The sequence below is a fragment of the Pseudomonas sp. PDM04 genome (assembly GCF_014851765.1).
Taxonomy (GTDB): Bacteria; Pseudomonadota; Gammaproteobacteria; order Pseudomonadales; family Pseudomonadaceae; genus Aquipseudomonas.
This window is the reverse complement of the sequence record NZ_JACVAI010000008.1, coordinates 1-55832: the sequence shown is the minus strand read 5'-3', so window position 1 is coordinate 55832 and position 55832 is coordinate 1. Positions and strand designations below refer to the sequence as shown.

General features: G+C 61.0%; 53 protein-coding genes and 4 tRNA genes (1 of these 57 running past the window's edge). 26 read left to right on the top strand and 31 right to left on the bottom strand.

Going from position 1 to position 55832, the window contains the following annotated elements; translation table 11 throughout:
- The 6 genes from clpB to IB249_RS26825 form a co-directional block, all read left to right on the top strand.
- Positions 1-1971, top strand: the 3' portion of a protein-coding gene (gene clpB, locus IB249_RS26850) for an ATP-dependent chaperone ClpB (RefSeq protein WP_192308987.1). Its footprint begins 594 nt before the window's first position; only the last 1971 of its 2565 coding nucleotides appear in the window; its start codon lies off the left edge, out of view; it ends in the stop codon at positions 1969-1971.
- Positions 1972-2268: 297 nt separating this feature from the next.
- Positions 2269-2344: transfer RNA gene (locus IB249_RS26845), tRNA-Asn, on the top strand.
- 9 nt (positions 2345-2353) lie between these two features.
- Positions 2354-2430, top strand: a tRNA-Pro gene (locus tag IB249_RS26840).
- A gap of 5 nt (positions 2431-2435) precedes the next feature.
- Positions 2436-2511, top strand: a tRNA-Lys gene (locus IB249_RS26835).
- 93 nt (positions 2512-2604) lie between these two features.
- Positions 2605-2681: transfer RNA gene (locus IB249_RS26830), tRNA-Pro, on the top strand.
- Between the two features lie 154 nt (positions 2682-2835).
- Positions 2836-4461, top strand: a complete 1626-nt coding sequence (locus IB249_RS26825) for a methyl-accepting chemotaxis protein (protein ID WP_192308985.1) — start codon at positions 2836-2838, stop codon at positions 4459-4461.
- Between the two features lie 62 nt (positions 4462-4523).
- Here the strand turns inward: IB249_RS26825 and IB249_RS26820 are convergent, their stop codons facing one another.
- The 5 genes from IB249_RS26820 to IB249_RS26800 all read right to left on the bottom strand — a co-directional run bounded on the left by IB249_RS26820 (position 4524) and on the right by IB249_RS26800 (position 7976).
- Positions 4524-4922, bottom strand: coding sequence for an EF-hand domain-containing protein (locus tag IB249_RS26820; protein WP_192308983.1), 399 nt, complete (start codon positions 4920-4922; stop codon positions 4524-4526).
- A 302-nt stretch (positions 4923-5224) separates the two neighbouring features.
- Positions 5225-6523, bottom strand: a complete 1299-nt coding sequence (locus IB249_RS26815) for an NAD(P)/FAD-dependent oxidoreductase (RefSeq protein ID WP_192308981.1) — start codon at positions 6521-6523, stop codon at positions 5225-5227.
- Positions 6524-6583: 60 nt separating this feature from the next.
- Positions 6584-6757 (bottom strand): DUF3094 family protein, encoded by a 174-nt coding sequence (locus tag IB249_RS26810; RefSeq protein ID WP_192308979.1) that lies wholly within the window; start codon positions 6755-6757, stop codon positions 6584-6586.
- Positions 6758-6825: 68 nt separating this feature from the next.
- The gene (locus tag IB249_RS26805; protein ID WP_192308977.1) at positions 6826-7353 is read right to left on the bottom strand and encodes an MOSC domain-containing protein; all 528 of its coding nucleotides are present in this window, start codon (positions 7351-7353) and stop codon (positions 6826-6828) included.
- The gene (locus IB249_RS26800) at positions 7350-7976 is read right to left on the bottom strand and encodes a DUF1780 domain-containing protein (RefSeq protein WP_192308975.1); all 627 of its coding nucleotides are present in this window, start codon (positions 7974-7976) and stop codon (positions 7350-7352) included. The genes IB249_RS26805 and IB249_RS26800 overlap by 4 nt, the downstream gene beginning before the upstream one ends.
- A gap of 127 nt (positions 7977-8103) precedes the next feature.
- Between IB249_RS26800 and IB249_RS26795 the strand changes: the two genes are divergently transcribed.
- The 3 genes from IB249_RS26795 (at position 8104) to IB249_RS26785 (ending at position 9537) form a co-directional block, all read left to right on the top strand.
- Positions 8104-8571 carry an FAD/FMN-containing dehydrogenase gene (locus IB249_RS26795; protein WP_192308973.1) on the top strand — a complete coding sequence of 156 codons (468 nt, stop codon included), beginning with the start codon at positions 8104-8106 and terminating at the stop codon, positions 8569-8571.
- Positions 8568-9257 carry an energy-coupling factor ABC transporter permease gene (locus IB249_RS26790; protein WP_192308971.1) on the top strand — a complete coding sequence of 230 codons (690 nt, stop codon included), beginning with the start codon at positions 8568-8570 and terminating at the stop codon, positions 9255-9257. The genes IB249_RS26795 and IB249_RS26790 overlap by 4 nt, the downstream gene beginning before the upstream one ends.
- 64 nt (positions 9258-9321) lie before the next feature.
- A complete protein-coding gene (locus tag IB249_RS26785; RefSeq protein ID WP_008033212.1) occupies positions 9322-9537 on the top strand; it encodes a hypothetical protein in 216 nt (71 codons plus the stop codon).
- Positions 9538-9546: 9 nt separating this feature from the next.
- Here IB249_RS26785 and yacG read toward each other — a convergent pair whose 3' ends face one another.
- From yacG to pilB, 5 genes are read right to left on the bottom strand one after another with little or no spacing between them, the layout of a single operon-like run.
- Positions 9547-9747 carry a DNA gyrase inhibitor YacG gene (gene yacG / locus IB249_RS26780; protein ID WP_192308969.1) on the bottom strand — a complete coding sequence of 67 codons (201 nt, stop codon included), beginning with the start codon at positions 9745-9747 and terminating at the stop codon, positions 9547-9549.
- Entirely contained in the window at positions 9744-10367 is a 624-nt protein-coding gene (gene coaE, locus IB249_RS26775) for a dephospho-CoA kinase (RefSeq protein ID WP_192308967.1), read from the bottom strand. The genes yacG and coaE overlap by 4 nt, the downstream gene beginning before the upstream one ends.
- Positions 10364-11236 (bottom strand): prepilin peptidase, encoded by an 873-nt coding sequence (locus IB249_RS26770; protein WP_192308965.1) that lies wholly within the window; start codon positions 11234-11236, stop codon positions 10364-10366. The genes coaE and IB249_RS26770 overlap by 4 nt, the downstream gene beginning before the upstream one ends.
- A gap of 1 nt (position 11237) precedes the next feature.
- Positions 11238-12455: a type II secretion system F family protein gene (locus IB249_RS26765; protein ID WP_192308963.1), complete on the bottom strand. Its 1218-nt coding sequence runs from the start codon at positions 12453-12455 to the stop codon at positions 11238-11240.
- A gap of 2 nt (positions 12456-12457) precedes the next feature.
- On the bottom strand, positions 12458-14158 hold the full coding sequence (gene pilB / locus IB249_RS26760; protein WP_192308961.1) for a type IV-A pilus assembly ATPase PilB: 1701 nt from the start codon (positions 14156-14158) through the stop codon (positions 12458-12460).
- A 225-nt stretch (positions 14159-14383) separates the two neighbouring features.
- On the opposite strand from pilB, the gene IB249_RS26755 reads away from it, so the two are divergent.
- Positions 14384-14791: a pilin gene (locus IB249_RS26755; protein ID WP_192308959.1), complete on the top strand. Its 408-nt coding sequence runs from the start codon at positions 14384-14386 to the stop codon at positions 14789-14791.
- 324 nt (positions 14792-15115) lie between these two features.
- Complete coding sequence (locus IB249_RS26750) at positions 15116-15469, top strand: BON domain-containing protein (RefSeq protein ID WP_192308957.1); 354 nt, start codon at positions 15116-15118, stop codon at positions 15467-15469.
- Between the two features lie 276 nt (positions 15470-15745).
- Here the strand turns inward: IB249_RS26750 and IB249_RS26745 are convergent, their stop codons facing one another.
- The 15 genes from IB249_RS26745 to dksA all read right to left on the bottom strand — a co-directional run bounded on the left by IB249_RS26745 (position 15746) and on the right by dksA (position 35531).
- Positions 15746-16042, bottom strand: coding sequence for a DUF2845 domain-containing protein (locus IB249_RS26745; RefSeq protein ID WP_192309377.1), 297 nt, complete (start codon positions 16040-16042; stop codon positions 15746-15748).
- Positions 16042-18993, bottom strand: coding sequence for a DUF748 domain-containing protein (locus IB249_RS26740; RefSeq protein ID WP_192308955.1), 2952 nt, complete (start codon positions 18991-18993; stop codon positions 16042-16044). Before IB249_RS26740 ends, IB249_RS26745 begins: the two co-directional genes overlap by 1 nt.
- A gap of 91 nt (positions 18994-19084) precedes the next feature.
- Complete coding sequence (locus IB249_RS26735; protein ID WP_192308953.1) at positions 19085-20101, bottom strand: class I SAM-dependent rRNA methyltransferase; 1017 nt, start codon at positions 20099-20101, stop codon at positions 19085-19087.
- A 163-nt stretch (positions 20102-20264) separates the two neighbouring features.
- Entirely contained in the window at positions 20265-22202 is a 1938-nt protein-coding gene (gene acs / locus IB249_RS26730; RefSeq protein ID WP_192308951.1) for an acetate--CoA ligase, read from the bottom strand.
- A gap of 202 nt (positions 22203-22404) precedes the next feature.
- On the bottom strand, positions 22405-24069 hold the full coding sequence (pgi, locus tag IB249_RS26725; RefSeq protein ID WP_192308949.1) for a glucose-6-phosphate isomerase: 1665 nt from the start codon (positions 24067-24069) through the stop codon (positions 22405-22407).
- Between the two features lie 219 nt (positions 24070-24288).
- Positions 24289-24669 carry an aspartate 1-decarboxylase gene (panD, locus tag IB249_RS26720; RefSeq protein ID WP_003228271.1) on the bottom strand — a complete coding sequence of 127 codons (381 nt, stop codon included), beginning with the start codon at positions 24667-24669 and terminating at the stop codon, positions 24289-24291.
- 194 nt (positions 24670-24863) lie between these two features.
- Positions 24864-25724 (bottom strand): pantoate--beta-alanine ligase, encoded by an 861-nt coding sequence (gene panC, locus IB249_RS26715; protein ID WP_192308946.1) that lies wholly within the window; start codon positions 25722-25724, stop codon positions 24864-24866.
- The gene (gene panB, locus IB249_RS26710; RefSeq protein WP_192308944.1) at positions 25721-26521 is read right to left on the bottom strand and encodes a 3-methyl-2-oxobutanoate hydroxymethyltransferase; all 801 of its coding nucleotides are present in this window, start codon (positions 26519-26521) and stop codon (positions 25721-25723) included. The genes panC and panB overlap by 4 nt, the downstream gene beginning before the upstream one ends.
- Positions 26522-26819: 298 nt before the next feature.
- On the bottom strand, positions 26820-27305 hold the full coding sequence (folK, locus tag IB249_RS26705) for a 2-amino-4-hydroxy-6-hydroxymethyldihydropteridine diphosphokinase (protein ID WP_192308942.1): 486 nt from the start codon (positions 27303-27305) through the stop codon (positions 26820-26822).
- Positions 27306-27309: 4 nt separating this feature from the next.
- Positions 27310-28713, bottom strand: a complete 1404-nt coding sequence (locus IB249_RS26700) for a polynucleotide adenylyltransferase PcnB (RefSeq protein WP_192308940.1) — start codon at positions 28711-28713, stop codon at positions 27310-27312.
- 686 nt (positions 28714-29399) lie between these two features.
- Complete coding sequence (locus tag IB249_RS26695) at positions 29400-30836, bottom strand: sigma-54-dependent transcriptional regulator (RefSeq protein ID WP_192308938.1); 1437 nt, start codon at positions 30834-30836, stop codon at positions 29400-29402.
- Positions 30837-30858: 22 nt separating this feature from the next.
- Complete coding sequence (locus tag IB249_RS26690) at positions 30859-33813, bottom strand: sensor histidine kinase (RefSeq protein WP_192308936.1); 2955 nt, start codon at positions 33811-33813, stop codon at positions 30859-30861.
- Positions 33797-33973 (bottom strand): hypothetical protein, encoded by a 177-nt coding sequence (locus tag IB249_RS26685; protein WP_003176118.1) that lies wholly within the window; start codon positions 33971-33973, stop codon positions 33797-33799. Before IB249_RS26685 ends, IB249_RS26690 begins: the two co-directional genes overlap by 17 nt.
- 77 nt (positions 33974-34050) lie before the next feature.
- Positions 34051-34938: a tRNA glutamyl-Q(34) synthetase GluQRS gene (gluQRS, locus tag IB249_RS26680; protein WP_192308934.1), complete on the bottom strand. Its 888-nt coding sequence runs from the start codon at positions 34936-34938 to the stop codon at positions 34051-34053.
- Between the two features lie 149 nt (positions 34939-35087).
- Positions 35088-35531: an RNA polymerase-binding protein DksA gene (gene dksA, locus IB249_RS26675; RefSeq protein ID WP_192308932.1), complete on the bottom strand. Its 444-nt coding sequence runs from the start codon at positions 35529-35531 to the stop codon at positions 35088-35090.
- A 335-nt stretch (positions 35532-35866) separates the two neighbouring features.
- Between dksA and IB249_RS26670 the strand changes: the two genes are divergently transcribed.
- The gene (locus IB249_RS26670; RefSeq protein ID WP_192308930.1) at positions 35867-37039 is read left to right on the top strand and encodes a pyridoxal phosphate-dependent aminotransferase; all 1173 of its coding nucleotides are present in this window, start codon (positions 35867-35869) and stop codon (positions 37037-37039) included.
- A complete protein-coding gene (gene sfsA, locus IB249_RS26665) occupies positions 37039-37752 on the top strand; it encodes a DNA/RNA nuclease SfsA (protein ID WP_192308928.1) in 714 nt (237 codons plus the stop codon). Before IB249_RS26670 ends, sfsA begins: the two co-directional genes overlap by 1 nt.
- On the opposite strand, the gene IB249_RS26660 is transcribed toward sfsA, so the two are convergent.
- Positions 37749-38066 (bottom strand): Rieske (2Fe-2S) protein, encoded by a 318-nt coding sequence (locus tag IB249_RS26660; RefSeq protein WP_192308926.1) that lies wholly within the window; start codon positions 38064-38066, stop codon positions 37749-37751. The genes sfsA and IB249_RS26660 overlap by 4 nt on opposite strands.
- 164 nt (positions 38067-38230) lie before the next feature.
- On the opposite strand from IB249_RS26660, the gene IB249_RS26655 reads away from it, so the two are divergent.
- The 4 genes from IB249_RS26655 to IB249_RS26640 are packed head-to-tail and all read left to right on the top strand — an operon-like array spanning position 38231 to position 41773.
- Complete coding sequence (locus IB249_RS26655; protein ID WP_192308925.1) at positions 38231-39103, top strand: heme/hemin ABC transporter substrate-binding protein; 873 nt, start codon at positions 38231-38233, stop codon at positions 39101-39103.
- Between the two features lie 50 nt (positions 39104-39153).
- Positions 39154-40137, top strand: a complete 984-nt coding sequence (locus tag IB249_RS26650; RefSeq protein ID WP_192309375.1) for a FecCD family ABC transporter permease — start codon at positions 39154-39156, stop codon at positions 40135-40137.
- Positions 40137-40904, top strand: coding sequence for a heme ABC transporter ATP-binding protein (locus IB249_RS26645; protein WP_192308923.1), 768 nt, complete (start codon positions 40137-40139; stop codon positions 40902-40904). Before IB249_RS26650 ends, IB249_RS26645 begins: the two co-directional genes overlap by 1 nt.
- Positions 40905-40921: 17 nt before the next feature.
- Positions 40922-41773 carry a ChaN family lipoprotein gene (locus tag IB249_RS26640; RefSeq protein WP_192308921.1) on the top strand — a complete coding sequence of 284 codons (852 nt, stop codon included), beginning with the start codon at positions 40922-40924 and terminating at the stop codon, positions 41771-41773.
- Positions 41774-41995: 222 nt separating this feature from the next.
- On the opposite strand, the gene IB249_RS26635 is transcribed toward IB249_RS26640, so the two are convergent.
- The 4 genes from IB249_RS26635 to IB249_RS26620 all read right to left on the bottom strand — a co-directional run bounded on the left by IB249_RS26635 (position 41996) and on the right by IB249_RS26620 (position 45327).
- Positions 41996-42805: a Crp/Fnr family transcriptional regulator gene (locus IB249_RS26635; RefSeq protein ID WP_192308919.1), complete on the bottom strand. Its 810-nt coding sequence runs from the start codon at positions 42803-42805 to the stop codon at positions 41996-41998.
- A 15-nt stretch (positions 42806-42820) separates the two neighbouring features.
- Positions 42821-43093 carry a TfoX/Sxy family protein gene (locus IB249_RS26630; RefSeq protein ID WP_007971093.1) on the bottom strand — a complete coding sequence of 91 codons (273 nt, stop codon included), beginning with the start codon at positions 43091-43093 and terminating at the stop codon, positions 42821-42823.
- Between the two features lie 242 nt (positions 43094-43335).
- Positions 43336-43680: a pentapeptide repeat-containing protein gene (locus tag IB249_RS26625; protein WP_192308917.1), complete on the bottom strand. Its 345-nt coding sequence runs from the start codon at positions 43678-43680 to the stop codon at positions 43336-43338.
- 90 nt (positions 43681-43770) lie between these two features.
- Positions 43771-45327 (bottom strand): AAA family ATPase, encoded by a 1557-nt coding sequence (locus IB249_RS26620; RefSeq protein WP_192308915.1) that lies wholly within the window; start codon positions 45325-45327, stop codon positions 43771-43773.
- Between the two features lie 117 nt (positions 45328-45444).
- Between IB249_RS26620 and mrcB the strand changes: the two genes are divergently transcribed.
- The 3 genes from mrcB to IB249_RS26605 are packed head-to-tail and all read left to right on the top strand — an operon-like array spanning position 45445 to position 48855.
- Positions 45445-47769, top strand: a complete 2325-nt coding sequence (gene mrcB, locus IB249_RS26615) for a penicillin-binding protein 1B (RefSeq protein ID WP_192308914.1) — start codon at positions 45445-45447, stop codon at positions 47767-47769.
- Positions 47770-47785: 16 nt separating this feature from the next.
- Positions 47786-48520: a tetratricopeptide repeat protein gene (locus IB249_RS26610; protein WP_192308912.1), complete on the top strand. Its 735-nt coding sequence runs from the start codon at positions 47786-47788 to the stop codon at positions 48518-48520.
- Positions 48520-48855 (top strand): YqcC family protein, encoded by a 336-nt coding sequence (locus tag IB249_RS26605; protein ID WP_192308910.1) that lies wholly within the window; start codon positions 48520-48522, stop codon positions 48853-48855. Before IB249_RS26610 ends, IB249_RS26605 begins: the two co-directional genes overlap by 1 nt.
- 51 nt (positions 48856-48906) lie before the next feature.
- On the opposite strand, the gene IB249_RS26600 is transcribed toward IB249_RS26605, so the two are convergent.
- Complete coding sequence (locus tag IB249_RS26600) at positions 48907-49329, bottom strand: DUF4124 domain-containing protein (RefSeq protein WP_192308908.1); 423 nt, start codon at positions 49327-49329, stop codon at positions 48907-48909.
- Between the two features lie 400 nt (positions 49330-49729).
- Between IB249_RS26600 and IB249_RS26595 the strand changes: the two genes are divergently transcribed.
- The 6 genes from IB249_RS26595 (at position 49730) to msrQ (ending at position 55707) form a co-directional block, all read left to right on the top strand.
- Entirely contained in the window at positions 49730-51454 is a 1725-nt protein-coding gene (locus IB249_RS26595) for an acetolactate synthase 3 large subunit (RefSeq protein WP_192308906.1), read from the top strand.
- Between the two features lie 2 nt (positions 51455-51456).
- On the top strand, positions 51457-51948 hold the full coding sequence (gene ilvN / locus IB249_RS26590; protein WP_040064172.1) for an acetolactate synthase small subunit: 492 nt from the start codon (positions 51457-51459) through the stop codon (positions 51946-51948).
- Between the two features lie 48 nt (positions 51949-51996).
- Positions 51997-53013, top strand: a complete 1017-nt coding sequence (gene ilvC, locus IB249_RS26585) for a ketol-acid reductoisomerase (protein WP_003228216.1) — start codon at positions 51997-51999, stop codon at positions 53011-53013.
- 147 nt (positions 53014-53160) lie between these two features.
- Complete coding sequence (gene pssA, locus IB249_RS26580; protein ID WP_192308904.1) at positions 53161-54015, top strand: CDP-diacylglycerol--serine O-phosphatidyltransferase; 855 nt, start codon at positions 53161-53163, stop codon at positions 54013-54015.
- 58 nt (positions 54016-54073) lie between these two features.
- Positions 54074-55087, top strand: coding sequence for a protein-methionine-sulfoxide reductase catalytic subunit MsrP (gene msrP / locus IB249_RS26575; protein WP_192308902.1), 1014 nt, complete (start codon positions 54074-54076; stop codon positions 55085-55087).
- The gene (gene msrQ, locus IB249_RS26570) at positions 55087-55707 is read left to right on the top strand and encodes a protein-methionine-sulfoxide reductase heme-binding subunit MsrQ (RefSeq protein WP_192308900.1); all 621 of its coding nucleotides are present in this window, start codon (positions 55087-55089) and stop codon (positions 55705-55707) included. The genes msrP and msrQ overlap by 1 nt, the downstream gene beginning before the upstream one ends.
- Positions 55708-55832: the final 125 nt, after the last annotated feature.

Below are 55832 nucleotides of genomic sequence, written 5' to 3'. Positions count from 1 at the left end.
AAAAACAACCCGGTGTTGATCGGTGAGCCGGGCGTCGGTAAAACCGCGATCGCCGAAGGCCTGGCCCAGCGCATCATCAACGGCGAAGTGCCGGACGGCCTCAAGGGCAAGCGCCTGCTGTCCCTGGACATGGGGGCGCTGATCGCTGGCGCCAAGTATCGTGGCGAATTCGAAGAGCGCCTGAAAGCCCTGCTCAATGAACTGTCGAAGCAGGAAGGGCAGATCATCCTGTTCATCGACGAGCTGCACACCATGGTCGGCGCCGGTAAAGGCGAGGGTTCGATGGATGCCGGCAATATGCTCAAGCCAGCGTTGGCCCGCGGTGAGTTGCACTGCGTCGGCGCGACCACGCTCAACGAGTACCGCCAATATATAGAGAAGGACGCGGCCCTCGAGCGGCGCTTCCAGAAAGTATTGGTGGACGAGCCGAGCGAAGAAGACACCATCGCCATTCTGCGTGGCTTGAAAGAACGCTATGAAGTTCACCACAAGGTGGCGATCACCGACGGCGCGATCATTGCTGCGGCCAAGCTCAGCCATCGCTACATCACCGATCGCCAGTTGCCGGACAAGGCCATCGACCTGATCGACGAGGCCGCCAGCCGCATCCGCATGGAAATCGACTCCAAGCCGGAAGTGCTGGACCGTCTGGAGCGCCGCCTGATTCAGTTGAAGGTGGAATCCCAGGCACTGAAGAAGGAAAGCGACGAAGCGGCGATCAAGCGCCTGGAAAAACTCCAGGAAGAAATCGCTCGCCACGAGCGCGAGTATTCGGACCTCGAAGAAATCTGGAACTCGGAGAAAGCCGAAGTCCAGGGTTCTGCACAGATCCAGCAGAAAATCGAACAGTCCCGCCAGGAACTGGAAGCGGCGCGTCGTAAAGGTGACCTGAACCGCATGGCCGAGCTGCAATACGGGGTGATCCCGGACCTGGAGCGCAGCCTGCAGATGGTCGACCAGCATGGCCAGAGTGAAAACCAGCTGCTGCGCAGCAAGGTGACCGAAGAAGAGATCGCTGAAGTCGTGTCGAAATGGACCGGCATTCCAGTGTCGAAAATGCTCGAGGGCGAGCGCGACAAGCTGATGAAAATGGAAAGCCTGTTGCACCAGCGCGTCATCGGCCAGGAAGAAGCGGTGGTCGCGGTGTCCAACGCGGTACGGCGTTCGCGGGCCGGATTGGCCGACCCGAATCGGCCCAGTGGCTCGTTCATGTTCCTCGGCCCGACCGGTGTCGGTAAAACCGAGTTGTGCAAGGCGCTGGCCGAGTTCCTCTTCGACACCGAAGAAGCGATGGTGCGCATCGACATGTCCGAGTTCATGGAGAAACATTCCGTGGCTCGCCTGATCGGTGCGCCACCGGGCTACGTCGGGTATGAAGAAGGCGGTTACCTGACCGAGGCGGTGCGTCGCAAGCCTTATTCGGTGATCCTGCTGGACGAGGTCGAGAAGGCCCATCCGGATGTGTTCAACATCCTGCTGCAAGTGCTGGAAGACGGTCGCCTGACCGACAGTCATGGCCGCACGGTGGACTTCAAGAACACCGTGATCGTCATGACCTCCAACCTGGGCTCGACGCAGATCCAGGAACTGGTCGGTGACCGTGAAGCGCAGCGCGCGGCAGTGATGGATGCGATTTCCACGCATTTCCGGCCTGAGTTCATCAACCGGGTCGACGAAGTGGTGATCTTCGAGCCATTGGCACGGGATCAGATCGCGGGCATCACCGAGATCCAGCTGGGTCGTCTGCGCAGTCGCCTGGCCGAGCGCGAGCTGAAACTCGAACTCAGCCCGGAGGCCATGGACAAGCTGATCGCGGTGGGTTACGACCCGGTGTACGGCGCACGGCCGCTCAAACGAGCGATCCAGCGCTGGATCGAAAACCCGCTGGCGCAGTTGATCCTGTCGGGCCGTTTCATGCCCGGCGACATCGCCAAGGGTGTGGTGGAGAACGACGAGATCGTCTTTGCCTGATCCCGACGGGCGGTAGAAACGAAGAGGCCTCGCATTGCGAGGCCTTTTTTTCGTCAGGTTGTTGAACTCAAAGGAAAAGGCTTGTAAAGTGCGCCCCGCAGTCAGTCACCCGGAAGGGTTTCCGCTCACTGGGCAGAAATCTGAAATAAGTTGCAAATCATTAACTTGAAAGCGATTTAGGGGTTGACAGAGGTGCTTAAGATTGTAGAATAGCGCGCCTCAGACACACGAACGCAGCGATGCGAACGGGTTGAAGAGGTGAAGCAAGCTTCACTGTTGTAACTTGAAATATGCAGTTCCGTGATAGCTCAGTCGGTAGAGCAAATGACTGTTAATCATTGGGTCCCAGGTTCGAGTCCTGGTCACGGAGCCAATTTCAAATCGGGGTATAGCGCAGTCCGGTAGCGCGCCTGCTTTGGGAGCAGGATGTCAGGAGTTCGAATCCCCTTACCCCGACCATATTTGGGTCGTTAGCTCAGTTGGTAGAGCAGTTGGCTTTTAACCAATTGGTCGTAGGTTCGAATCCCACACGACCCACCATTTTTGAAACCAGTGATGCTGGAATCAAATCTTAAGATCAGAGGCCAAAAGCGCTGATCGAAGAAGGCGCCTTCAAAGGTGCCTTTTTTTTACCGGGGTATAGCGCAGTCCGGTAGCGCGCCTGCTTTGGGAGCAGGATGTCAGGAGTTCGAATCCCCTTACCCCGACCATATTGAAAATCCTCGTATCGAAAGATACGGGGATTTTTTTTGCCTGCGACAAAGTCACCACTTAAGTCGTCATACAACCCGCCGATAACCCGTGAAAGGGGGACTGCCAGACACCACCCCAATTCTGGTCACTACAAGAAAAAAGGCGCTCGTCATGTTGCTTCGTCAGTTGAATATTGCTCCCCGGGCAGCCTTGGGGTTTGCCTTGATTGCCGTGCTGGTGGCATTGCTCGGGGTGTTTGCCCTGGCGCAGATGTCGAGCATTCGCGAGAGCGAGGTCGCCGTGGAAAAACAATGGCTGCCGAGCATTCGCGGGGGCGACGAGATCCGTGAACTGATGCTGCGCATCCGCACCATTTCCCTGCGCATGGCGCTGGACCAGGACCCCAAAAACATTCCCGTCTACCGTGGCCAGATGGACACCCGTGACAAGGAGCTGGGCGAGAAAATCGCGGCTTATGACCATCTGGTCGACACCGCGGAAGGCCGCGCCTTGTATGACCAGTTCAAAACCACCTTCACCGCGTATCGCGCCGGCATCGCCCAGTCGTTCACCTTGGCCGAGCAGGGCCGTCGCGACGAATTGACCAAGTTGCTGCTGGTCGACATGAAAACGGTGGTCGATGGCTCCGGCAAGCAGCTCAATGACCTGGCGGAGCTGTTCGCCAAGCAGGTCGTGGTTGAAAGCGAGAAATCCGCTGCACACTATGAAACCTCGCGGACCATTGTCAGCCTGTTCATCGCGCTCGCAGCGCTGGCGACCGTGGCATTGGCCATGTTGCTGACCCGCAGCATTGTCCGTCCGCTGAGCGAAGCCGTAAGCGCCGCTGAAAGCGTGGCCCAGGGCGACCTGACCCGGCCTATCGCCACCCATGGCAGCGATGAGGTCAGTCGCTTGCTCAAGGCGCTGGCGACCATGCAGCAAAACCTGCGTGAAACCTTGCAAGCCATCAGCGGTTCGGCCACGCAACTGGCCGCCGCAGCGGATGAGCTGAACGCCGTCACCCTCGACAGCACCCAGGGGCTACAGCAACAGAACAACGAGATCGAGCAGGCGGCCACGGCGGTCAACGAGATGACCACTGCCGTGGAAGAGGTCGCCCGCAACGCGGTGTCGACGTCCGATGCCACCCGTCAGTCCAGCGAGTCGGCACACCTGGGACAGGAGCGGGTGAGCGAAACCGCCAACGCCATCAGCGCCCTGGCCAGTGAAGTGCAGCACACCGGTGAGTTGGTGCAATCGCTGGCCAATCAGTCCCAGGACATTGGCAAGGTGCTGGAAGTGATTCGGGCCATCGCGGAGCAGACCAACCTGCTGGCGCTCAACGCGGCCATCGAAGCGGCCCGTGCCGGCGAAAGTGGTCGCGGTTTTGCGGTGGTGGCTGATGAAGTGCGCGCCCTGGCGCATCGCACCCAGCAATCGACTCTGGAAATCGAGCAGATGGTCCAGGGCATGCGCAGCGGTTCGAGCCTGGCGCTGGACTCCATGAACGCCAGCGCTACCCGTGCCGCCAGCACGCTGCAACTGGCCGAGCGGGCGGGTGAGGCGTTGGTGGCGATCACCTCGTCGGTGCATGAGATTCACGAGCGCAACCTGGTGATTGCCAGTGCCGCCGAGGAGCAGGCGCAAGTGGCTCGGGAAGTGGATCGCAACCTGGTGAACATCCGCGACCTGTCGGTGCGCTCCGCCACCGGCGCCGACCAGACCAGCACCTCCAGCCATGAGCTGTCGAAGCTGGCCAATACCCTGCAGGGCATGGTCCAGCGCTTCCGGGTATAAATTCGCCCGACGAAAAAAAGCCGCGCTTTCCCATCGGAAAGCGCGGCTTTTGCTTTTGAGGCTCAGGCGCCGTCGCGGTCTTTCAGGTGCTCGAACAGACCTTTGGGCATTTTCTTGCCGTTGGCTTCGAAGTTGGCTTTGACGTTGTCGTAAGCCTCCTGCTCGTCGATGAAACCGTCATGGTTGGTGTCGATCTTGTCGAAGTCGGAGTTGGGCGCGACTTTCTTGAATTCGGCGCGGGACACTTTGCCGTCACCGTCGGTGTCGGTTTTTGCCATCGACGCATCGCCGCACTTGCCTTCGCCACATTTGCCTTCAGGGGTTTTCACCACCTGGTCGGCCGAGGCCAAGAGGTAACCCTGGGTCAGCGGCTGCGAAGCGAACGCCGAGCCGGTCAACATCATGCCGCCAGCCAGCACAGCGCCGAGCAGACCGATAGTGTTCTTGGTGGTACGAGACATTTCAATTCTCCTGGGTTGCACGACACAACCGTTCGATAAAGGACGCCACGCAAGTGCAGCGTTCACCGGAGCTGGCGGGGGTGCCTTGCTCGGATGTGGCCATTTAAAGGGCGGGGTGTATCGCTACTGTGTCGTGCGAAGGGGAGTTTGTAAGCGAAGGGGCAAAATAGCGGGGGAGATACAGTGGGACACAGTTCTGTGGATCGACCGGGCAAAAAATGTGGGAGCGGGCTTGCTCGCGAAGGCGTCGGATCAGCCGACCTTTACGTTGGCTGATCCACCCGGCCCCGCACTCGGGGGTATCAGTGCAGCTTGAGCCTTGGCTCGGTGCCGCGCCCGATCTTGCTGCCCAGCATCAACATCGCCGTGCGGAACATGCCATACAGCGCCATCTGGTGCATCCGGTACAGCGACACATAGAACATCCGCGCCAGCCAGCCCTCGAGCATCACGCTGCCGGTGAGGTTGCCCATCAGGTTACCCACCGCCGAGAAGCGCGACAGCGAGATCAGCGAGCCGTAATCGGTGTACTTGTACTCGGGCAGCGACTTGCCTTCGATGCGCAGCTTCAACGATTTGGTCAGCAACGAGGCCTGCTGATGCGCCGCCTGTGCGCGCGGCGGCACATTGCGATCGGTGCCTGGTTGCGGGCAGGCCGCACAGTCGCCGAAGGCAAAGATGTTTTCGTCACGGGTGGTTTGCAGGGTCGGCAGCACCTGCAACTGGTTGATGCGGTTGGTTTCCAGGCCATCGATGTCCTTGAGGAAACCCGGAGCGCGAATCCCGGCGGCCCAGACCTTGAGGCCGGCATTGATCACATTGCCATCGGCGGTGATCAGGCTGTCGGCGGTGACCTCGCTGACCGCCGCGTTGGTCATGACGTTGACCCCGAGTTTTTCCAGGGTTTTATGCACCGGCCCGCTGATGCGTTCCGGCAAGGCTGGCAGCACCCGTGGCCCGGCTTCGATCAGGGTGATGTGCATGTTTTCCGGCTTGATCCGGTCCAGCCCGTAGGCCGCCAGTTCATGGGCCGCGTTGTGCAGTTCGGCAGCCAGTTCCACGCCGGTGGCGCCGGCACCGACGATGGCCACGCTGATCTGTTGCACCGCATCGGTTTGCCCGGCATGAGCGCGCAGGTAATGGTTGAGCAACTGCTGGTGGAAGCGCTCGGCCTGTTTGCGGGTGTCGAGGAACAGGCAATGCTGCGCGGCGCCCTGGGTGCCGAAATCGTTGGTCGTACTGCCGACGGCGATCACCAGTGTGTCGTAAGGCACTTCGCGTGCCGGCACCAGTTCCAGGCCGGCTTCGTCGTAGGTGGCCGCCAGCTGGATTTTCTTCAGGGTGCGATCAAGCCCGCTCATGCGCCCCAGCTGGAACTCGAAGTGGTTCCATTTTGCCTGGGCGACGTAGTTGAGTTCGTCTTCGGAAGAGTTCAGGGAGCCGGCCGCCACTTCATGCAACAGCGGTTTCCAGATGTGGGTCAGGTTCGCGTCGACCAGCATCACGCTGGCCGTGCCGCGCTTGCCCAGAGTCTTACCCAGACGGGTAGCCAACTCCAGACCGCCGGCGCCGCCGCCGACAATGACAATACGATGGGACATGGGGATAACTCGCAAGGCTAAAGGAAATCGGTGCAGTCATCCGAGCGAGCGCCAGGCAGCTCATAGCGTCAGGTAACTGATAAGTCGGCTCAACAGGCCCAGGCTGATGGTCACAGCCAGCACCATCACCAGGAGCATCCACGGCCGAAAGGGCCGGCGCTCGACTCGGTGCTGGGACAACTGCAGGTACTCTTCGACATGCTTTTGGTCGTCAGGGTTCAGGCGGCTGGTCATATCGGGCCTCGTCAGGGGTAGACGTTGCTGAATGGATTGAAGCTACATGCGCACGGCAGGGTCACGCATCAGCCCGCATTGAACGGAGCATAGCCGCTCGGCGGAATCGGCTCGACCTTGACGGTGTCGTCCAGGCGAATGATTCCACTTTGTAACACCCGGGCGGTGATTCCACCATGCCCGCGAACAGCCTGGAAGGTACCCGGGCCGAGGTTGTCCTGCAGGCGCGCGCAGGGCTGGCACCAGCCCGTGGTTTCGAAGATCGCCTGGCCGATCCTGAAGCGTCGGCCTTTGAGACTGAACAGGTTGATACCGCTGACGACGATGTTGCGCCGCAGGTCCTGCGGCAATACGGGCTGGTCATCGGCGCGGCCCATCAGCGCACTGATGACGGCCAGGTGCTCCCACTGGATCAGCGTCACCTGGCGCGCATTGCGCACGCCGGGGCGAGCGCGGTCACCGGTCAGGCCGGCTTCCAGGCGAGCCTCTACCGCCTCCAGCTCGATCATCGGCGCATGGCGTTGCGGACGTACGCCGATCCAGCGCACGCGGCCCAGCTGCGGCACTTCGGCGATCAATGCCTGCAGCGGGCTCACAGGCTGATCCCGACATCGAACACGATGCTGCGCCCCAGGTTGCCGCGCAGGAAGTCCGGCGCATCCGGGTGGGCAAACAGCACGCGGGCGAAGGTGGGGCCCACCAGCGACAAGGAGCGCCAGCCCTGGCGCAAATATTCGGTGGGCGGTGGAAAGTGGCTGTTGAGGTCGAGCACTTCGCGCTTGAGGCTGGTGAAGGCAATGATGTCCAGCTCGCCCAGGTCCATGCCGCGTTCCTTGTAGTTGTGGGCTTTCTTGCGCAGGGTCGGCGCCAGCCTCTGCAGAAATTCATTGGCCGGAATGCGCCTGGGCTTGGCTTCGCGACGTACCAGTGAACTGAGCGAAAACGCGCTGCGCCGCCGTTGCAGCTCATCGCGCCATTCGTCGTTGAGGCGTCGCCCCTCGTCGAGGACGAAGAACACTTCAAAGTTGGCGTCCCGGAACAGCACGTCCGGCGGTTCCCCGGCGGGGGCGAATTCGTCGACGCGGTACGGAATGTTCAGCCCTTGCAGCAGGCGTTGGCAGACCCAACGCTCACGCTCCCATTTGCGGGCATTGGACAGGAACGCGTTGGCTTGCTCGGCCGCGATGGTCAGCAGGCGTAAGTAGTCGGAGTCATCCATAGGCCCAAGCTTAGCGTTCAAATGCGACAAGCTGAAAGCGTTTAACGGTAAAGCTCGTCACTGGCAGGGGGAACAGCCGGTGTAGACTGATGGCCATTATGTGCAAGCGATTGAACGAGGATCAGACGTGAAATATTGGCCGGTGTTGCTGCTCGGACTTTTACCCCTGGGGGCCCATGCGCTTGAAACAGGCGAGCGCCTGGCACCCTGGACGTTGCTGGATCAGTTCGATCAGGCCTACAGCCTTGACGATCAGACGCAGACATTGCTGGTGGCGCGGAGCATGGACGGGGCCAAGTTGGTCGAGGCGGCGCTGCAAGGTCAGCCGAAGGGCTACCTGGAAGCACGCCACGCGGTGTTTGTCGCGGACATCGAGCGCATGCCACGGCTGGTGGCCAAATTGTTCGCCGTGCCGGCCATGCGCGACTATGCCTATCGGGTCATGCTGGATCGTGAGGGTCGAGTGGCCCCGCGCTATCCGGGGGCTGTGGATAAAGTGCTGTGGCTGACCCTCAGGAAGGGGCAATTGGTGGACCAGCACGAATACGCCACGGCCGCGCAATTGCGTGAGGCATTGGAGAAAGCCGGGCCATGATCGGCGTGGAGGTGCTGTCGGCGCAGAGCCTGACGGTCGGCTGGCTGATTTACCTGCCGGTGATTGCCTGGGCTGTCTGGCGCACGCCCTGGGTCGAATTGTTCGCCGACAGCCGGCGCCAGCATCTGCTGTTCGGCACGGTGTTCGCGCTGTTCATGTTGTGGCTGGTGCGACGGGATTTCGATACCGGCGTGTCCTATCACTTTCTCGGCATGACCGCCGTAACCCTGCTGCTGGACTGGCCCCTGGCAATCGTCGGTGGCCTGGTCGCGCAGGCAGGCCTGGTGCTGCTCGGCCGCCAGGACCTCGCCGCCGTCGGGGTCAACGGCGCCTTGTTGATCGTGTTGCCCGTATTGATCACCGAGTGCTGCGCCATCCTGGTGGAGCGTGCGCAGCCACGTAATCTCTTCGTTTACATCTTCGTGTCCGGTTTCTTCGCGGCCGCGTTGTCGGCGTTGTTGTGCCTGCTCCTGGCGCTGTGGCTGCTGTGGTATGACGGGTTGTTCGCCATGCCCTACTGGCTGGAAGACTTCGTCGGCTACCTGTGGTTGATCATCTTTCCGGAGGCCTTCATCAACGGCATGGTGGTCAGTGCGCTGGTGGTGTTCTGCCCCGAATGGCTGGAGACCTTCAACCGCACCCGCTACCTTTCGGCGCCCTGGAAGGATGACGACCCGAAATCTTGATCCACATCAAAGGCAAAAAAACCAGACGAATTCATGCTCCGAAAAACCTTTCAGGAGCATTGAAATGAGTGTCTACGAATGGGCAAGGCAGGAACTGCGCCACAGTCTGGATGCCGCGCAGGAAGTCGGGTTTGATCCGGGGCTGAGCCTGCGCGCCCTGCTCAGCGCGGTGGTGCAGCAGAGCAAGGCGGTGCGCAGTGTCGAGGACCTGGCCGACGAGTTGCAGTTTCTCGCCGAAAACCTCGATGACGGTCAGGACTACGGGTTCATGCGGCCCTGAATATCGTCCTCAGTGACGCGGTTCGAAGTCTTCGCTGAACAGGTCGTCCTCGGCGTCCGGGCTCACCGGAATCTTGTGTTCCTCCGATGCCCAGGCGCCCAGGTCGATCAGTTTGCAGCGGTCCGAACAGAACGGCCGGAAGGTGCTCTCGGGGCTCCATTCGACAGGGGCGCCGCAGGTTGGGCAATCGACGGTCGGGATTGGGCTCATGACTGGCCTCCACGCAATGTTAAGTAAAAGTGATGCAGGCGCTCGACCTCGCTGTGCAGCCAGGCGAGGTCGCGGTCGTTGACCACCACGTCGTCGGCGTGGCTCACGCGATCCTCACGGCTGGATTGCGCCTTGAGGATCGCCTGGACCTGTTGCTCGCTGGTCTGGTCGCGCTGCAGGGTGCGTTCGATCTGTAGCTGTTCGGGCGCATCGATCACCAGCACGCGCTGGGTCATTGCGTATTGCCCGGATTCGATCAGCAACGGCGAAACCAGAATCGCGTAAGGCGATTGTGCCTTGCCCAGATGCTCGGCGATTTCCTCGGCGATCAGTGGATGCAGCAGCGCTTCGAGCCAGCGTCGCTCTTGCGGGTCTTCGAAGATCAACTTGCGCAGCGCCGCACGATCCAGTTGGCCGTTGGCCTGCAACACGCCGGGGCCAAAATGTTCGGCGATCCGCGCCAGCGCCGGGCGACCCGGCTCCACGACCCAGCGCGCCGCGTGATCGGCATCGACCACATGGACGCCCAGGTCGATGAAGTGCTGGGCCGCCGCGCTTTTGCCGCTGCCAATGCCGCCGGTGAGGCCGAGAATCCAGGGTTTTTCCGCAGGGGTATTCATTTCAAACCGACAAACTGCCAATAGAAGTCGGTTATTTGACCACCCCAGAGCAAGGCAATCCAGCCGGCAATTGCCAGATAGGGGCCAAAGGGCAGCGGTGTCGAGTGTCTGGCATCGCGCAGCTTCAGCAAAATCACCCCGACCACGGCCCCGACCAGCGACGACAACAGGAGCGTCAGCGGCAGAATCTGCCATCCGCCCCAGGCCCCCAGCAGGGCCAGCAGCTTGAAATCACCGTGGCCCATGCCGTCCTTGCCGGTGATCAGCTTGAACAGCCAGAACACCGCCCACAGCGCCAGGTAGCCGGCAACGGCGCCCCACAAGGCCTCGTGCAACGGCACGAACAACTCGAAGCTGTTGACGATCAGCCCCAGCCACAACAACGGCAGCACCAGTACGTCGGGCAACAATTGATGCTCGGCATCGATCAGGCTCATGGCCAGCAGGCCCCAGCTCAGTACCAGCACCAGCACCGCTTGCCAGCCGAAACCGAAATGCCAGGCAATGAAGGCCGATAGCAGGCCACAGACCAGTTCGGTCAATGGATAGCGCCTACCGATCGGCGTGGCGCAACTCGAGCAGCGCCCGCGCAAGCCGACGTAACTGAGCAGCGGAATGTTTTCCCAGGCACGGATCCGATGCCCGCAATGCGGGCACTGGGAATGCGGTAGCAGCAGGTTATAAGTGGGCTGCGGTGTCTCGCCCGGCAGGCCGAGAATTTCATGGGCCTGCAATCGCCATTCGCGTGCGAGCATTTTTGGCAGGCGCCAGGTCACCACGTTGAGAAAACTGCCGACCAGCAGGCCGAGCAGCAGCGCGATGAAGACAAACGCCAGCGGGTAAAGGGTCAGGATGTCAGGCCAGGGCATATCAGATCGCTGCGCCGAGTTGGAAGATCGGCAGGTACATCGCCACCACCAGGCCGCCGACGACAACACCCAGGACCACCATGATGAACGGCTCCATCAGGCTGGTGAGGTTGTCGACCATGTTGTCGACCTCGGCCTCATAGAAACCGGCAACCTTGTCGAGCATGTCGTCCAGGGCACCGGACTCTTCGCCAATGGCCGTCATCTGAATCGCCATGTTGGGAAAGATGCCGGCGGTGCGCATGGCGAAATTCAGCTGCATCCCCGTCGATACGTCTTGCCTGATGCGCAGCACCGCACGCTTGAACACGACATTGCCGGTGGCACCGGCCACCGACTCCAGTGCCTCGACCAGCGGCACGCCGGCGGCGAAGGTGGTCGACAGCGTACGGGCAAATCGGGCCACGGCCGACTTGTACATCAACGTGCCGATCAACGGCAGTTTCAGCAGCCAGGTGTCCATCGTGTCGCGAAAGCCCTGGGAAGTTTTCAGGGCACGACGCACGCCGAAGATTGCCGCGATCAGGAGGCCGAGGGCGATCCACCAGCCCTCCTGCAACAGCTTCGACAGGCCGATGACCATGACCGTGAACGCCGGCAGTTCCGCGCCAAAGCTCTTGAACACCGACTCGAACTGCGGCACCACCTTGATCAGCAGGATACCGGTGACAATGATCGCGACGAACACCACGGCCAGCGGGTAGGTCATGGCTTTCTTGATCTTGGCCTTGAGGCTTTCACTCTTTTCCTTGTAGGTGGCGACCCGTTCCAGCAGGGTGTCCAGCGCGCCGGCCTGCTCACCGGCGTCCACCAGGTTGCAGTAGAGCTCGTCGAAGTACTCCGGCTTCTTGCGCAGGGCGGCGGCGAAGCTGTTGCCGGCCGCCACCTCCTGTTTCACCTCGTCCACCAGTTTGCGCATGGCCGGGTTGTCGAAGCCTTCGCCGATGATGTCGAAGGACTGCAACAGCGGCACCCCGGCTTTCATCATCGTCGCCATCTGCCGGGTGAACAGGGCAATGTCCTGGGCCTTGATGCGTTTTCCCAGGTTAAGGATCGAGGCGGATTTCTTGCGCACCTTGCCGGGGTTGATGCCTTGCTTGCGCAGTTGCGCCTTGACCAGGGCCGGGTTCTGACCGCTGAGCTCGCCGGTCATTTTCGTGCCTTTCCTGTCGGTGCCTTCCCAGGCGTACACGCTGATTTTTGCTGCTTTGACCGCCATGTTCAGTCCTTGGTAACCCGGTTGATTTCTTCAAGGCTGGTAATACCCTGCATGGCCTTGATCAGCCCCGAGGTCCGCAGGTCGTTGAAACCGTCCTTGCGCATCTGGCTATCGATTTCCAGCGAGTTGCCTTCGGCCATGATCAGCCGTTGCAGATCCGCCGTGTTCTTCACCACTTCGTAGATCCCCACGCGTCCCTTGTAGCCGCCATTGCAATGATCGCAGCCGACCGGCTCATAGATCGTGAACTGGCCGAGGCGTTCCTCGGGGAAGCCTTCCCTGAGCAACACCTCGCGGGGAACATCCAGCGGCTTCTTGCAATGGGTGCACAGCTTGCGCGCCAGGCGTTGGGCAATGATCAGGCTGACCGAGGTGGCGATGTTGAACCCGTGGATGCCCATGTTGTGCAGGCGGGTCAGGGTTTCCGCCGCGCTGTTGGTGTGCAGGGTCGAGAGCACCAGGTGCCCGGTCTGGGCCGCCTTGATGGCGATCTCGGCAGTTTCCAGGTCGCGGATCTCGCCGACCATGATCACGTCCGGGTCCTGGCGCAGGAACGAACGCAACGCCTGGGGAAAGCCCATGCCCTGCTTGGCATTGACGTTGACCTGGTTGATGCCTTCCATGTTGATCTCCACCGGGTCCTCGGCCGTGGAGATGTTGATGTCAACGGTATTGAGGATGTTCAGCCCGGTGTAGAGCGATACGGTCTTGCCCGAGCCGGTGGGGCCGGTGACCAGGATCATCCCTTGCGGTTGCTTCAGCGCTTCCATGTACAGGTCTTTCTGCTCGGGCTCGTAGCCGAGGGCGTCGATGCCCATTTGCGCGCTGGACGGATCGAGGATCCGGATCACCACTTTCTCGCCCCACAGGGTCGGCAGGGTATTGACCCGGAAGTCGATGGACTTGCTCTTGGACAGGCGCATCTTGATCCGCCCGTCCTGGGGTTTGCGCCGTTCGGAGATGTCGAGGCTGGCCATGACCTTCAGGCGCGCGGCAATGCGGTTGGCCAGTTGGATCGGCGGCTTGGCGACTTCGCGCAGCATGCCGTCCGTGCGCACCCGCACGCGGTAGGTCTTTTCGTAGGGTTCGAAGTGCAGGTCGGATGAACCGCCCCTGATGGCGTCGAGCAACATCTTGTGAACGAAGCGCACCACCGGCGCGTCGTCGGCATCCTGCCCGGCGATGCCATCCTGTCGAGCGTCATCGATCGACTCGATGTCCACACCATCGAGGTCGACGTCAGGCATGTCCTCCAGGCCGGTGGCATGGCTGTCGAAAAACTTCTCGATGGCGTCGCTGAGTTTGTCGTCTTCGACCAGTATGGCTTCGGTGGTGAGCCCGGTGCTGAACTGGATGTCGTTGATGGCCTGGTGATTGGTCGGGTCGGAGACGCCCACGAACAGTTTGTTGCCGCGCCGCCACAGGGGCAGGGCATGGTGCTGGCGAACCAGTTTTTCGCTGACCAGGCCCTTGGGTTGCGACTCCTTGTCCAGCCGATGCAGGTCGAGCAAGGCCATGCCGAAATGCTCCGAGGCAATCTCGGCCACCTGGCGGCTCTTCACCAGTTTGTTTTGCACCAGATAACTGACCAGGGACAGTTTCTGGCGTTGGGCTTGCTGATACGCCTGTTGCGCGCTTTTTTCAGTGAGCAGTTCGGCCAGGACCAGTTGTTTGGCCAGGCCGCTTAGAGCGATGTCATTCATGGGAATACCGGACGCAGACAGTTCATGACTTATAGCCTAGTCAACCGGACGCGCCAAACCCGCGCTGTTGAAGTGACAAAAAGTGTCAGATAGTGCGGCTTTTGCGGACCGCTCGCCGCGTGGTCGGGTTTCCGCCCCCCGGGAACAAGGGGCTGAAGGCTTGGCACGGGCTGTGCTGCGGCTGATTCAGATCATGAGATTTCGACTCATGCATGGAGCTTGTCTATGAATACTCAGAAAGGTTTCACCCTTATCGAACTGCTGATCGTGGTGGCGATCATCGGGATCCTGGCGACGTTTGCGATTCCGGCGTACTCCAAGTACCAGGCCCGGGCGAAGGTGACGGCGGGGTTGGCGGAGATTTCGGCGCTGAAAGTCAATTATGAAGATAAGGTCAATTCGGGTACGACGTCGCCATCCACCACCGATATCGGCGCCAGCACGACTTCGCAGCACTGCACGATCACCGTCCTGGCATCGCCAAGCAGCGGGATTGTCTGCACGCTCAAGGGGGCACCGACCGTCGTCGCCAACGCGACGATCACGCTGACTCGTGATGCCACCAGCGGATGGTCATGCAAAACCAGCGCAGCGTCCGATTACGCACCAGCGGGTTGCCCTACCGGGACCTGATCATCAACGGCTCACTGGACCCCGCCTCGTGAGAGGCGGGGTTTTTTTTTGCGGATTTGAGTGAGCTATCGACGCATGACCGGAGTAATAGCAAAACTTTCGCAAATTCATGGCCTTAGGCCCACCCGAAAATCCGCAACTTGCATGTAGAAAAAATCAAACTCATGCATTTTGCATGATTTCGAGAATTGCTCATTTTCTTAACTGTCTAATTTATAAGGATTTATTTGCTGTCTCAAACTTGGCACAGCGTTCGCAACATACCCAGTAACCCTGCTGACATGACACCCAGCAGACTTTTCCAGAAAAACAGGAGTTACTCGTATGAAGAAGTTCGCTATCGCTGCTGCCACTGCTACCGCGCTGACCCTCACCATGGCCAACGCCGCTTTCGCCCAAACCCAAGCGACCCAGGCTCCTATGGTTCTCGCAGCCGGTGAAGTGACCCAAGCCAAGGAAGCTACCTCCGATACCTGGATCACCACCAAAGTCAAAGCCGACCTGGTGACCGAGAAAGGCATTCCTGGCACCGACATCAAGGTTGAAACCAACAAAGGCGTGGTTTCCCTGTCGTCCACTACCGCTGTGACCGAGTCGCAGAAAGATGTGGCCGTGGCCATCGCCAAGAAAATCAAAGGCGTCAAGGCGGTCTCCGCTGACGGCCTGAAAGCCGAGTAAGGCAAGACTTCTCGCCTGGACCGGGAGAAGACGCGGTAGACGAGCCAGGTTATACGTCTGCCGCAACTTTAGAGTTCATGCGACGGCCACAGGGATAGTGGCCATTACAGGCCCCGGCATTCGTGTCGGGGCCTGTTCTATTTGCAAGACAGGAAAGACCTGGCGTCAATGTCGGAGCGAGCCTGCTCGCGATGGCGGCTCCCCAGACAACGCGGCAGTGATCGTCGGTCCGCTATCGCGAGCAGGCTCGTTCCCACAATTGACTTGGGGAAGGATTCAGTGACCTCGCTTGCTGGTGATCTGCCGCAGCCGATTGCCCTCGAACCGCAGGTACTGGTACATCCCGCCGTTAGGCCCGTAGGTCCATTCCTCGACCTGGAACTCTTCCCGGCGGTTGGCGCTGCGCTTGTAGCCGAGCAGGTCGCGGCTGACCGGTTCTCCGCACTTCTGCCGTACTTCGCTGGAGCGATCCCCCACGCTGACCAGTTGACTGCCGCAGCGCAGGGTGTCGGCGGCCGAGGCGTGGACCGCCGTCATTGCCAGGGTGAGGCCGAGCAGCAAGCGCCCGATCATCATTCGGCGTCCAGGTGCAGGGGCGTCACGACCCGGCCGTCACTTTCCGCCTCGCCGAGGCTGGCGTCGATGAAGTACACACGGTCGTCGGCCAGTTGTCCCTTGTCGACCAGGTAATCCTTGATGCTGCTGGCACGGTCCTGGCCCAGTTGGCGCAGCAACACGTCGCTGGAACTCCAGAACTTGATCACGTCGGCGCGCATCCGGGCCGTGCGTTCTTCCTTGCCCAGGTCTTTCCATTCAGCCGGTGGCTGGGTTTTCAGGCGGGTGCGGTAGATGCCTTCCAGCAACGGCCCTTTCTCGCCGTCCGGGACTTGCAGCAACGACGCCTGCGCCGGCACCTTGTCGCCGCGACGCTGGAGCATCTTGTAGTAGTTGTACTGATACTCGCGCTCCAGGCGCTGCTCGGCGATCAGCGGGCCATCGCTGCTGGCGGCGGCGGTGCCCTCGATTTCCAGACGCAGGGTCGGACGTTCCTTCAGGGCCTGGGACAGCTTGACCAACGAACCCTCGGCGTCCTTGCCCAGTTCGCTGGAGCCCGGCGCGAACGACACCGTGCCCAGGTCTTCGGAGCCACCGCCACTGACCAGCCCGCCAATCAGCTTGAACGGCGCGGCGGCGGCCTTGACGATCAGGTTGCGCAAGGTCTGCCAGACAATCGGCATGACGCTGAACTGCGGATTGTTCAAGTCGCCGGTCACCGGCAGCTCGATGGAAATCTTGCCGTCGACGTCCTTGAGCAGGGCAATTGCCAGTTTCAACGGCAGGCTGACCGCATCCGGGCTGTCGACTCTTTCACCCAGCTGCAACTGCTCGACCACCACTTTGTTTTCCGCCTTGAGCTGGCCCTTGGTGATCAGGTAGTGCAGGTCCAGATTGAGCCGGCCCTTGCGGATGCGGTAACCGGCGAACTTGCCGGAGTAGGGCGTCAGGGTGGTCAGTTCCACGCGCTTGAAACTGGTGGCGATGTCGAGGGCGGCCATCGGGTCGAACGGGTTGAGCGAGCCCTTGATGGTCACCGGCGCGTAGCGATCGACCTTGCCCTTGACGTCCACGGTCGCCGGTTTTGCCTGACGGCTGTCGATGGTGCCGATCTGGCCATTGAGCTGTTGCACGGCGGTGGCGAAGTTCGGGGTCAGACTGAAGTCGGCGAAGTTGGCCGAGCCGTCATTGATGGCAATGCCGCCGATGTGGATGCCCAGCGGCTTGTCCTTCCCGGCGGCCGGTTTGGCGGCAGCGGTTTTCGCCCCGGAATCGGGCGGCTGCGGGATCAGCAGGTCATCGACGTTGGTGGTGCGGTCATCGTTGATCATGAAGCGCACGTAGGGCTGGAACAGGTTGACCTTGTCGATCGACAGGCTGTCGCCGTGCTGATAGTTCAAGCCTTCCACCACCACCTGCTGCCACTTGAGGAAGTCCCGGGTCTTCAGGGTGTCGAGGGTGTGCAACTGGTCGATCTGTGCGCGTCCGGTGACGCTGAGGGCCAACGGCTCGGTGCTTTTCAGGTTGACCGCCAGATCACTGCCGAGCATGCCGCTGCGCAGTTCGAGGCGAATGAACGGGTTGATGTAAGACTGAGCGACCCGCAGGTCGATGTCTTTGGTCTGCACTTTCAATTGGGCACTGACCGGGGCCAGATTGACCTGACCGTCGGCCGTGATCCGGCCTTGCTTGCCCACGCCGGTATCGAGCTTGAGGGTAAAGGGCGAACCGTTGAGGCTGTCGAAATTCTGCAGGTCGAGGTTCAGCGGGTTCAGGTCCAGAGTGACAGCGGGTTGCGCCTTGCGGTCTGCCAGGTGGACCTGGTAATCGCGCAGTTGCACGTCCTTGAGCAAGACCTGCCACGGTTTGCTCGCGGTCACGGGCGCTTTCGGCGAGTCGGCGGCTGCAGGTGTGCTGGCCGGTTCGGCCTTGGCTTTCGCGGCCTCCTTGGACGGTTGGCTGGCGAACAGTTTTTGCCAGTCGAGTTGGCCGTCGGCCTCCAGTGCTGCCCAGGTTTCCAGTTTCTGGCTGCGGATCTTGCCGACCACCACTTGCTGCCTGGCCAGGTCCACGGTGGTGTCGGTAACGTCCAGGCGCTCGAGTTTCGCCAGCGGTCGACCGTCAGGGGCCTTGATGGCAAACGGCGCGACGCTGACCGCCACGTTGCTGAGCAGCAGTTCGGTCTGCTGGGACAGGTTGAGCTTGTAGTCGGTACTCAGGCTGACGACGCCGTCTTCGAGCACCAGCGGTACGGCATCGCGCACGTAGGGCCAGAAGGCTTTCATCTTGCCGTCGGTGACTTTCAGTTTTCCTTCGGAGGCGATCGGGATGAGGCTGAAGTTGCCGGTCCAGTCGATCTGTCCGCCATTGGGGCCGGCGGCCACCAGTGTCATGTCGGCGCTGTCCTCGGGCAGGGTACTGAGGTTCTTCAGCTCGAAGTCGAGTTTGTCGTAGACGAACTCGATGGGTTCGCTGGGACGCTCATCCAGGAAATGCACGGCGCCGCCGGCCAGGTTGATGCGCTCGATTCTCAGGGGAAACGGCTTGGCGTCGGGATCGGCCGGGGCCGGCTCGCTGGCGGGCAACTTGAACAGGCCGAGCAGGTTGAGCTTGCCGTCCTTGTCGAACAGGATTTCGGTCTTGGGTTTGTCCAGTTCGATGTCGGCCAGATGAAGCGCCTTGGTCCACAGGCTGTCGAGCTGCAGGTTGGCGTACAAGCGTTCGAAGCCGACCTGTTCCTTGCCCGGCTCGCCAATGTTCAGGCCCCACAGGGTGACTTCAAGGCTGAACGGGTTGAGCTCGATGCGCTGGAGCGTGGCGGGAGTGGTCGCGTAGTGGGCCAGTTGTTGATTGGCCACGCGCAAGGCAATGCCAGGCAGAATCAGAAACCCCAGCAGGCTGTAGAGAGCCAGGGCAGTCAACAAGGCGCCGATAGCGCGAATCAATCCTTTGGGCATGTGCAGCTTCATCTGTCTGAATCGGAGTGCCTTGGAGTATGGCACGCGTTTCCGGTTCCGAAGTAATTGAGCTGCCCACGACTTTCAGATTTGTCCGACGAACTCAGAGCTGCAGGATCAGGGTTTTCAATGGCGGCTGCTGGTCCATCGAGGGGAAATCGGCCCCCGGTTTCATCACCGCCCATTCGCGCACCGGCCGCCCGGCTTTCTCGGCACAGCGCAGAACCTGCTCGCGCCAATCGTCCATGCTGACTTTTGCCAGGTTGTTGCAGCAGATCAGCACGCCATCGTCGGCGGTGGTCAGCAACGCGGGCTTGAGCAGGCTCTGGTAATCACGCAGCAGGTCCACGGTGCCGAATGCGCTCTTGGCCCAGGCGGGTGGGTCGAGCAGCACCAAGTCGTACTGGCGTTGTTCCAGGCGTTGATAGCTCGGCAGTTTCTGCCCGCGACGCTGGCTGATGGGCAGCCCGGCCAACTGGCGGATCGCCGGGAAGTAATCGGACTGAATGAATTGCATGGTCGGCAGGTGCGGATTGAGCAGGCCGTTTTCCCGGCCGACCGCCAGGTTGCCCTCGGCGAAGTCCAGGTTGCACACCTCGCGCGCACCGCCGGCGGCCGCGCTCAGGCCAACTCCGCAGGTGTAGGCGAACAGGTTCAGCACGCTCTTGTCGCGGCTATGGTCCTTGACCCAGCCACGGGTGTTGCGCAGGTCGAGGAACAGCAACGGGTCCTGGCCTGCGTGGCGACCGCGAACCCGGTAATTCAGGCCCCACTCGTGACCGACCAGGTCTTGCAGGGCGGCGTCGTCGGCGCGGTAGACCGGGTCTTCACGGTCGATCCGCGAGTGGCCTCGGGAGCGGTCGTTGTAGACCAGCAGGCTGTCGAAACCCAGGTGCTGGTTGATCGCCTGGTGGACGTGCAGCAGCGCCTCGCGCTCCAGCGTCTGGTGGAAGCTCTGTACCAGCAGTTGCGGGCCGTAGCGGTCGATGGTCAGGCCGCCGGCGCCTTCCTGGCTGCCATGGAACAGGCGATAGCAGTCGGTGCCCTGCTGATGCAATTCGGCCAGCAGTTCCTGGCGATGATCGAGGGCGGCGCGCAGCGCCTGGTTCAAGGTAGACATGCTGGGCGCCTTGCACGAGGAATGGGGCGCGGGAGTTTAACAGCTTGGCGCCAGAGCGCGGTGACGCCATCGCGAGCAGGCTCGTTCCCACGTTGGATCTGCTTCCGTCACTGATCCCCTGTGAGAGCGAGCCTGCTCTGGGCGGCATTCCGACGATGCTTTTTCATTGATTCAAACGCTTATCGACCAGCTCCTGCACCACGCTCGGATCGGCCAGGGTCGAGGTGTCACCGAGGCTGTCGAGTTCGTTGCAGGCGATCTTGCGCAGGATTCGCCGCATGATCTTGCCCGAACGGGTTTTCGGCAAGGCCGGTGCCCATTGGATGAGATCCGGCTTGGCGAAGCTGCCGATTTCCTGGCTGACGTGGGCCAGCAGCTCCTTTTTCAGATCGTCGCTGGGTTGGGTGCCGTTCATGGGCGTGACGAAAGCGTAGATGCCCTGGCCTTTGACATCGTGGGGGTAACCGACCACGGCGGCCTCGGCAATGCTGTCATGCAGCACCAGGGCACTTTCCACTTCGGCGGTGCCGATGCGGTGGCCGGATACGTTGATCACGTCATCGATACGCCCGGTGATCCAGTAGTCGCCGTCCTCGTCGCGACGCGCACCGTCGCCGGTGAAGTAGTAGCCGGGGTAGGGCTTGAAGTAGGTGTCGACCATCCGTTGCGGATCGCCGTACACGCTGCGGATCTGCGCCGGCCAGCTGGATTTGATCGCCAGCACGCCGCTGCCGGCGCCTTTGATTTCCTTGCCGACTTCGTCCAGCAGCACCGGTTGCACACCGAACATCGGTTGCGTGGCGCAGCCGGGCTTGATGCGTTGGGCGCTGACCAGCGGGCTGAGCATGATGCCGCCGGTTTCGGTCTGCCACCAGGTGTCGACGATCGGGCAGCGCTGTTCACCGACCGCGTTGAAGTACCACTCCCAGGCTTCCGGGTTGATCGGCTCGCCGACACTGCCGAGCAATCTGAGGCTCGCCCGCGACGTTTCCTTCAAGGGTTCGGCGCCTTCGCGCATCAGCGAGCGCAGGGCGGTCGGGGCGGTGTAAAAAATGTTCACCTTGTGTTTATCGATGACCTGCCAGAAGCGCGAGCTGCTCGGGTAGCTCGGCACGCCTTCGAAGATCAGCGTGGTTGCGCCATTGGCCAGGGGGCCGTAGACGATGTAACTGTGGCCGGTGACCCAGCCGACGTCGGCGGTGCACCAGAAGACTTCTTCGTCACGGTAATCGAGCACGTACTTGAAGGTCATGGCCGCTTGCAGCAGGTAGCCGCCGGTGGTGTGCAGTACGCCCTTGGGTTTGCCGGTGCTGCCGGAGGTGTAGAGGATGAACAGCGGGTCTTCGGCGTCCATCGGCTCGGGCGGGCATTCGTCGCTGACGTCGCGCAGGGCCTGGTGATACCAGAGGTCACGGCCTTCGACCCAGTTCACCTGGCCCTGGGTGCGCTCGACCACGATCACCGTGCTGACGTTCGGGCAGCCCAGCAGCGCCTTGTCGACCTTCTCCTTGAGCGCAACGAATTTGCCGCCACGCACGCCTTCATCGGCGGTGATCACGGTGCGGCAGTCGGCGTCGAGAATGCGGTCGCGGACCGAATCGGGGGAGAAGCCGCCAAACACCACCGAATGCACCGCCCCGATGCGCGTGCAGGCGAGCATGGCGTAGGCGGCTTCGGGGATCATCGGCATGTAGATGCACACGCGGTCGCCTTTCTTCACGCCACGGCTCTTGAGCACGTTGGCGAGGCGGCAGACGTGGTGGTGCAGTTTCTTGTAGGTGATCTGTGCGGATTCGGCGGGGTCGTCGCCTTCCCAGATGAGGGCGACCTGATTGCCGCGTTTTTCCAGGTGGCGGTCGATGCAGTTGTAACTGACATTCAACTGGCCGCCCGCAAACCAGCTGGCTTCACCGGTTTTCAGGTTGTAGCGCTGGACGGTGTCCCAGGGTTTGCTCCAGTCGAGAAAACGCCTGGCTTGCTCGGCCCAGAATTCGCTGGGGTGTTCGATGGATTGGCGGTACAGGCGTTGGTAGTCGTCTTGACTCAACTGTGCAGCCCGGCGGACGGCATCGGCTTTGGGGAACGTGCTGATATCGAACATGACGGTTCCTTATTCTTGTTTTGCGACAAGACTAAAGATGCGCCGAGTGTCCAATGGGTTCAAGTTATACGCAAAACCGATGGGGGAACGGGTTTGCTCTGGGTGGCAGTCCGACGATGGCGGTGTGTCAGTTGAAGAACAGCGACTGGCACACCGCTTTCGCGAGCAGGCTCGCTCCCGCAGGGAGCGGCGTTGCTCTGGATCAGCCGCGGTGACGACCGCGGAAGTAGTTGATCAGCCCTTGGGTGGACGCATCCTCGGCGGCGGTTTCCTCGCTGCCGACCAGACGGTTGTAGACGCCCTTGCCCAGTTCCTTGCCCAGCTCCACGCCCCACTGGTCGAAGGCGTTGATGCCCCAGACCACGCTTTGCACGAAGACCTTGTGTTCGTACATCGCCACCAGCGCGCCCAGGCGGCGTGGGCTGATGCGCTCGACCACCAGGGTGTTGCTCGGACGGTTGCCCGGGATCACCTTGTGCGGCGCGAGTTTCTGTACTTCGGCTTCGGCCATGCCCTTGTCCCGCAGCTCGGCCTCGGCCTCGGCGCGGGTCTTGCCGAGCATCAGCGCCTGGCTTTGCGACAGGCAGTTGGCGTACAGCCATTGGTGGTGGTCGGCCACCGGGTTGAAGCTGACGATCGGCACGATGAAGTCGGCCGGGATCAGTTGGGTGCCCTGGTGCAGCAACTGGTGATACGCGTGCTGACCGTTGCAGCCGACGCCGCCCCAGATCACCGGACCGGTGTCGGTGGACACCGACGTGCCGTCCTGGCGCACGCTCTTGCCGTTGGATTCCATGTCCAGCTGTTGCAAGTGCTTGGTGATGTTACGCAAGTAGTGGTCGTACGGCAGGATCGCGTGGCTCTGCGCGCCCCAGAAGTTGCCGTACCAGACGCCGAGCAGGGCCAGCAGCACCGGCATGTTCTGTTCGAACGGCGCGCTCTGGAAGTGCTGGTCCATGGTGTAGGCACCGGACAGCAGCTCCTTGAAGTTCGACATGCCGATGGCCAGGGCGATAGGCAAGCCAATGGCCGACCACAGCGAGTAACGCCCGCCGACCCAGTCCCACATCGGGAAGATGTTTTCTTCGCGAATCCCGAAGGCCACTGCGGCGGCGTTGTTGCTGGAGACCGCAATGAAGTGACGGTACAGCTCGGCTTCCGAGCCGCCCTGCGCCAGATACCAGGCGCGAGCGGCCTGGGCATTCTTCAGAGTTTCGAGGGTGTTGAAGGATTTCGACGAGACGATGAAAAGCGTGGTTTCGGCGCGCAGTTTCAGGGTCAGTTCATGGAACTCACTGCCGTCGATGTTTGCCAGGTAGTGGCAACGTACGCCTTTTTGCGCGTAGGACAGCAGCGCTTCGGACACCAGTTCAGGACCCAGGAACGAGCCACCGATGCCGATGTTGACCACGTCGGTGATCGGCTTCTCGGTGTAGCCGCGCCACAGACCGTCGTGGATGCGGCCCACGAGGTCGGTGATCTGGTTCAACACCTTGTGGACTTCCGGCATCACGTTGACGCCATTGACCGACAGCTTGTCGCCCACCGGGCGACGCAGCGCGGTGTGCAGGGCCGGGCGGCCTTCGGAGGAGTTGACGATTTCGCCTTCGAACAGCGCCTTGATCGCGCCTTGCAGATCGACTTCGTTGGCCAGGCCCACCAGCAGGTTACGGGTTTCGGCGTTGATCAGGTTCTTCGAGTAGTCGAGAAACAGGCCGCAGCTGCTGAGGGTGAATTGAGTAAAACGCTGCGGGTCGGCATTAAAGGCCTCGCGCATGCTGAAATCCTGCATGGCTTGGCGGTGGTCTTTCAACGCCTGCCAGGCGGGCAGGGTGGTCACGTCGTGAGGAGTGCGGTAGTACGCCATCGCTGCGGGTTTCCTTTTTACTTGAACGGCCTTTTGAACACTAAAAATCCCGGAGCGCTGCGGGTGGGCGTCCGGTCAACTGCGTCGACACGATTTCATGGCACAGGGCGAATACAGTAAACCTCGCGCTGCAATCTGTCTTGACTTTGTCTGACCCGTTCCCGGTACTTTTTTGTACATGGGGCAGGGAACGGTCCGACAAACGGGAAGGCGATGCGATCAGGCAACCTGAACCGGGATGGCGTTGCTGGTGTGGCTCAACTCGTTACCTGGCGCCATGTAGAGCATACGCGGCTTGAAGTTGAGCAGTTCGGCTTCGCTGTAGTGGGCGTAGGCGCAGATGATCACGCGGTCGCCCACCTTGGCCTTGTGCGCTGCAGCGCCGTTGACCGAAATCATCCGCGAACCTTCTTCACCGCGAATCGCGTAAGTGGTGAAGCGCTCGCCATTGTCGACGTTGTAGATCTGGATCTGTTCGTACTCACGGATGCCGGACAGGTCCAGCCATTCGCCGTCGATGGCGCAGGAACCTTCGTAATCGAGAACAGCGTGGGTGACTTCGGCGCGATGCAGCTTGGCCTTGAGCATGATGGCGTGCATGAGTGTTTTTCCAGGTCGGAATCGAACGGCGGGCAGTGTGCCCGAAGGCAATGTGGGCAGCAATACGCGCGGGAAGCCCACAAATTTTCCCTGTGGGAGCGAGCCTGCTCGCGATAAGTCCCTCACATTCAACATCGATGTTGACTGACAGACCGCTATCGCGAGCAGGTTCGCTCCCACTGCAGGTTTTGGTGTCAAGCGATCGCGTCGAGATCCAGGTGCAGGTTGTCGATCAACCGTGTGCTGCCGAGGAACGCCGCCACCAGGATCACCAGGTCGCGGTCCTGCGCTGTGGCGGGACGCAAGGTCAGCGCATGGCGCACTTCCAGGTAATCGGTACGCAGGCCGGCGTTTTCGAGTGCCTGGCGTTGGGCCGCGATCAGGGCTGGATAATCGCGTTCGCCCTGTTTGATGGCTTCGGCCATCGCAGACAGGGTGCGGTAGACGACCGGGGCTGTTGCTCGCTGCTGCTCGTCGAGAAAGCCATTGCGCGACGACAGCGCCAGGCCATCGTCGGCTCGCACGGTCGGCTCGCCGATGATCTGGATCGGCATGTTCAGGTCGTGCACCAGGGCGCGGATGACCGCCAGTTGCTGGAAATCCTTCTGACCGAAGATCGCCAGGTCTGGCTGGACCATGTTGAACAGCTTGCTGACCACTGTCGCCACGCCTTCGAAATGTCCCGGACGGCTCGCACCACACAGGCCTTCGGACAGTTGGGGAACGCTGACGCGAGTCTGGCCGGCCATGCCGTCGGGGTACATCTCTTCAACGGTCGGAGCGAACAGCAGGTGGCAGCCGGCTTCGAGCAGCTTTTCCTGATCGGCCGCCAGGGTGCGCGGGTACTTGTCGAGGTCTTCGCCCGCGCCGAATTGCAGCGGGTTGACGAAGATGCTCGCGACCACGAAATCAGCCCGTTGCGAGGCCTTGGCAATCAGGGCGATGTGACCGCTGTGCAGGTTGCCCATGGTGGGCACGAAGGCAATGCGCTTGCCTTCGCCCCGGGCGCGAGCCACGGCGGCCCGCAGTTCGCGTACGGTTTTTACGGTGTTCATGCAGAGAATCCGTGTTCGATACCAGGGAAAGTCACCGCCTTGACCTCGGTGACATAAGCACTCAGGGCCGCCTGAATACTGGTTTGGCCGTGCATGAAGTTTTTCACGAACTTGGGCACACGGCCTGTGATCGACAGGCCGAGCATGTCGTGCAGCACCAGCACCTGGCCGTCGGTGCCGTTGCCCGCACCGATGCCGATTACCGGGATGCCCACTGCCTGAGTGATTTCCTGGGCCAGTTCGCTCGGTACACACTCCAGCAACAGCATGGCCGCACCGGCCTGTTCCAGGGCGATGGCATCGGCGCGCATCTGCCGTGCCTGGTTCTCGCTACGGCCCTGGACCTTGTAGCCGCCCAGGATGTTCACCGCCTGTGGTGTCAGCCCAAGGTGCGCGCAGACAGGGATGCCGCGCTCGGCCAGCAGACGGATCGAGTCCGCCAGCCACAGGGCACCTTCGACCTTGACCATGTGCGCACCGGCTTGCATCAACGCAGCACTGTTGGTCATGGTTTGTTCGAGGGTGGCATAGGCCATGAAAGGCAGGTCGGCGAGGATCAACGCGTCGGTGTTACCGCGTTTGACGGCCGCGACATGGTAAGCCATGTCGGCAGTGGTCACCGGCAGCGTGCTGTCGTGACCTTGCAGAACCATGCCGAGGGAGTCGCCCACCAGCAGCACTTCGACACCCGCTTCGTTGCAAGCGTGGGCGAAGGTTGCGTCATAGCAGGTCAGCATGGTGATTTTTTCACCTTTTTGCTTGAGACCTTGCAGCGTGGTCAGGGTGATGGCTGGCATGAAAAGTTCCTCATTCAGGCGCTATGGAAACTACTGCGAGTAACGCGCGTGATTCTTCGTTAAATACAGGCGCACGTTCTGTTGTCGTGCTTTTAAGGCCTGGATTGCGCCCTTTAACGCCGTGTTGGCGGCAGCGGGACGCCTATAGTCGTGATGAGAACTCGGGAAGTCAATTACGTGTGTTACCGCATTGTTACGACAGGGGTGTTACCGATGGCGACTGATGCGATTCAGCAACCACGGTTTCTGGAGCGGCGCCAAAATCCCCGTGAAGGCTCGCTCTCACAGGGGATTTTGGTTAATTCGAGGGCTGCCGTTCCAGGCCGACGAACGGGCAGGCGGCAAGCAGCGCGTCCAGGCGGCGGCCATCGGCCAGGCGCAAATCCGCGGGCGCCAGTTCGGCGAGCGGATAGAGGACGAAGGCGCGCTCCTGCATATGGTAATGGGGCACCTTGAGGCGCGGCTCGTCGATCAGTCGGTCACCAAACAGCAGGATGTCGAGATCCAGCGTGCGTGGTCCCCAGCGTTCCAGGCGCTCGCGGCCCTGGCCATTTTCGATGGCTTGCAGCGCATCCAGCAGCGCCAGTGGTGCCAGTGCGCTGTCGAGGGCGGCCACCGCATTGGTGTAACGCGGTTGGCCGGGCAGCAGCGAATCGCTCTGGTAAAACGCGGACACCCCGACCAGCGCGGTCTGTGGCAATTGCGCCAGCGAATCGAGCGCGCTGCGCAATTGTTCGGCAGGGTCAGCCAGGTTGCTGCCCATGCCGATGTAAATGCGTTCCATGCGGTTACTCGCCGGTGGCGCTCGGGGCGCCGGCCGTGCGCTTGCGCTTGGCACCGCTGCTGCGGCGGCGTTTGCGTGGCGCGCCAGTGGCTCCGTCGTCCTTGCCGCTGAGGTCGCGGATCATGTCCCGACGTTCGCTGTCGTTGGCGTCCTGATAATCGGTCCACCATTCGCCCAGGCCGTCGGTTTGCTCCCCGGCGCTTTCGCGCAGCAGGAGGAAGTCGTAACCGGCGCGGAAGCGCGGGTTGTCCAGCAACAGGTCGGCGCGTTTACCGCTGCGGCGTGGCAGGCGTTCCTGCATGTCCCAGATTTCCCGGATCGGCAGGGTGAAGCGTTTCGGAATCGCGATCCGCTGGCACTGTTCGGCGATCAGTTCGTGCGCCGCTTCCTGCATGGCCGGAATTGGCGGCATGCCACGTTCCTGCAGGCGCAGTACGCGAGCCGGCAGGGCAGGCCAGAGCAATGCGGCAAACAGGAACGCCGGGGTCACCGGCTTGTTCTGCTTGATGCGCAGGTCGGTGTTGATCAGTGCTTCGCTGATCAGGGTGTGGGTGTACGTCGGATTGTACTCCAGGGCCTCGGCGCTGGCCGGGAACAGCGGATCGAACAGTTGCAGGTCGACCAGCATTTCAAATGTGTCCGCGGCGTGGCCGGAGAGGAACAACTTGAGCACTTCTTCGAACAGACGGGCCGACGGAATCTCGCGCAGCATCGGCGCCAGATCACGGATCGGCAGGGCGCTGTGTTTTTCGATACCGAAATTCAGCTTGGCGGCAAACCGCACGGCCCGCAGCATCCGTACCGGGTCTTCCTGGTAGCGCTGCTTCGGATCGCCGATCAGGCGGATCAGGTGGTTGCGGATATCGTGTACGCCGTTGGCGTAATCGAGGATGCGCTCGCTGACCGGATCGTAGTACAGGGCGTTGATGGTGAAGTCGCGGCGTTGCGCGTCCTCTTCCAGGGTGCCGTAGACGTTATCGCGCAGAATGCGCCCGCTTTCGTTGCGGGAAGACTGGTTGCTGTCTTCTTCCTCTTCGTTTTGCGGATGATTGGCGCGGAAGGTCGCGACTTCGATGATTTCGCGGCCGAAATGGATGTGCACCAGCTTGAAGCGACGGCCAATGATCCGCGCATTGCGGAATTCGGCGCGAACCTGTTCAGGCGTGGCGCTGGTGGCGACGTCGAAATCCTTGGGCGTGATGCCGAGCATCATGTCGCGCACGCAGCCGCCGACCAGGTAAGCCTGATAACCGGCGCTCTGCAGGCGTTCGACAATATTCACCGCATAACGGCTGAACTGCGCCTTTTGCAGCGAATGTTGACCGCTGTTAAGCACTTCAGGCGTGCTGCGGATGTGTTGCGTAATACGCTTGGGAGAACGGAGTGACTGGAACAGCTTCTTCAGCATGGGATGCACTGTTTGAAGGAATGTTCGGCCAAAACGAAGAATGACCGCATGATGGGCGGGGATTCTAGCATTTAGTCAGAGGATGGTGTAGGACGCTGTAGGGAAGGTCCCGGGGGGCGGAAACTACAAGGGGAGCCGAAGCTCCCCAAGAAGTAGTTGCATGCTCTATTTTTGTTATTGGTTTCGGGCTTTTTGTTTTTGTTGAGTGCCCTCGCCATGAAGGTTTCCTTCATGACCCTCCCAATCGGGAGCCAAGAGCAAACGGATTGCTTTGGTCGCTGTGTTGCAGTGATCTCTCGATCCAACCAGTTCAGGCTCTGTCTTAGGACAGTTTTTGTTGTTCTCGGCCTGGTCGTGGGGCACGCCCCAAATACAACGCCTCTCCAAAAGAATCAGTTAGCTGCGCCTCTCGCCGTCTTGTTTTTATTGTGCGTGAGTCGATTCGTCTTATTTTTATTGTCTTATGCATTGCTTGTTATTGTTCTTGTACCAAACATATAGCAGGGGGCGTGCCAACTTTTGTGAGGCCCAGTAAAACAAGGGGTTAGGCCCGCTGACCCGGTTTTTCAAGGCCCAAAAAAACCGGGGCTTCGTTACCGTAAGCCCCGGCTTCTGTTACGTGAAAAATCGGCGGTAACAGTTTTTTCACAGATTCATGTGTTACTCGCGCACCCCGCAGGTGACGTTCAGCTCTCGCTGGCCACGCCGGTCTTGCGCCGCGGGATACCCAGGCGCTGGCGACGTTCCCACAGGCATTTACGGCTGACACCCAGTTTGCGCGCCAGCTCGGTTTCGGTCATGTGGTCCTGATGTTCGAGGACGAAGTGCTGGAAGTAATCCTCCAGTGACAGGTCCTCGGTCGGTTCATGGCTGTTGTTGGCGGCACCGTTACCCTGTTGCGGTGCCAGGCCGATGAATTCATCGTCGTCGAGGTCGCTCAGTTCGATGTCGATCCCCAGCAGCTCGGCGGAAATCTCCGGGCTCTCGCTCAGGATGACCGCGCGCTCGACAGCGTTTTCCAGTTCGCGGACGTTGCCGGGCCAGGAATAATGACGAATTGCCTGCTCGGCATCCGGGGCAAACTTCAGGTCGGTGCGGTTGATCCGTGCGCTCTGCCGCGCCAGGAACGCATTGGCGATTTCGTTGACATCGGCGCCACGCTCACGCAATGCCGGCAGTTTCAGGGCAATCACGTGCAGTCGGTAGTACAGGTCCTCACGGAACTGGCCGATTTTCGCCAGGCTTTTGAGGTCGCGGTGAGTCGCGGCGATCAGGCGCACGTCGACTTTCTGCGACTGTACCGAACCGACCCGGCGAATTTCGCCTTCCTGCAACACGCGCAGCAGCCGAGCCTGGGCTTCCAGCGGCAGTTCGCCGATTTCATCGAGGAACAGGGTGCCGCCGTCGGCCGCTTCCACCAGGCCGGCACGCCCGGCGCTCGCGCCGGTAAAGGCGCCTTTCTCGTGGCCGAACAGTTCGGACTCGATCAGGCTTTCCGGAATCGCTGCGCAGTTCACCGAAATCATCGGCGCCTTGGCCCGTTTGGACAGGTTGTGCAGGGCGCGGGCCACCAGTTCCTTGCCGGTGCCGGACTCGCCCTGGATCAGGACATTGGAGTCGGTCGGTGCCACTTTGCGGATTTTGCCGTAAAGATCCTGCATGGGCGGGCAGGAGCCAATGATGCCGATTTCGCCATTGCTGCTGTCGACGCCGGGCTTCGCCGCACCGTTGACGGCTTTGCCGACAGGCGATTCGCTGTTGGCCGGGGCCGATTGCCGGTCACGCAGGATCCGGGCGACGGCCTGGAGCATCTCGTCGTGATCGAAAGGCTTGGCGATGTAGTCCACTGCGCCCATCTTCATGGAGTCGACTGCCGAGCGCAGGCTGGCGTAGCTGGTCATGATCAGCACCGGAGTGCCCTGGCCAAGTTTGATCAGTTCGGTGCCCGGTGCGCCTGGCAGGCGCAGGTCACTGACGATCAGGTCGAACGTTGGAATGGTGAAGCGTTCTTGTGCTTCCTGCACTGAACCGGCTTCGCTGACCTGGTACTGGTTGCGCTCCAGCAGGCGGCGCAAGGCGGAGCGGATGATTGTTTCGTCTTCGACGATCAAAATGTGCGGCATTGATTCGATACTCTCGACGGTCTCAGTTCACAGCGGACGTCGCTTCGACATGACGCGGCAAAGTCACCCTGATACGGGTGCCGCGTTGGCTTTGTACATCAGCCGGGCTGTCGATGGTGATTTGTCCATAATGCTCTTCAACGATGGAATAGACCAGTGCAAGGCCCAGACCGGTGCCTTCGCCAGGGTCCTTGGTGGTAAAGAAAGGTTCGAACAACCGGTCCATGATGTTCTTCGGTATGCCACTGCCTTCGTCCTCCACGATCAGGTCGACCGTGTGTTCGCCGGCTTCGCTCTTGACCCTGACCGCACTGCCGGGAGGCGAGGCGTCACGGGCGTTTGAGAGCAGGTTGATCAATACCTGGGCGAGGCGCTGCGGATCACCCTCGACCCAGTGGTCGGGGTCGCACAGGTTATAGAACTGCACTTCGAAATTGCGGCGGTTCAACGCCAGCAGGCCGATGGCATCCTGGGCCACTTCGGCCAGACAGACGGCTTCGTCATTGTGCTGATGCGTGCCGGCATGGGCAAAGCTCATCAGTGACTGCACGATGCGCGACACGCGTTTGGTCTGTTCGAGGATCTGGCCGCTGATTTCCTTCAGTTCGCCGTCTTCTTCCCGCTCTTCGCGCAGGTTTTGCGCCAGGCAGGCGATGCCGGTGATCGGATTGCCGATCTCATGGGCCACGCCCGCCGCGAGGCGGCCGATGCTGGCCAGGCGCTCGGAGTGCACCAGCTTATCTTCGAGCATCTGGGTTTCGGTCAGGTCTTCGACCAGCAGGACCAGGCCGCTGTTACCCGGGGCGAGCGGTTCGTCGATGGCCGCCTTGTGCAGGTTCAGCCAGCGGGTCTGGCCATCGAGGGCCAGGTGCTGTTTGTGCAAGTGCTCGTCCGGCACATTGATGAACCCTTGCAACAGGCCTTTCCACGGCTCGGCAATGGTGCTCAGGCGCGAACCGACCACGCGCTGCGCGGCGATCCCGGTGAGTTCCTCCATGGCCTTGTTCCACATGAGGATCTCCTGATCCTTGGCCAGGGAACAGACGCCCATCGGCAGTTCCTGCAGGGTCTGGCGGTGATAGCGACGCAGGGCGTCGAGCTCGGCGGCCAGGCCGGTCAGTCGCGAGTGGTAATCCTCGAGACGGCTTTCGATGAAGTGAATGTCCTCGGTGACATAGTTTTCGCCGCCTGCCTTGTACGGCAGGAAGGTTTCGACCATGTCCTGTGCCACGCTCGGGCCCATCAGGCCGGAGAGGTTGGCCTCGATCCGGTCACGCAAGCGACGCAGGGCGTATGGCCGGCGTTCGTCGAACGGCAGGTAGAGATCGCGCAGGGCCTGCTCGACTTCCTTCTGTGCGGCCTTGGCGCCCAAGGGTTTGGCCAGTTGCGTGGCGAACTCCTGTGGCGAGGCGGCATGCAGTTCGCGGCGTTGCGGGCGACGCACGTTGTCCACGGCGCAGGCTTCGGCCGCGCTGGCTTCTTCGGTGCTGGCATTGGTGAACAGCGAAATCAGCGTGAACATCAGCACGTTGGCAGCCAGCGAGGCAATCGCCGCCATGTGCCAACTGGTGTCGTCCAGCACGTAGATCATGTTCAGCAGTGGAATGTAGAAACCCTGCAGGTTGCCGACCAGCGGCAACAGCATGGTCACCAGCCACACCAGGATCCCCGCCAGCAGGCCGGCGATGAAACCTCGACGGTTGGCGGTCGGCCAGTACAGGACCGACAGCACCCCGGGCAGGAATTGCAGCGTCGCGACGAAGGCGACGATGCCAAGGTTGGCCAGGTCCTGCTCCGCCCCCAGCAACAGGTAGAAACCGTAGCCGGCCATGATGATCGCGACGATCAAGGCGCGCCGGGTCCATTTCAGCCAGCGATAGATATTGCCTTCGGCGGGCGGCTGGTAAAGCGGCAGCACCAGGTGGTTCAGCGCCATCCCGGACAGGGCCAGCGTGGTGACGATGATCAGGCCGCTGGCGGCCGATAACCCGCCGACATAGGCCAGCAGCGCCAGCGCTTTGTTGTTGGCGGCGATGCCGATGCCCAGGGTGAAGAATTCCGGGTTGGTGGTGGCCCCCAGTTTCAGGCCGGCCCAGAGGATCAGTGGCACTGCCAGGCTCATCAGCAGCAGGAACAACGGCAGGCCCCAGCTCGCGCTGACCAGTGAGCGCGGGTTGAGGTTTTCAGTGAAGGTCATGTGGTACATGTGCGGCATGACGATCGCCGAGGCGAAAAACACCAGCAACAGCGTGCGCCACGGGCCTTCCTGCAACGGCGTGTGCAGGGCGGCGAGGGCGGTCTGGTTTTGCAACAGCCATAATTCAAGCTGTTGCGGGCCGTCGAAGACGCCGTAGAGGGCGTACAGACCGACGCCGCCGATGGCGATCAGCTTGATCACCGACTCGAAGGCGATCGCGAACACCAGGCCTTCATGTTTCTCGCGGGTGGCGATATGGCGCGAGCCGAAGAAAATCGTGAACAGGGTAATCAGTGCACAGAAGCTCAGTGCCACGCGATGCTGCACCGGCTCGCGGGTGAGAATACTGATGGAGTCGGCCACCGCCTGGATCTGCAGCGCCAGCAGCGGCAGCACGCCGATCAGCATGAACACCGTGGTCAGTGCGCCCGCCCAGGTGCTGCGAAAGCGGAACGCGAACAGGTCGGCCAGTGACGACAACTGATAGGTGCGGGTGATCTTCAGGATCGGGTACAGCAGCACCGGCGCCAGCAGGAACGCACCGGAAACTCCCAGGTAGCTGGACAGGAAGCCATAGCCGTACTGATAGGCCAGGCCGACCGTGCCATAAAACGCCCAGGCGCTGGCATAGACCCCCAGCGACAAGGTGTAGGTTAGCGGGTGGCGAATGATCGCCCGGGGGATCATGCCCCGTTCGCTGACCCAGGCTACGCCGAACAGCACGGCCAGGTAGGCGGCGCTGATCAGGATCATCTGGGTCAGGCTAAAGCTCATCGGCATCTTTTTGGCTCTGCAGGATGAAGGTCACGACGATCAGGATCAGCCAGAGCAGATAAGGGCGATACCAGGCGCCCGTGGCGTCGATCCACCAATCCATGATGGCGGGGGAGAACAGATAGATCCCCACGACCAGAAGCAGGACCAAGCGATAGATGTACATCCCGGCCTCTCTTTTTTATGCGCGTGCCCGAAAACGTGCGGCGATGGTAACGGATGGGGGCGCCACTGCAAGTCTGATCACTGTAGTTGCGCTTCGGGCAGGTTGAGTGTGCGCGGGATCTTCGTGGCATCCCAGTGGGCGATCCCCCAGTTCAGCACTTCCCGGGGCGTTGCGTGCAGCAGCTCGCTCTCCGGAGCCTGCCCCAGGGCGCGCAAGGCCCGCAACAACATCGGTGTGGCCTGATCTTCGGTCAACGGCGGCGAACGGTAGGATTTGCCAAGCTTGTTGCCGTCAGGTTGAGTAATCAGCGGAATGTGCAGGTAACGCGGTTGCGACAGGCCGAGCAGTTCCTGGAGGTAGAGCTGGCGTGGCGTCGAATCCAGCAGGTCGGCACCCCGCACGATGTCGGTGATGCCCTGCCAGGCATCATCGAGTACCACCGCCAGTTGGTAGGCGTAAAGGCCGTCGCGGCGACGGATCACGAAATCGCCGACGTCACGCCCCAGGTGCTGGCGAAATTCGCCTTGTACCCGGTCGATGAAGTGATATTCCAGCTCCGGGACGCGCAAGCGGATCGCCGCGTCTTCGCTGCCGTGGCCTGCATTGCGGCACAGCCCCGGGTAGATGCCGTGATAGGGCTCGAGCTGCTTTCGCGAGCAGGTGCAGGCGTACGCCAGGCCATGATTGAACAGCTGATTGAGCACGTCGGCATAGGCTTCGTGACGCTCGCTCTGGCGGACCATGTCGCCATCCCACTCGAAACCGTAGCTTTCCAGTGCCTTGAGGATGGCTGCCTGCGCGCCGGGTTCTTCCCGGGGCGGATCGAGGTCTTCCATGCGCACCAGCCAACGCCCGCCCACTGCACGCGCGTCGAGATAGGAGGCCAGCGCGGCAACCAGCGATCCGAAATGCAGGTGTCCGCTGGGCGTGGGGGCGAAGCGGCCGATGTAGGTCGGGGATTTCATACAGGCGGTATCATTATTCCAGGCTGGCGCCAGACCTCTGTGGGAGCGGGCTTGCTCGCGAATGCCCGCTCCCACAGGTTATGTGCCTGGCCAAATATCAGAAACAAAAACGGAGCGTTCGCACGCTCCGTTCTTCATTCAAGTCGTCATTACTTGCCGACTTGTTTTTCCTTGATTTCCGCCAGGGTCTTGCAGTCGACGCACATGTCGGCGGTCGGACGGGCTTCCAGGCGCTTGACGCCGATTTCCACGCCGCAGGATTCGCACCAACCGTACTCTTCGTCTTCGATCAGTTGCAGGGTCTTGTCGATCTTCTTGATCAACTTGCGCTCACGATCGCGGGCGCGCAGTTCGAGTGCGAACTCTTCTTCCTGGCTGGCACGGTCTGCCGGGTCAGGGAAGTTGGCCGCTTCGTCCTTCATGTGATCAACCGTGCGGTCGACTTCCTGCATCAGGTCCTGTTTCCACTTGTTCAGGACCTTGGTGAAGTGAGCGCGCATGGGCTTGCCCATGTACTCCTCGCCCGGCTTTTCCACATAGGGTTCGAAGCCGCTGATCGACTGGACTGGCTGTTGCTTTGCTTGGGTGGACATGAAATAGACCGCCTCTACTCTTGTAATCCATCTGCGCAGGATTGCTCCATCACCGGCACCCGCCGGCCCTGCGGCTGCAAGCGGGCGAACTTACCAGATCGAATCGGACCGCGCTACTCCCGGATGTCGAGGGCACAGCCCGCGGGGCTTGCAAATGATTGCAAAGCCTTGCCTGGTGGTGATGGAGGCCTGATCAATTAATGATTTTAGTCAAACCTCGCGCACTCGCATGAGCGTTTGTGGCCAGGGTCTCAAGGGGTCTGACCGCTTTAGGTTCTCGCTCGTTCCTGCGCTTGGGTAGAATCGGTGTTTTCCCTTTTGTTGAAGGAAGGCCAATGGCTCAGCCCTACAGTGCCCGCAGTCGCGCAATTGAACCGTTCCATGTCATGGCGCTGCTGGCGCGGGCCAACGAACTGCAAGCTGCCGGCCACGACGTGATCCACCTGGAAATCGGCGAACCCGACTTCACCACCGCCGAACCGATCATCCAGGCCGGCCAGGCGGCGCTGACGGCGGGCAAGACCCGGTATACCGCCGCCCGGGGCATCCCCGAACTGCGCGAGGCGATTTCAGGCTTCTATCAACAGCGTTACGGTCTGCACATCGATCCCCGGCGAATCCTGATCACGCCCGGCGGTTCCGGTGCATTGCTGCTGGCCAGCGCCCTGCTGGTGGATCCGGGCAAGCACTGGTTGCTGGCGGATCCGGGCTACCCGTGCAACCGGCATTTCCTGCGTCTGGTGGAAGGCGCGGCGCAACTGGTGCCGGTGGGGCCGGAGGTGCGCTATCAACTGACGCCGGACCTGGTCGAGCGTCATTGGGACCACGACAGTGTCGGCGCGCTGGTGGCGTCGCCGGCCAACCCCACCGGGACGATCCTGACTCGCGACGAACTGGCCGGGCTGTCGGGCGCGATCAAGGGGCGTCATGGCCATCTGGTGGTGGACGAGATCTACCATGGCCTGACCTACGGCACTGATGCCGCCAGCGTGCTGGAAGTCGACGACAGCGCCTTTGTGCTGAATAGTTTTTCAAAGTATTTCGGCATGACCGGCTGGCGGCTTGGCTGGCTCGTGGCGCCGGAGGCGGCGGTCGGTGAGTTGGAGAAGCTGGCGCAAAACCTCTACATCAGCGCGCCAAGCATGGCCCAGCATGCGGCCCTGGCCTGTTTCGAACCGGCGACCATTGCCATTCTCGAAGAGCGGCGTGCTGAGTTTGGACGGCGCCGGGATTTCCTGCTGCCCGCCTTGCGTGAGCTGGGCTTCAATATTGCCGTAGAGCCGGAAGGCGCCTTTTATTTGTACGCCGATATCAGCCAGTTCGGCGGCGATGCCTTCGCGTTCTGCCGCCACTTCCTCGAAACCGAGCATGTGGCAATCACCCCGGGCCTGGATTTCGGGCGTTATCAGGCCGGTCATCACGTGCGGTTTGCCTATACCCAGAGCTTGCCGCGTCTGCAGGAAGCGGTGGAACGCATTGCTCGCGGTCTGCGGAGTTGGCAAGGCTGATGCGCTTTGATCCCCCACTGGAAGAAGGTCGCCTGATCCGGCGTTACAAGCGTTTTCTCGCCGATATCGAAACCGTCGATGGCGAGTTCCTTACCCTTCATTGCCCGAACACCGGCTCGATGCTCAATTGCCAGGTTGAAGGCGGGCAGGTGTGGTTCAGTCGCTCCAACGACCCGAAACGCAAGTTGCCGGGAACCTGGGAAATCGGCGAAACCCCGCAGGGCCGGCTGTTTTGCGTGAACACCGGACGCGCCAATGGCTTGATCGAAGAGGCGCTGCGCAACGGAGTCATCGCCGAGCTCAACGGTTTTACCGGACTCAAGCGTGAAGTGGCCTACGGACAGGAAAGCAGCCGTATCGATTTTCGTCTCGATTACCCGGATGGGCCGGCGTACGTGGAAGTCAAAAGCGTGACCCTGGGCTTCGAGGACTCAGCCGTTGCCGCGTTTCCCGATGCGGTGACCCAGCGAGGCGCCAAGCACTTGAGGGAGCTGGCTCACCTGGCCCGGGACGGTATTCGGGCGGTGCAGTTGTATTGCGTCTGCCTGAGCGGTATCGAGGCCGTGCGTCCAGCGCACGAAATCGATGCGGCCTACGCCTCGGCCTTGCGCGACGCGGTGGCGTGCGGGGTTGAGGTGCTGGCTTATGGCGTGGCTTTGAGCCATGAAGGAATGCGGGTCGAGCGGCGTCTGGATGTTTTGCTCGACCGTTAAGGGTTGATCCAGATGCCCTGGTCGTCTTCACGGCTGTCAACGCGGGTCAGAGATTGTCCGGCGCAGGGGCCGGCCACGCACTCACCGTCTTCGATCAGGAACAGTGCGCCATGCGTGGCGCACTGGATCAGGCTGTTGCTGGGGTCGAGGAACTGGTCAGGCGTCCATTCCAGTCCGACGCCACGGTGCGGGCAGCGATTGAGATAGACGTAGACCTGGCCGTTGCGGCGCACGGCAAACAGCTTCTGGCCATCGACGTCGAAACCGCGGCTGCTGGAGTCGGCCAGCTCAGCGCCAGCGCAAAGAAACTTCATGACTATCCTCAACGTCGGCGGCTCGTGACTGAATATGTCCGAGCTTGACGTTCAAATGAAAACAATTATCAAATGGCCGCCTTGTCCACAGGTAGCTGCCGCACGTCGAGGATACTTGGCCTGGTCTTTCGATGCCTGGGAAAAACCTTAAAAGGAAGCTGTTTATGCGCCTGAGTACCCGCGTTATTGCGCTTTGTGCCGGACTTCTCGTCAGCCACCACGGTGCAGCGGCCGAATTGCCGCAACGTTGGGTCAGCGCCGGCGGCGCCCTGTCGGAATGGGTCAGTGCACTGGGTGGCGAGGCGAAGCTGGTCGGGGTCGACACCACCAGCCAGCACCCGCCATCTCTCAAGGCATTGCCCAGCATTGGCTATCAGCGGCAGCTATCGGCCGAAGGCGTGTTGAGCCTGCGCCCACAAATACTGGTGGGCACCGAGGAAATGGGCCCGCCGCCGGTGATTTCGCAGATTCGTACGGCAGGTGTGCAAGTCGAGTTGTTCTCGGCCCAGCCCGATCTGCCAGCGTTGCAGGACAATTTGCAGCATCTGGGCCGGTTGCTCGGCGCAGAGGACAAGGCGGTGCAGTTGTTCCAGGACTATCAGCAGCAACTCGACCAGCAGAAAGTCCGCGTGACCAGGGCACAGGTCACACAATCATCACCGGGCGTGCTGTTGCTGGTCGGTCATGCGGGCGGCAAACCCCTGATCGCCGGCAAGGACACGGCGGCCGATTGGCTGATTGAGAAGGCCGGTGGGCACAATCTTGCGACCCACACCGGTTACAAACCCTTCTCCAACGAGTCCCTGATCAGCCTGGACCCCGAAGTGCTGGTGTTCGCCGACCGCGCGCTGACGGGCGAGGCAGCCCGCGCAGCGTTGTTCAAGGAGAACCCGATCCTGTCCTCGACCCGCGCCGCCCGTGACGGGCGGGTCATGGAGCTTGATCCGACGCTGCTGGTGGGTGGGCTCGGCCCACGTCTGCCCTTGGCCGTGAAAAAAGTCAGCGACCTGTTCTACCCCGGCACTGCCACTCCATGACCGTGCTGGTAAAGCCCCGTGCATTGTTCATCGGCCTGAGCCTTCTGTGTTTGTTGGCAATCTGGCTGTCGCTGGCGCTGGGGCCGGTCAGCCTTCCCCTGCTTGATACCCTGCGCGCGAGTTTGCGTCTGCTCGGCCTGCCCATTGCACCTGACGGGTTGGAGCAGGCTGAACTGATCCTCGGGCAGATTCGCCTGCCGCGCACGTTGCTGGGGATGGCAGTGGGCGGAGTGTTGGCGCTGTCGGGCGTGGCCATGCAAGGCTTGTTTCGCAACCCGCTGGCCGATCCCGGGTTGGTGGGCGTTTCCAGTGGCGCGGCGTTGGGGGCGGCCATTGCGATTGTCGGCGGAACGGCATTTGGCGGTTTGCCGGAATCCTTCGGGCCATACCTGCTATCGCTGTGCGCGTTTATCGGCGGGCTGGGTGTGACCGCGCTGGTGTATCGGCTGGGGCGCCGCAACGGGCAGACCAACGTCGCCATCATGCTGTTGGCGGGTATCGCCCTGACCGCACTGGCCGGCTCCGCCGTGGGGCTGTTTACCTATCTGGCGGACGACGCGACCCTGCGCACCCTGACGTTCTGGAACCTGGGCAGCCTCAATGGGGCCAGTTATTCGCGACTCTGGCCGCTGCTGCTGATCACTGCCGGCGTGGCGTTATGGTTGCCACGCCGGGCCAGGGCCCTGAATGCGTTATTGCTGGGGGAGTCTGAGGCCGGCCATTTGGGCATCGATGTCGAGAGGCTCAAGCGTGAACTGGTGTTTTGCACGGCGCTGGGCGTCGGTGCGGCCGTGGCGGCGGCCGGTATGATCGGTTTCGTCGGGCTGGTGGTGCCGCATCTGGTGCGCCTGCTGGCCGGCCCGGATCATCGCGTGCTGCTGCCGGCCTCGGTACTGGCGGGCGCGAGTCTGCTGCTGTTGGCCGACCTGGTGGCGCGCCTGGCGCTGGCGCCGGCCGAGCTGCCGATCGGCATTGTCACTGCGTTTATCGGTGCGCCGTTCTTTCTATATTTGCTGCTCAGGGGGCGTGCCTGATGTTGCGAACGCAGAATCTGCACATCCACCAAGGCCGCAAGCTCGTCCTGACGGACATCACGCTGGAACTCAGGCCCGGGGAAGTGCTCGGCGTGCTGGGACCCAACGGTGCCGGAAAAAGCACGCTGCTGGGCGCATTGGGCGGCGAGTTGCACGCGGATCAACCCAGCGTCTGGCTCGATGATCGCGAGCTGCGGGAGTGGACCGGTGCCCGGCGAGCCCAGCGCCTGGCGGTGTTGCCACAGGTGTCGACCCTGGACTTCGCCTTCCGTGTCGAAGAGGTGGTCGGCATGGGGCGCTTGCCGCACCAGAGCGGCCGGGTTCGGGATGACGAAATTGTCCTCGCGGCGTTGCACGCAGCCGATGCCGGGCACCTGATGGGGCGCAGTTACCTGGCGTTGTCCGGTGGCGAGCGCCAGCGGGTGCACCTGGCGCGTGTGCTGGCGCAGCTCTGGCCTGGCGAGGCGGGCCAGACGTTACTGCTGGACGAGCCCACCTCGATGCTCGATCCACTGCACCAGCACACTACCCTGCAAGCGGTGCGCGAGTTCGCCGACCGAGGGGCGGCTGTGCTGGTGATCCTGCATGATCTGAACCTTGCGGCGCGTTATTGTGATCGCCTGCTGCTGCTTGAAGGCGGTCGCCCGGTCGCGCTCGATACGCCCGAGCGAGTATTGCGTCCAGAGCCGCTCAAGGCGGTATTCGGCTTGGACGTGTTGGTACAACAGCATCCAGAGCGCGGGCATCCGCTGATCATCGCCCGCTGAACGTGAAGGGGGAGTGCATGCGTGCAGGAGTGATTCTGGCGGGGTTGATGCTGAGCGCCTGCCAACATGTTGCAGCGCCGCCGCCGATCGTCGGTGACATTCGTGACGTGCACAGCGGCCAGGCGCTGACCGCGCAGGAACTCGTCGTGCGGCTGGCCAGCGCCTCGCGGTTGATCGTCGGTGAGCAGCATGACAACCGCGATCACCACGAATTGCAGCACTGGCTATTGCAGGCGCTGGGGGATCAGCGTCCGCAAGGCAGCCTGTTGCTGGAAATGCTCACGCCGGACCAGCAGGCCCGCGTCGACGACGTCCGTCAGGCGCCGACGTTGCCGGCGGACTTGCCCGGTGCGTTGGCCTGGCAGTCGGGCTGGGATTGGAACCTGTATGGCCCGATCGTCCGTTTCGCCCTGGCCCAGCCGTATCCGCTGCTGGCCGCCAACCTGGATGCTGCCGAGGTCCGCGCCATCTACGCCAACCCGCCGGTATTGAGCGGCGCTCGTAGCAACGCCGAGCCCGTCAGGGCCGAGCTGTTGGCCCAGGTCGGCGAATCCCACTGCGGCCTGCTGCCTGAATCGCAGATGCCGGCCATGCTCGCCGTCCAGCAACAGCGCGACCGTCGCATGGCCGAGCGGCTGCTGGCAGCTCCGGCTCCGGCCTTGTTGTTGGCGGGTGCTTACCACGCGCGCAAGGATGTCGGGGTGCCGATACATGCCCTGGATCTGGGTGAGCGTGAAGCGCCGACGGTACTGATGCTCGCTCAGCAGGGCAGTGAGGTGACGGCGACAATGGCCGACTACGTCTGGTACACCCCCGCCATGGAGGCGCCGGATTACTGTGCGCAGATGCGCAAACAGTTCGGCAAGTGAGGGCGGACTTTTCCACAGGCAAAAAAAGACCCGGCAAGAGCCGGGTCAAATAACCGTGATTAGCCTGATGAGGAGATATCTGAGAGTCCGAACCAAGGGCTGTTCAAATATCGACCAGTCTCGCGACCAGTTGTGATAATCATATCGATTCTCATTACCATGTCAACCGTTGATTCTTCATTTATTCGAGAATCGCCGATGAAGCGCTGAAGGAGCCCGTAATCATTGGCCTGGCGGGCCGCTTTTGAGCGAGCTCAGATGTGTAACCTGTTTATTCAGCAGGTCGATTCTGCGGGCCATGCTCTCGATCAGGCTGTGGGCGATCTTCGCATTGCTGCGGGTCAGGCTGAGAAACTGGTCTTTGGGGATCAGCATGACGGTACTGGGTTCGCTGGCGATCACACTCGCATTACGTTTCTCGCCAGTGAATACGGCCATGGCGCCGAAAATCTCGTCCTTGGGGATATCGCCGACCTTGTGTCCGTCGACGAACGCTTCGGCATGGCCCTCGATAATCACGAAGACGTGATCGGCCTCGTCGCCCTGATGGATCAGCATGTCGCCACGCGCGACGCGCTGAAAGCCGTTGGTGCTGCGTAACTCCGGTTGCTTCAGGCGGGCGACGGCGTCGGACAACAGGGCAGTCTGACCGGTCAGGTACTGCAGCAACAGTTCCGAGCGCTCCGGGTCGGCATGGATGTACTGGAACACTTCGGAGCGCAGGTAGGGCGTCAGTACGATCGGGCTATCCGTGCACAGCCGGCAGCGTGGCAGGTCGCTGTCCTGGCGCAAGCCGACCAGATCGCCTTCATGCAGGTAGAACAGCGGGCGCTCGTCGATGCATCCATGCAGCAGGCCGCTTTTCAGGATGAACAATTGATTGGCGGGTAATTCGGCTGCCAGATCGTCAGTCGCCGACAACTCCAACGCCGGGCCGCACGGGGATAAATGCTCCAGCAGGCGGGCCGGAATGTTTTGCAGGCGATCGATCAGTACGTCGGCGTAGGCCGGTTGTTCCCCAAGCAAATACATGGTGGCAGGGCCCGTTCAGTTCTTGTGGCGTGATGAAATGGCTTCCAGCTGTTTATTCAGGGCTTCCTTGCGCTCTGCGGGGATGTCGTTCCAGTGCACATCCATCAAGGCGCCTTCGATGGCGTACAGCAGCACTTTGGACGCTCGAAACCCGCGCGTACGCACGGCCCGATAAGCATCCACGGCCCCCAGCCGACGCAAATCCGAGGCGCTGTGGATGCCCACGGCATGCAGCCACTGCGCTGACGTCTTGCCAAGGTTCTTCAGATGCTGCAGTTCATCATTCATCAAGCCTCCTTGCGATAGCCGAACGGTGCGTGGGCGAGCTTCTCAGGAGTGTAGCCATCAGCAGCAAAAGCGTGATTGTTTGCTCGCTGTCGGAGCAAATGCTTCTAAGAAGCACGCTGGGGCGCGACGTACGAGATCGCAACGGAGGAGGGGAAGGCGGGGTGTGCTGAGGTTTTGTGCGCGAACGTATCCGCAGTCCAGCGCGAGGCAGGGGCGCCGGACTTTTCAGTGATCAGTCGTTTTCAGCGTGAGCGATAACGCAGGCGTGTGCCGAAGTTCATCGACATCAGGATCTCGTCGGCGCTCAGTTCCGGCGGAAAGTAGGCGCCGGAGATCTGCGCGTGAGCCAGGCTGGCGCCTTCCAGTTTCGAATGAGTGAAATCGATGCCGCGCAGGTCGGCGGAACGAAAATAGGCATTGGTGAAGTCGACGCCGTCGGCATTCAGTTCGCGCAGGTCCAGCCCGCGAAAATCACCCCCGACCATGTCGATAGGTCCATCCGTCGGGCGTTCGTTGTTGAAACCCTTGATGTCGTCTTTGTGCAGCAAAGCAAAAAGCGGTGTATCGAGAAGTTTGGGCTGGCTCATGTCACGTCACCTGTTGGTTTTATGACGCCAGTATAATGCCACTACGTTACAATCGTGAAGCCGATGAAGGCTTCACGATTGAAATACTTTTTACAGGCCCGGCAAGCGTTGGCGGATCTGTGCGACAACGGTGTCGAGGGTCCCGCTTTCATTGGTCAGCACGCGTTTGCTGCACAGGATTTCCGCCGGCGTCAGCGCTTCACGACTGGCCTGTTGAGCTGCAATAACGGCCAGGTTGGCGTCGGATGGATCGGTTTTGTCTGCCTGACGCAGGGCCAGCCAGTTTTCGATCACGGCTTGTGGTGCTTCGCAGTCAAGGATCAGGAACGGCGCACCGGTGGCCTCGGCGATTTGCGCAGCACCATCGCGCTGCTCGCGCTTGAGGTACGTGGCATCGATCACCACAGGGAAACCGGCATGCAGGATCACGGCGGCAATTTCATGCAGGCGGGCATAGGTCGCGGCGCTCGCGTCGGCGCTGTAGATGCCGGCCTGAGGGTCGTTGGTGACGGTTTGCTCGCCGAACATGCGTTTGCGCTCCACATCGGACCGCAGTCGAATCGCGCCCAAAGCCTCCACCAGGCGCATGGCCACGTGACTTTTGCCCACCGCCGATACGCCATGGGTAATGGCCAGGAAGCGTGAAGGAATGGTGCTGTAGCTTTCCGCCAGGTTGGCGTAGTTGCGGTACTGGCGCAGGGTCGTGGCGCGCTGCACCGGGTCGGCCTCGGCCGGCATGCTGAACAGGCTGACCTTGGCGCGAACCAGTGCGCGGTAGGTTTTATAGAAATTCAACAGCTCCAGGCCCTGGTAGTCGCCCGTCAACTCCAGGTATTGGCTGATGAAACGCCGGGCCAGGCATTTCAGGCCACGGTCCTCAAGGTCCATCGCCAGGAAACCGGTGTCGGCGTAAACGTCGGTGAAGCGGAACGGCTCGTTGAATTCGATACAGTCGAAGATCACGACCTTGCCGTCGATCACGGTGGCGTTGCCCAGGTGGATATCACCGTGGCACTCACGGATGAAGCCTTGGGCTTTACGCTCGGCGAACAGGGGCTTGAGGCGTTCGAAGCTGCTCTCGGCCCAGGCTTGCAGCGCGTCGAGTTGCAGAAGGTCGGCCTTGTCACTCAGGAATGGGCGGATCTGTTCGAAGTTCTGTCGAACCGGCGCCATGACGCTGTCCGGGGTGCCGGCTTCGTGTTCGGCAGGCACTTTCGGGGCGTTGAGGTGGAATTGCGCGATCTGCACGGCCATCTCGTCGATGTGCGTGGTGGTCAGCTCGCCGTTGGCTTGCAGGGTGCTGAGCAGTTGGCTCTGGGGGAACTGGCGCATCTTCAGCGCGAAGTCGAGGATCGGGCCATCACCACCCAGTTGTGGCGCCTCGACGCTGCCGGTGATTGGCAACACTTCCAGATACAAATCATCGGTCAGGCGCTGGTTCAGGCGCAGTTCTTCAGCGCAGAAATGCTCGCGGGCATCCAGGCTGGTGAAGTCGAGAAAGCCGAAGTTGACCGGTTTTTTCACTTTATAAGCGAAGGGGCCCGTGAGTATCACCCAGGAGATGTGCGTTTCGATGACTTGGAATCCGTCTACCGGATGCGGGTAGAGGGCCGGGTTTTGCAGGGCGGCGATCAGGGGCTGGCTCACAGGCGTTCCTTCAGAGTCTGGCAAAAAATATGGCGCTCATTATGGCGGCAAGTCCGTCCGACGCAAACCTCGGTTGGCTCCTGTTGACGATGAATAAAGTGCGTATAATCCGGCGCCATGACTCGTACCCGATCCCCCCGTACCCCCAAAAAACCACCTTCCCGGGGCCTGCGTCCCTGGTTGAGCTGGGCCATCAAACTCAGTCTGGTTGGCCTTGTGCTGCTCGCCGGATTCGCCGTTTACCTCGATGCCATCGTGCAGGAGAAGTTCTCCGGCAAGCGCTGGACCATCCCGGCGAAGGTGTATGCGCGCCCGCTCGAGCTGTTTACCGGCCAGAAGCTGAGCAAAGAAGACTTCCTGACCGAGCTCGATGCCCTGGGCTATCGTCGCGAAAGCGTGAGCAACGGCCCCGGCGCCGCCTCGGTCAATGGCAACACGGTGGATTTGAACACCCGGGGTTTCCAGTTCTATGAAGGCCTGGAGAAGGCGCAGCCCGTGCGCGTGCGATTCTCCGGCGACTATGTGGCCGAACTCTCGGCGACCAACGGCTCGAAGTTGTCGGTGGTGCGTCTGGAGCCCCTGCTGATTGGCGGGATTTACCCGAAAAACCTTGAAGACCGTATTCTGATCAAGCTCGATCAGGTCCCGCCTTACCTGCTCGAAACCCTGGTCGCCGTGGAAGACCGGGATTTCTACAGCCACTGGGGCGTATCGCCCAAGTCGATTGCCCGCGCCATCTGGGTCAACACCTCGGGCGGCAAGATGACTCAGGGTGGCAGTACCCTGACGCAACAGTTGGTGAAGAACTTCTACCTGACCAGCGAACGCAGCCTGACCCGCAAGCTCACCGAAGCCATGATGGCGATGTTGCTCGAGCTGCATTACGACAAGCGCGAGATTCTTGAGGCCTACCTCAACGAGGTGTTTGTCGGCCAGGACGGTCAGCGTGCGGTGCACGGTTTCGGCCTGGCCAGCCAGTTCTTCTTCGGACAGCCATTGTCCGAACTGAAGTTGCATCAGGTCGCCATGCTGGTGGGCATGGTCAAGGGGCCGTCCTATTACAACCCGCGGCGCAATCCGGAGCGGGCGCTGGAGCGCCGCAACCTGGTGCTCGATGTGCTTGAGCAGCAAGGCGTTGCGACTGCGGAGCAAGTGGCGGCGGCGAAGAAAATGCCGCTGGGCGTGACGACGCGGGGCAAACTCGCCGACAGCTCGTTCCCTGGATTCATCGATCTGGTTAAACGGCAGTTACGCGAAGACTATCGCGATGAAGACTTGACCGAAGAAGGCCTGCGGATCTTCACCAGTTTCGATCCAATCCTGCAGATGAAGGCCGAGGCCTCGGTCAACGATACGTTCAAGCGGCTGGCCGGACGCAAGGGCTCCGATGATGTGGAAGCGGCGATGGTGGTGACCAACCCGGAAACCGGTGAAGTCCAGGCCATGATCGGCAGTCGCCAGGCGAGTTTCGCCGGCTTCAACCGGGCGCTGGATGCGGTGCGCCCGATCGGCTCGCTGATCAAGCCGGCCGTTTACCTGACGGCCCTTGAGAAGCCGAGCCAGTACAGCCTGACCAGTTGGCTGTCGGACGAATCCTTCTCGGTCAAGGGAGCGGATGGCCAGGTTTGGAAACCACAGAACTATGATCGCCGCTCCCACGGCACCGTCTTCCTTTATCAGGGGCTGGCGCATTCCTACAACTTGTCCACTGCACGTCTCGGCTTGGCAGTGGGCGTGCCCAATGTGCTGAAAACCGTCGCTCGACTGGGCGTGAACCGTGAGTTCCCGGCGTTTCCGTCGATGTTGCTGGGGGCGGGAGGCATGACCCCGATCGAAGTCGCGACCATGTACCAGACGCTCGCCAACGGAGGGTTCAATACGCCGATGCGCGGGATTCGCAGCGTACTGACGGCCGAAGGCGAGCCGCTCAAGCGTTATCCGTTCCAGATCCAGCAACGTTTTGATCCGGCGTCCATCTATCTGATCCAGAACGCCATGCAGCGGGTCATGCGTGAAGGTACGGGCAGTTCGGTTTACAACGTATTGCCGAAAACCCTGACCCTGGCAGGCAAGACCGGTACCAGTAACGACTCGCGAGACAGCTGGTTCGCCGGTTTCAGTCAGGACTTGCTGGCGGTGGTCTGGTTGGGGCGCGATGATAACGGCAAGACACCGTTCACTGGCGCCACCGGTGCATTGCAGGTCTGGACCAGCTTCATGCGCAAGGCCGACCCGCTGCCATTGGACATGCCGCAACCGGACAACGTCGTTCAGGCGTGGGTTGATTCGCGGACCGGGCAAGGCTCCGACGCCAATTGCCCAGGTGCCGTGCAGATGCCGTATATTCGCGGCAGCGAACCGCCTCCCGGCGCTGCGTGTGGTGGGGAAAGCCCTGTCTCCGGCGAAACGGTGATGGATTGGGTCAAAGGCTGGATGAATTAAGCAAAGAGGGTTTCAAGTGAACAAGTGGTTGATTCCAGCGGTGGCCACCGTGGCTTTGCTCAGCGGTTGCTCCACCGTACAGCGCGGTTCCATTCCGGTTGTGGATTCCGGCAGTGCCGTTTCCAACAGTGAGCGGGTGTCGGCCAATGGTGGCTTCCGTCAGACGACGGTGCAACGTCCGGCGCAAGCCCAGGGCCAGGCGATTCCACAAGGCGACTCTGGCGTCGTGGTGATGGTGCCGGGCGGTGGTGCCGTTTCGTCGACACCGATCAGCACTTCGCCGATTACGCCGGGGCCGATCACCCCGGGCCCGATCGATACCTCGCCGGTTCAGTCGGCGCCGATCAACCAGGGCAGCTACAGCATGCCGTCGACCCCCAGCGGGATTCCGTCGGCGAGTGCCGGTGGCTTGTCCGCCGATGAGCAGCTGGATGGTCCGGTGTTGGCACTGCTGACGACCGCCCAGCAGCAACAGGCGGGCGGGGACCTCAATGGCGCTTCCTCCAGCCTCGAACGAGCCCAGCGTGTTGCACCCCGTGAACCACAAGTGCTCTATCGCCTGGCCCAGGTGCGTATGGCGCAGGGTGACGCGCCACAGGCCGAACAATTTGCCCGTCGCGGCCTGACGTTCGCCAATGGACGTCCGGCGCTTCAGGCCAGCCTGTGGGAATTGATTGGTCAGGCGCGTGAGAAGCAGGGTGATTCCGCGGGCGCTGCACTGGCTCGTCAGAAGGCCAAGGTTTCCTCGTAATGGACGTGCGCTTTCCCAAGATTGCCGAACAGCTGTTGCTGATCGAGCGCGAACTGCGCGTTCAAGGGTGGTGGGACGATGTCGCGCCTTGCGCCGAAGCGTTGTCCAGTGTCGAACCCTTTTCGGTCGATACGCTGGATTTCGAACAGTGGCTGCAGTGGATCTTCCTGCCTCGCATGAAAATGATCCTGGAGCAGGATCTGCCGCTGCCCAACGCCTCGGGCATTCAGGAGATGGCCGAAATGGTCTTCGCCTCCCGTAATGTCCAGGGCCGGGATCGCCAGTTGCAGGTGCTCCTCAAGGAATTTGACCTGTTGATCACGGCGTCGCGCTGATCCGCCAATCCTTTCCGGCGCGAGCAGGCTCGCTCACACAGGGCAGGATCGTTACTGGCAATTCTCGGCGATCTGCCTTTGTGTTTCGGTGGTGCGTTCCTGACGTTGCTCGTCGGTCAGGCGGCGCATCTCACCGTCGACATCCTCGCGCAACCGCGGATTGTTCTGCAGTTGCGCCAGGTTCGTGCGGGCCTGCTCGCAGAATACCTTCAGCTGGGCCTGCTGCTCGGCGACCTGTTTTTTCACCGACTTGTCGATGGCCTGTTGATCGCCGACGGTGCTGCCAGGCAGCCGCGTCGCCGGGTTGCTCGCAGGCGCCGAGGGCGTAACCACTGTTTCGGCTTCCCGGCCTTGGGGCGGTTGCGCATCAAAGTGGGTGACGCCGTGTTCATCGACCCATTTGTAAACCTGCGCGGCCATGCACATTGGACTCAAGCCAACCAACAGGCTGGCGGTCAGGAAAAACGTTCGCATGCCATTTCCTTGTATTGGGTTGCGCAATTGAAGCTAACACAGTTGCTGTTTCGCGGTTTTTTCTTGCTTTCTCATGTGCTTACTTCAATAAAGCACATAGACGACTTGACTTGCAGGGGATGAAACAGAAGAATCCAAAGTCCGCTGTAGAGGGACTGCCAGAAGCAGACCCACTCGGCAGATCATGAGGCGCACATCCGCGTCGACCTGTTACACCCGCAACGCGTTACCTCGCGCTGGGTGGGAAAAGCCCGCAACACTTGGGACGATCCCAATACTTGCTCAGTCAGTGCTGACGTAGTCGGCGACCACCGTCGCTCATGCTCTGCCGAGAAGTAAACCTATTAAGACCCGTCCTTTCTGATATGGACGGTATTCTGGCGTTTTAGAGGTGAACAACGTGGAGCTTTTATCTGGCGGTGAGATGCTCGTCCGCTTTTTGCGTGACGAAGGCGTCAAATATATCTACGGGTACCCGGGTGGTGCTCTTCTTCATGTCTACGATGCCCTGTTCAAAGAACCGGAAGTGACCCACATCCTGGTTCGTCACGAACAAGCTGCGACCCATATGGCTGACGGCTACGCCCGTGCCACCGGTAAGGCCGGCGTGGTATTGGTGACCTCCGGACCGGGCGCAACCAACGCCATTACCGGTATTGCCACTGCCTACATGGACTCCATCCCGATGGTGGTCATTTCCGGCCAGGTGCCGAGCACCATGGTCGGTACCGATGCGTTCCAGGAAACCGACATGATCGGTATCTCCCGGCCGATCGTGAAGCACAGTTTCATGATCAAGCACGCTTCGGAAATCCCGGAAGTCATGAAGAAAGCGTTCTACCTGGCGCAATCCGGTCGCCCTGGTCCGGTCGTTGTCGACATCCCGAAAGACATGACCAACCCGGCCGAGAAGTTCGAATACATCTTCCCGAAAAAAGCCAAGCTGCGTTCCTACAGCCCGGCCGTCCGTGGCCATTCCGGGCAAATCCGCAAGGCAGCCGAAATGCTCCTGGCGGCCAAGCGTCCGGTGATGTACGCCGGCGGTGGCGTGATTCTCGGTGGTGGCTCCGCGCCGCTGACCGAACTGGCCAAAATGCTCAACCTGCCAGTGACCAACACCTTGATGGGCCTGGGTGCCTACCCTGGCACTGATCGCCAGTTCATCGGCATGCTGGGCATGCACGGCAGCTACACCGCCAACCTGGCGATGCACCATGCCGACGTGATCCTCGCGGTCGGTGCGCGTTTCGACGATCGCGTGATCAATGGCGCGTCCAAGTTCTGCCCGAACGCGAAGATCATTCACATCGACATCGACCCGGCTTCGATTTCCAAGACCATCAAGGCCGACGTGCCGATCGTGGGCCCCGTCGAGAGCGTCCTGACCGAAATGGTCGCGATCCTCAAGGAAATCGGCGAGACCCCGAACAAGGAGTCCGTGGCCAGCTGGTGGAAGCAGGTGGATGAATGGCGCGGTGATCGCGGCCTGTTCCCTTACGACAAGGGTGACGGCAGTATCATCAAGCCACAGACCGTGATCGAAACCCTGTGCGAAGTGACCAAGGGCGATGCCTATGTCGCTTCCGACGTCGGTCAGCACCAGATGTTCGCGGCGCAGTACTACAAGTTCAACAAACCCAACCGCTGGATCAACTCCGGTGGTCTGGGCACCATGGGCTTCGGTTTCCCGGCGGCCATGGGCATCAAGTTGAGCTTCCCGGATGCCGACGTCGTCTGCGTGACCGGCGAGGGCAGCATCCAGATGAACATCCAGGAACTGTCCACCTGTCTGCAATATGGTCTGCCGGTCAAGATTGTCATCCTGAACAACGGTGTTCTGGGTATGGTTCGCCAATGGCAGGACATGAGCTACGGCAGTCGTCACTCGCATTCCTACATGGAGTCACTGCCTGATTTCGTCAAGCTGGCCGAAGCCTACGGCCATGTCGGCGTGCGCATCAGCGATTCGAAGGATCTGAAGTCGAAGATGGAGGAAGCGTTCGCTCTGAAGGATCGTCTGGTGGTCCTCGATATTGCGGTCGATACCAGTGAGCACGTCTACCCGATGCAGATCAAAGACGGCTCCATGCGCGATATGTGGCTGAGCAAGACGGAGCGTACCTAATCATGCGGCACATTATTTCCTTGCTTCTGGAAAACGAACCTGGCGCTTTGTCTCGTGTAGTCGGCCTGTTCTCGCAGCGCAACTACAACATCGAAAGCCTGACTGTGGCGCCAACCGAGGACCCGACCCTGTCGCGTCTGACGCTGACCACGGTGGGCCACGATGAGATCATCGAGCAGATCACCAAGAACCTGAACAAGCTGGTCGAAGTGGTCAAGCTGGTGGACCTGTCGGAGAGTGCTCACATCGAGCGCGAACTGATGCTGGTCAAGGTCAAGGCCACGGGCGCCCAGCGCGCCGAGATCAAACGCACTACCGATATTTACCGTGGGCAGATCGTCGATGTCAGCGCCAGCGTCTATACCGTTCAACTGACCGGTACCAGCGACAAGCTCGACAGCTTCATTCAGTCCATCGGCACCGCTTCGATCCTGGAGACCGTCCGTAGCGGCGTCACCGGTATTGCTCGCGGCGACAAAGTACTCAGCATCTAAACCAAATTAGCGAATGGCCTGAACGGCCTGGATATATAGGGGAAATTCATGAAAGTTTTCTACGATAAAGACTGCGACCTGTCGATCATCCAGGGCAAGAAAGTTGCCATCATCGGTTACGGTTCCCAGGGCCACGCCCAGGCGTGCAACCTGAAAGACTCCGGCGTTGACGTTACCGTTGGCCTGCGTAAAGGTTCGGCGACCGTCGCCAAGGCCGAAGCCCACGGCCTGAAAGTGACCGACGTTGCTTCCGCTGTCGCGGCTGCCGACCTGGTCATGATCCTGACCCCGGACGAGTTCCAGTCCTCGCTGTACAAGAACGAAATCGAGCCGAACATCAAGAAGGGCGCCACCCTGGCCTTCTCCCACGGCTTCGCGATTCACTACAACCAGGTTGTACCGCGCGCTGACCTCGACGTGATCATGATCGCGCCAAAAGCACCGGGCCACACCGTGCGTTCCGAGTTCGTCAAAGGCGGCGGCATCCCTGACCTGATCGCGATCTACCAGGACGCCTCGGGCAACGCCAAGAACGTTGCGCTGTCCTACGCCGCTGGCGTCGGTGGCGGTCGTACCGGCATCATCGAAACCACCTTCAAGGACGAGACCGAAACCGACCTGTTCGGCGAACAAGCCGTTCTGTGTGGCGGTACCGTTGAGCTGGTCAAGGCTGGTTTCGAAACCCTGGTTGAAGCTGGCTACGCGCCGGAAATGGCCTACTTCGAGTGCCTGCACGAACTGAAGCTGATCGTTGACCTCATGTACGAAGGCGGTATCGCCAACATGAACTACTCGATCTCCAACAACGCCGAGTACGGCGAGTACGTGACCGGCCCGGAAGTGATCAACGCCGAATCCCGCCAGGCCATGCGCAACGCCCTGAAACGTATTCAGGACGGCGAATACGCCAAGATGTTCATCAGCGAAGGCGCCACCGGCTATCCTTCGATGACCGCCAAGCGTCGTAACAACGCCGCTCACGGTATCGAAATCATCGGTGAGCAACTGCGCTCCATGATGCCGTGGATCGGTGCCAACAAGATCGTCGACAAAGCCAAAAACTAAGTCGCGCACTTGTGTGAGAAAAAACGCGGCCCAGGCCGCGTTTTTTCGTTTGCGGGGACGGTTCTGGTATAAAGCTGCATCGTTTGCGGCCGAACCGTCGTCCCAGACACTTGTCGAAACTTTCCACCCTGTTGCAAGGTAATGTCCATGAGCGAACGTCCCGAAGAGCCAAACCAGGCTTCCGACGCCGAAAGCCTGCTGCCCATCGATGAGCACGTCGAAGAAGGGCATGACGCCGAAGGCCGTAAAGTCAGGCATCGTGGTATCTATCTTCTGCCGAATCTCTTCACCACCGCGAACCTGTTCGCAGGGTTTTATTCCATCATCAACTCGATGAGCGCGCAGAGCGCCTTGAGTGCCGGCGATGCCGCTGGCGCCAGCAAGTATTTCGCCTTCGCGGCCATCGCGATCTTCGTGGCCATGGTGCTCGACGGCCTTGACGGTCGCGTGGCGCGGATGACCAATACCCAGAGTGCCTTCGGTGCCGAGTACGACTCGCTGTCGGATATGGTCGCCTTCGGTGTCGCGCCCGCCCTGTTGGCATTCGGTTGGGCTTTGGGCGACATGGGCAAGGTCGGCTGGATGGTGGCCTTCATTTATGTCGCCGGTGCTGCGCTGCGCCTGGCGCGTTTCAACACTCAGGTCGGTACCGCCGACAAGCGCTACTTCATCGGCCTGGCCAGTCCGGCTGCCGCGGGTGTCGTTGCCGGTATTGTCTGGGCTTTCAGCGATTACGGGATCCAGGGATCCAAGATGTCGTTCCTGGTGGCGCTGATGGTGGCGGCTGCCGGCATGCTGATGGTCAGTAACATCAAGTACAACAGCTTCAAGGAGCTGGACCTGAAGGGGCGCGTACCTTTCGTGGCCATCCTTGCCGTTGTATTGGTGTTCGCCGTGGTCTTCAGTGATCCGCCGCGTATCCTGCTGCTGGTGTTCCTCGCCTATGCGGCGTCTGGTCCGGTGCAATATCTGTTACGCCTTCGTCGGCACAAGAACGCGTAATTTCCTTCATACTCCGCAGTCTATTGGTGCATCTGTTCTCCAATGCTGCGGAGTTGCCATGCTGATCAAAGTCCCCCAGGCGTCCGACTGTCATGAGTCGGACGTCACGCCTGAATCCCTCTATCTATCCCGTCGAAGTGTCCTGGGGGCTGCCGCTGCCGGCCTTGCCCTGGGCGGTTTGCCGCGTTGGGCCAGCGCTGCTGATGCTGCGCGTTATCCGGATGTCGAGCCCGGCAAGGCGCCTGCCTGGTTTTCACAGAAGCTTCCTTCTGTGCAATGGGGGGCAGTCAACGTCAGGGACGAAGCCATCACGCCGTTCAAGGACGCGACCCACTACAACAACTTCTATGAGTTCGGCACCGATAAAGGTGATCCGGCTGCCAACGCGGGTGCGCTGAAAACCGAGCCCTGGAGCGTGGTGGTGGACGGGGAAGTGGGGAAGCCAGGGCGGTACGCGCTGGAAGACTTCATGAAGCCCTACCAGTTGGAGGAGCGCATTTATCGTCTGCGCTGTGTGGAGGCCTGGTCGATGGTCATTCCGTGGATCGGCTTTCCCATCTCGGCATTGCTCAAACAGATCGAGCCAACCTCCAAGGCAAAATTCATTCGCTTCGAAACCCTGCAGGACCCCAAAACCATGCCGGGGCAGCGTTCCGGTTTTGCCTTGATCGACTGGCCTTATGTCGAAGGATTACGGCTGGATGAGGCAATGAACCCGTTGGCCATCCTCGCAGTGGGCATGTACGGGCGTGAGTTGCCGAATCAGAACGGCGCACCCTTGCGTCTGGTGGCGCCGTGGAAGTACGGCTTCAAGAGCATCAAGTCCATCGTGCGGATCAGCCTGGTCAGCGAGCAGCCGAAGACCACCTGGCAGAGCATTGCTGCGGATGAGTACGGTTTCTACGCCAATGTGAATCCGACAGTGGACCACCCGCGCTGGACCCAGGCACGGGAGCGGCGTTTGCCGAGCGGCCTGTTCAAGCCCAATGTGCGCGACACGCAGATGTTCAATGGTTATGCGGATGAAGTCGCTTCGTTATACACAGGGCTCGATCTGCGGAAGAATTACTGATGCGATATCCGTTGTGGCGAGCAGGGGTCTTTATAGTGGCGGCGATATGGCCATTGCTCTGGCTCTATCAGGCCTGGGCGGATTTGCTCGGGCCGGATCCTGGCAAGGTGTTGGTTGACCGGCTGGGGCTCGGGACGCTCATCCTGCTGCTGATAACCTTGAGCATGACACCCTTGCAGAAGTTCACCGGTTGGGCGGGGTGGGTGGCGGTCCGGCGGCAACTGGGGCTGTGGTGTTTTACTTACGTGACTCTGCATCTTTGCAGTTACCTTGCGTTCATTCTTGGCTTTGACTGGTCTCAACTCGGTGTCGAGTTGCGCAAGCGGCCTTACATCATAGTCGGGGCGCTTGGGTTCCTTTGCCTGCTGGCGTTGGCGGTGACATCCAATCGCTACAGTCAGCGGCGTCTGGGTGCTCGCTGGAAGAAGTTGCACCGGCTGGCCTATGTCGTTCTCGGGCTTGGCTTTCTGCATATGTTGTGGATCGTGCGTGCCGACCTGAAAGAGTGGGCGGTGTATGCCTGCATAGGGTTGCTGCTCTTGGGGTTGCGTCTGCCGGCCGTGTCGCGCCGAATCCCTCGCCTGGGGGGTAAAAAATCATCTTCCGCGAGAAAAGCATAATTAGGGGTTGACGGCAGATTCTGGACGTCTATAATTCGCCCCACTTCCGGCGCAGTCGAAACGGAAAACTCCTTGGTAAACAAAGAGTTACGCGGTTTTCGGCAGCGAGTTGCTTCAGGTCATCG

What these genes read in the sequence shown, in the direction of transcription:
- IB249_RS26825 (WP_192308985.1), top strand. Translation starts at nt 2,836, where the DNA reads ATGTTGCTTCGTCAGTTGAATATTGCTCCCCGGGCAGCCTTGGGGTTT.
- IB249_RS26820 (WP_192308983.1), bottom strand. Translation starts at nt 4,922, where the DNA reads ATGTCTCGTACCACCAAGAACACTATCGGTCTGCTCGGCGCTGTGCTG.
- IB249_RS26815 (WP_192308981.1), bottom strand. Translation starts at nt 6,523, where the DNA reads ATGTCCCATCGTATTGTCATTGTCGGCGGCGGCGCCGGCGGTCTGGAG.
- IB249_RS26810 (WP_192308979.1), bottom strand. Translation starts at nt 6,757, where the DNA reads ATGACCAGCCGCCTGAACCCTGACGACCAAAAGCATGTCGAAGAGTAC.
- IB249_RS26800 (WP_192308975.1), bottom strand. Translation starts at nt 7,976, where the DNA reads ATGGATGACTCCGACTACTTACGCCTGCTGACCATCGCGGCCGAGCAA.
- IB249_RS26790 (WP_192308971.1), top strand. Translation starts at nt 8,568, where the DNA reads ATGATCGGCGTGGAGGTGCTGTCGGCGCAGAGCCTGACGGTCGGCTGG.
- IB249_RS26785 (WP_008033212.1), top strand. Translation starts at nt 9,322, where the DNA reads ATGAGTGTCTACGAATGGGCAAGGCAGGAACTGCGCCACAGTCTGGAT.
- yacG (WP_192308969.1), bottom strand. Translation starts at nt 9,747, where the DNA reads ATGAGCCCAATCCCGACCGTCGATTGCCCAACCTGCGGCGCCCCTGTC.
- coaE (WP_192308967.1), bottom strand. Translation starts at nt 10,367, where the DNA reads ATGAATACCCCTGCGGAAAAACCCTGGATTCTCGGCCTCACCGGCGGC.
- IB249_RS26770 (WP_192308965.1), bottom strand. Translation starts at nt 11,236, where the DNA reads ATGCCCTGGCCTGACATCCTGACCCTTTACCCGCTGGCGTTTGTCTTC.
- IB249_RS26765 (WP_192308963.1), bottom strand. Translation starts at nt 12,455, where the DNA reads ATGGCGGTCAAAGCAGCAAAAATCAGCGTGTACGCCTGGGAAGGCACC.
- pilB (WP_192308961.1), bottom strand. Translation starts at nt 14,158, where the DNA reads ATGAATGACATCGCTCTAAGCGGCCTGGCCAAACAACTGGTCCTGGCC.
- IB249_RS26755 (WP_192308959.1), top strand. Translation starts at nt 14,384, where the DNA reads ATGAATACTCAGAAAGGTTTCACCCTTATCGAACTGCTGATCGTGGTG.
- IB249_RS26750 (WP_192308957.1), top strand. Translation starts at nt 15,116, where the DNA reads ATGAAGAAGTTCGCTATCGCTGCTGCCACTGCTACCGCGCTGACCCTC.
- IB249_RS26745 (WP_192309377.1), bottom strand. Translation starts at nt 16,042, where the DNA reads ATGATCGGGCGCTTGCTGCTCGGCCTCACCCTGGCAATGACGGCGGTC.
- IB249_RS26740 (WP_192308955.1), bottom strand. Translation starts at nt 18,993, where the DNA reads ATGAAGCTGCACATGCCCAAAGGATTGATTCGCGCTATCGGCGCCTTG.
- IB249_RS26735 (WP_192308953.1), bottom strand. Translation starts at nt 20,101, where the DNA reads ATGTCTACCTTGAACCAGGCGCTGCGCGCCGCCCTCGATCATCGCCAG.
- acs (WP_192308951.1), bottom strand. Translation starts at nt 22,202, where the DNA reads ATGTTCGATATCAGCACGTTCCCCAAAGCCGATGCCGTCCGCCGGGCT.
- pgi (WP_192308949.1), bottom strand. Translation starts at nt 24,069, where the DNA reads ATGGCGTACTACCGCACTCCTCACGACGTGACCACCCTGCCCGCCTGG.
- panD (WP_003228271.1), bottom strand. Translation starts at nt 24,669, where the DNA reads ATGCACGCCATCATGCTCAAGGCCAAGCTGCATCGCGCCGAAGTCACC.
- panC (WP_192308946.1), bottom strand. Translation starts at nt 25,724, where the DNA reads ATGAACACCGTAAAAACCGTACGCGAACTGCGGGCCGCCGTGGCTCGC.
- panB (WP_192308944.1), bottom strand. Translation starts at nt 26,521, where the DNA reads ATGCCAGCCATCACCCTGACCACGCTGCAAGGTCTCAAGCAAAAAGGT.
- folK (WP_192308942.1), bottom strand. Translation starts at nt 27,305, where the DNA reads ATGGAACGCATTTACATCGGCATGGGCAGCAACCTGGCTGACCCTGCC.
- IB249_RS26700 (WP_192308940.1), bottom strand. Translation starts at nt 28,713, where the DNA reads ATGCTGAAGAAGCTGTTCCAGTCACTCCGTTCTCCCAAGCGTATTACG.
- IB249_RS26695 (WP_192308938.1), bottom strand. Translation starts at nt 30,836, where the DNA reads ATGCCGCACATTTTGATCGTCGAAGACGAAACAATCATCCGCTCCGCC.
- IB249_RS26690 (WP_192308936.1), bottom strand. Translation starts at nt 33,813, where the DNA reads ATGCCGATGAGCTTTAGCCTGACCCAGATGATCCTGATCAGCGCCGCC.
- IB249_RS26685 (WP_003176118.1), bottom strand. Translation starts at nt 33,973, where the DNA reads ATGTACATCTATCGCTTGGTCCTGCTTCTGGTCGTGGGGATCTATCTG.
- gluQRS (WP_192308934.1), bottom strand. Translation starts at nt 34,938, where the DNA reads ATGAAATCCCCGACCTACATCGGCCGCTTCGCCCCCACGCCCAGCGGA.
- dksA (WP_192308932.1), bottom strand. Translation starts at nt 35,531, where the DNA reads ATGTCCACCCAAGCAAAGCAACAGCCAGTCCAGTCGATCAGCGGCTTC.
- IB249_RS26670 (WP_192308930.1), top strand. Translation starts at nt 35,867, where the DNA reads ATGGCTCAGCCCTACAGTGCCCGCAGTCGCGCAATTGAACCGTTCCAT.
- sfsA (WP_192308928.1), top strand. Translation starts at nt 37,039, where the DNA reads ATGCGCTTTGATCCCCCACTGGAAGAAGGTCGCCTGATCCGGCGTTAC.
- IB249_RS26660 (WP_192308926.1), bottom strand. Translation starts at nt 38,066, where the DNA reads ATGAAGTTTCTTTGCGCTGGCGCTGAGCTGGCCGACTCCAGCAGCCGC.
- IB249_RS26655 (WP_192308925.1), top strand. Translation starts at nt 38,231, where the DNA reads ATGCGCCTGAGTACCCGCGTTATTGCGCTTTGTGCCGGACTTCTCGTC.
- IB249_RS26645 (WP_192308923.1), top strand. Translation starts at nt 40,137, where the DNA reads ATGTTGCGAACGCAGAATCTGCACATCCACCAAGGCCGCAAGCTCGTC.
- IB249_RS26640 (WP_192308921.1), top strand. Translation starts at nt 40,922, where the DNA reads ATGCGTGCAGGAGTGATTCTGGCGGGGTTGATGCTGAGCGCCTGCCAA.
- IB249_RS26635 (WP_192308919.1), bottom strand. Translation starts at nt 42,805, where the DNA reads ATGTATTTGCTTGGGGAACAACCGGCCTACGCCGACGTACTGATCGAT.
- IB249_RS26630 (WP_007971093.1), bottom strand. Translation starts at nt 43,093, where the DNA reads ATGAATGATGAACTGCAGCATCTGAAGAACCTTGGCAAGACGTCAGCG.
- IB249_RS26625 (WP_192308917.1), bottom strand. Translation starts at nt 43,680, where the DNA reads ATGAGCCAGCCCAAACTTCTCGATACACCGCTTTTTGCTTTGCTGCAC.
- mrcB (WP_192308914.1), top strand. Translation starts at nt 45,445, where the DNA reads ATGACTCGTACCCGATCCCCCCGTACCCCCAAAAAACCACCTTCCCGG.
- IB249_RS26605 (WP_192308910.1), top strand. Translation starts at nt 48,520, where the DNA reads ATGGACGTGCGCTTTCCCAAGATTGCCGAACAGCTGTTGCTGATCGAG.
- IB249_RS26600 (WP_192308908.1), bottom strand. Translation starts at nt 49,329, where the DNA reads ATGCGAACGTTTTTCCTGACCGCCAGCCTGTTGGTTGGCTTGAGTCCA.
- ilvN (WP_040064172.1), top strand. Translation starts at nt 51,457, where the DNA reads ATGCGGCACATTATTTCCTTGCTTCTGGAAAACGAACCTGGCGCTTTG.
- ilvC (WP_003228216.1), top strand. Translation starts at nt 51,997, where the DNA reads ATGAAAGTTTTCTACGATAAAGACTGCGACCTGTCGATCATCCAGGGC.
- pssA (WP_192308904.1), top strand. Translation starts at nt 53,161, where the DNA reads ATGAGCGAACGTCCCGAAGAGCCAAACCAGGCTTCCGACGCCGAAAGC.
- msrP (WP_192308902.1), top strand. Translation starts at nt 54,074, where the DNA reads ATGCTGATCAAAGTCCCCCAGGCGTCCGACTGTCATGAGTCGGACGTC.
- msrQ (WP_192308900.1), top strand. Translation starts at nt 55,087, where the DNA reads ATGCGATATCCGTTGTGGCGAGCAGGGGTCTTTATAGTGGCGGCGATA.